Origin of the sequence: Modestobacter altitudinis (assembly GCF_005930475.1) — a bacterium.
GTDB lineage: Bacteria > Actinomycetota > Actinomycetes > Mycobacteriales > Geodermatophilaceae > Modestobacter > Modestobacter altitudinis.
In genome coordinates, this window is sequence record NZ_SJEW01000006.1 from 1 (window position 1) to 56,958 (window position 56,958).

The window sequence follows — 56,958 nt, forward strand, 5'->3', positions numbered from 1 at the left end:
CGCCTACAGCGCCTGGGCGCCGCACGTCCGCCCGGTGGTCGCCGACGTCGTCGCCAGGTTCGGCGTCTCGACCGTCCTGACCCGACCCGGCCACTCCCCGACCCAGCAGCTCGCCGCCGACTTCATGGTCTACAGCGACGGGGCCAAGGGCAACGCCGTCGCCCAGTACGTGATCGACAACGCCGCCCGGATGAAGGTCGACTACGTCATCTGGAAGCAGCGGATCTTCATGATCGGCGGCTCCGGTTGGACGGCCATGGAGGACCGCGGATCACCCACCGCCAACCACATGGACCACGTCCACGTCAGCTTCAACCCCTGATCCACGTCTGACCGGCGCCGGGGCGACCTCGGGATCCCGGGGTCGCCTCCGGCGCCGCGCCAATGGCGTGCGGCAGCGAGGATGGGGGCGTGGCCATCGACTTCTCCGCGTCCTACCCCGCCCCGCCGGACGCCGTGCTCGCCCTGCTCACCGACGAGGCCTTCCTCCGGGACCGCGCCGCGGCCCTCGGCGGGCAGGCCGAGGAGGTGACGGTGGCCGGACCGGTCAGCACCGTCCGGCTCGCCGCCCCGACCGCGGGCATCCCCACGGTCTTCGCCCGGTTCGTCGGCTCGTCGGTCTCCGTCGTCGAGCGCACCACCTGGACGCCGGACGGCGCCGGGCACCGCGGCGCGCTCGACGTGCAGGCCGAGGTGTTCGGCCGGACGGTCCAGGTCACCGGCGAGCGGCTGCTCACCCCGGCCGAGGGCGGCACCCGGTCGACCGTCACCGGGACGGCGAAGGTGGACGCACCGCTGATCGGGCGGCAGGCCGAGGGGGCGGTCAGCGAGCTCGTCGCGGTGGTGCTGCGCCGGGAGGACGAGCTGCTCCGGCGCCGGCTGGGCTGACTGTCGGTACCGGCTGCGACGATCCCGGCATGGTCGCCTTCTTCGTCCCCCGGGCCAGCGACGACGAGCAGGCGGAACGGCTCTACGACGCCCTCGCCGAGTTCGCCGGCTGCGAGCCCGCCGCACCCGCCGACCGGGTGCAGGCCATCGACTTCACCCACGACGGCGCGCAGTGGCGGGCGGAGGTCGGTGAGGAGCTGCGCGGGAGGCGGACGACCCAGCAGCTCCGCCGTGGCGAGCTGCTCGAGCACACGGTGGAGCTGGCCTCCAGCTCCCGCGTGCTGGCCGTCTACCCGGGCAGCCCCTTCACGGTGGTCACCGACGCCCAGCCGATCACCGGCGCCACGTCCGAGTGGGCCAACCCCTTCACCGCCGAGCCGGACCGGGTGACCCGGTTCGACCGGCGATGAGCTCCCGCCCGGCCCGGTCCCACCGGCCCCACCCGTCTCACCCTCCGAACACGTGCGGTGGCGGACCGACCACGGAGGGGCTGGATCGCGGCAGTACCGGATCTACAGCGGGCGCAGTGATTGACGAGCAGAACGACACCGGCGTAACTGTCCGCATGAGCACCACCATCCTCGTGGACGACGTCGTCCCCTTCGAGGACTGGACGTCCGCCGCTCGTGCCTCGCTCGCCTTCCTCCACCGCACCGTCGGGCTCGACGTCTGGCTGGTGACCGAGGTCCTGGAGCCGTTGCAGGTGGTGCTGCACTCCCATCCCGCGGAGATCCTGCCGCCGGGCATCTCGATCTCCTGGGACCGCAGCTTCTGCCACTCCATGGTCAGCGGGCAGGGTCCGCGGGTCGCCACGGTCACCGCCGCGACCCCGGCCTACCGCGACCTGGAGACCGGCCTGCCGCACCGGGTCGCCGCCTACATCGGCGTCCCGCTGGTCACCCGCGAGGGCACCCTCTTCGGCACGCTCTGCGGCCTGTCCGTCCGCGCCCAGCCGCGCACCCTGGTCCGCTTCCTCCCGGTGGTGGAGATGACCGCCCGGATGCTGAGCACCATGCTCCCGGCGGACGCGTCGGCTCACCGGGCCGCGAGCAGCCCCCCGTCGGCGATGCGCGAGCGGGCGACGTAGTACAGCGTCGTCCCCTCCGGGAGCGGGGTGTCCCAGCCGGGGCTCAGCAGGAGGCCCTCGGCCGTGCGGACGGCGAGCACGGTCGCCCCGAACGTGCGCCCCAGGTGCTGCTGGCAGTCCCCGAACGCGCTGAACCCGTGCCCGGCAGGCAGCCGCACCGAGTAGGTGTTGCCGCCGCCGCCACTGCTCATCAGGTCGCTGTAGACCTCGGTGATCCCCGGGTCCAGCGCCTCCTCGGTGATCAGGGAGGGCATGTGCCACTGCACGCAGGCGATCCCCGGGTTGACGTAGCGCAGGTTGTCCCGCCGGCCCAGGTCGCGCAGCGCCGCGACGGTGTGCACCCCCGGGTTGGCGTGCTCCACGGCGACCGCGATCGCCAGGGTCTCGTTGTCGTCGCGGCCGTCGACGATGACCGTCCGGGCCCGGCCGACGCACGCCCGGTCCATGACGTCGGCGTGGGCGAGGTCGCCGCGGACGAAGGAGACGACCGGGTCCTCGGGCACCGGGTTCTCCGGGACGTCGTCCCAGGCGCACAGCGCGATCGGCGTCGCGTTCTCCGCGTGCAGCTCGGTGAGCATCCGCTCGGTCCGCCCCGGCACGTACCCCAGGACGACGACGTGGTCGGTCAACTGCAGTGCACTCACACCCCTCCGGCGCCGCCCTCGAGCCGACTGCAGGTAGTCGGCCAGCCGGGTGAACAGCAGTGTCAGCGTGACGATCCCGCCGACGATGACGTAGGTGCCGACGACGTGACCTGCGGCCGACACCGGGAAGAAGTCGCCGTAGCCGACCGTCGCGGCGGTGACGACGAAGTACCACCAGTAGTTCGCCGGCTCGGCGATCGTGCTGTCGGCCGGCTCCACCAGGGCCATCGCCAGCCAGCTGGTCAGGAAGACGAGCACGATGACCAGCAGCGGCAACCGCCAGCCGTGCAACCGGCTGCCCACCAGCCGGGCGAGCCGGGAGAGGAAGAAGAACACGGGCCTCCTGCCGGGACGGACGCTCGGGGAACCTACCGCCCGGCGCCGCACTCGGGGCATGCTGAGGCTGCCGCAGGCCCTGTGCTTGCGCGTCTCCGGGCCAGGGAAGGACCACTGCCGTGATCGATCCACAGGCAGGCGCACGGGTGGTCGGCGGCCGGTACGAGATCGCCGGCGAGCTCGGCCGCGGCGGCATGGGCGTCGTCTGGCTGGCCAACGACCGCGTGCTGCAGCGCGAGGTCGCGCTGAAGGAGATCAGCTACCCGCTGTACCTCGACGACGCCGAGCGTGCCGTCCTCCGGGAGCGCACGCTCCGCGAGGCGCGCGCCGCGGCCCGGCTGGAGAACCCGCACGTCGTCGCCATCCACGACGTCGTGGAGGAGGACGGCCGCCCGTGGCTGGTGATGGAGCACGTCCGGTCGCGCAGTCTGCAGCGCATCCTGGAGGAGGACGGGCCGCTCTCCCCCGCCGAGGTGGCCCGGATCGGCCTGGACGTGCTGTCGGCCATCGAGGTGGCCCACGCCGCCGGCGTCCTGCACCGCGACGTGAAGCCGGGCAACGTGCTGGTGGACGAGGACGGCCACGCCTGCCTCACCGACTTCGGCATCGCCACCACCACCGAGGACTCCTCCCTCACCACCGACGGCGCGGTGCTCGGCTCCCCCGCCTACATGGCGCCGGAGCGCGCCAACGGCCGGCCACCGACCCCCGCCGTCGACCTGTGGTCGCTGGGCGCGACGCTGTACGCGGCCGTCGAGGGGCACAGCCCCTTCGACCGGGACACCCCGATGGCCACCCTGCTGGCCGTGGTGGGCGAGCAACCCGCACCGATGGTCGCTGCCGGCCCGCTGGAGCCGGTGCTGCGCGGGCTGCTGACCAAGGACCCGGCCGCCCGGACGTCGGCGGCCCGGACCCGCGAGCAGCTCGCCGCGGTGGCCGCCGGTCCCCGGTCCCGGACGTCGGGTCGGGCCCGCCCGCGGCGGGGCATCCGCAGCCCCGCCGGTGGGGACGTCGTGCGCTTCGACCTCGCCGACCTGCTCTCCCTGGCGTCGTCGTCCAAGGCCGCGCTGGGCACCGCCGTCCGGGACGCCCGCGACCAGGTGAAGGAGGCGAACGAGCGCCGGCACGAGCCACCGCTGCCCCGGCGGGAGCGGCGGGCGGCGGCCAAGCAACGCCGGTTCCGGTTCAAGCGCCGCTGGGTGGTCGTCCCGATGGTGCTGCTGGCGCTGGTCGTCGTCCTGCTGGTCGCGGCCACGGCGCTGCTGGTGACCGGCGTGATCACCCTGTCCTGAGCCGGCCGGTGGGGCAGGGTGGGGTCATGACGACACCGCCGGACGGCGAGCCGCAGCCCCGCGACATCGCACTCGAGCAGGCCACCCCCGAGCAGGTCGAGGAGCTCGAGGCGGCCAGCGACGACGAGGGCACCGACTGACCCCACCCGGGCACCCGAGCCGACGGCGCGGGGTTGACGCGGTGCGGCCGACGGGTAGCGGCCCGGCATGGAGATCCGGGACCTGCTGCTGACCGCCTTCGACAACGTCGAGGAGTCCGTCCGCGGAGCCCTCGACGGGATCGACCCCGCGCTGCTCACCGTGCGACTGGACCCCGACGCGAACACCATCGCCTGGCTCGTCTGGCACCTGACCCGGGTGCAGGACGACCACGTCGCCGAGGTCGCCGGGGTCGAGCAGGCCTACACCGAGGCCGGCTGGGCGGACCGGTTCGCGCTGCCCTTCCCGCCCAGCGCGCACGGCTACGGCTTCACCAGCTCCGACGTCGGCCGGACCGAGATCACTGACCCCCAGCTGCTCCTGGACTACCACGCGGACGTGCACCGCCGGACCGCCGAGTTCGTCCGGACGCTGACCGCGGCCGACCTCGACCGCGTCGTCGACCGGCGGTGGGACCCGCCGGTGACCCTCGGCGTCCGGCTGCTCAGCGTCATCGGCGACGACCTGCAGCACGCTGGGCAGGCAGCCCTCCTGAGGGGCTCCCTCGAGCGGCGCTGAGCACACGGCACCGGGGGTGACCCGCAGGTAGCTTCGGATCCGTGAGCAACGCTGCTACCGCGGACTTCTACGCCCTCGAGGACCTGCTGGAGCCCGCGGAGATCGAGGTGCGTGACCGCGTTCGCGACTTCTGCGAGCGCGAGGTCACCCCGATCATCAACGACTTCTGGGAGCGGGCCGAGTTCCCCGCTCAGCTGATCCCGAAGATGGCCGAGCTGGGCATCGCCGGCGGCACCGTGGAGGGCTACGGCTCCCCCGGCATGAGCGCCGTCGCCGCGGGCCTGGTCGCCGCCGAGTGGGCCCGGGCCGACGGCAGCCTGGGCACCTTCTACGGGGTGCACAGCTTCCTGGCCATGCAGTCCATCGCGCTGCTCGGGAACGAGGAGCAGCGCCAGCGGTGGCTGCCGGAGATGGCCCGGATGGAGAAGATCGGCGCCTTCGGCCTGACCGAGCCCGAGCACGGGTCGGACGCCGTGGCGTTGTCCACCTCCGCCCGGCGGGACGGCGACTCCTACGTGCTCAACGGCGCGAAGAAGTGGATCGGCAACGGCACCATCGCCGACCTGGTGCTCATCTGGGCCCGCGGTGAGGACGGCAACGTCGGTGGCTACGTCGTCCCGAAGGGGTCGATCGGCTGGACCGCGACCCGGATGACCGGCAAGACGGCGCTGCGTGCGGTGTGGCAGGCCGAGATCACGCTGACCGACGTCCGGGTGCCGGCGGAGAACAAGCTGGCCAACTGCTCCTCGTTCAAGGACGTCTCGGTGGTGCTGGACCGCACCCGGTACACCGTCGCGTGGCGCGCGCTGGGCATCGCCGAGGCCGCCTACGACCTGGCGCTGCAGCACACCCTGCAGCGGGAGCAGTTCGGCCAGCCGATCGCCGGCTACCAGCTGGTGCAGGAGAAGCTGGCCCGGATGCTCGCCGAGATCACCAGCATGCGGCTGCTGTCCTGGCGGCTGTCCAAGCTGGCCGACGAGGGCCGGATGACCGCGGCCATGGCGTCGATGGCGAAGATGAACAACTGCAAGAAGGCCCGGGCGATCGTGGCCGACGCCCGCGACCTCTTCGGTGGCGACGGCATCCTGCTCGAGCACCACATCGCCCGGCACCACGCCGACATCGAGGCGATCTACACCTTCGAGGGCACCGACCACGTGCAGGCGCTCATCGTCGGCCGTGAGATCACCGGCATCTCGGCGATCACCGGCCGCCGGTCCTCCCGGGCGGAGCAGCGGCCGGCGGAGCCGCAGCAGTCGATCTAGCGCGCAGGTGGGCCGGCGCGTGCGGCAGCGCCATGGCCGCCGCGGACAGGACGCTGTGCACGCCCAGCCGCTCCCGCACGTGCTCCATGTGCTTGCGCACCGTGCCCACGGAGATGAACAACCGGTCGGCGATGACGGCGTAGGGCATCCCGGTGGCGGCCAGGGCCAGGACCTCCCACTCCCGCGTGGTCAGCCGGGGGACGCCGGCTCGGCGCTGCTCGGCGTCCAGCCAGATCTCCTGCAGGTGCGGCCGCAGCAGCATCGCGATCTGACGCTCCCGCTCGGTGAAGTCCGCGTCGTCGTGCCGCATGAAGCAGATGCGCCGGGCCTCACCGGGTGGTGCCGGCAGCGACACGATCAGCGCCGCGCGCACCTCCGGCAAGAGGTCGCCGAGCGGACTGGCCAGCCGGGCCTGCTCGGTCGGGAAGAAGTCCCGGGTCTGGATGACGGTGTGCAGGTCGCCGGTGCGCTGGGGCCAGGAACACAGCCCGTGCCACCAGTACTGCCAGAACGGGTGGTCCGGCCCGCCTCCTTCGTGGGCAGCCGGCCCTTCGTGCAGGCCGCCGTCCCCGACCCTCTGGATGCAGAGGTTGCGCAGGCCCCGGTGGTCGTGGTGCTGGTAGGAGACGTCCAGGTCGCAGGGGACCAGCCGGAGCAGCCCCTCCAGCAGGGCCCAGGGCATCGCCTCCCCGGCGGCGTCCTCGCGCGCATCGTCGAGCACGCGGACCAGCGCCTCGACGTCCGCGGCGTGCAGCTCGCTGGTCGTCATGGCCCCTCCTCCGGCCGGCGGGGACGACGGTAGGCCGGTGCGGCGACCGGCGGAATACGCCCGAGTGCGTATGGCCCGCGGGCAGCCGGGTGCGGAGCCTGGTGCTGCGCCGGTCGTCCCCGACCGGGACACGCACCCCGCTCAGCGAGCCGCACCTGCGGCCGGGAGGGACCCTCGATGTCCGCGATCACCCACGTCCTGGGCGCCGGCTGGGCCGGCACCCACCGCGCGCTGGCCCTGCTCGTGGCGATGGTGCTGGTGGCGGTCGCCGTCACCGTGGCCGTCGTCCTGCTGACCCGGAGCACGACGGCGGCCGTACCGGGACCCGCGCACCTGCCCGCCTACGACGACACCTGCGCGAACGCCACGGTCGGTGCCGCCTGCTGACGCCGGGAGGTCAGCCGGCGTGCCGGAGGGCCGCGGCGGTGCGCTGCCGGCACTCCGCGCAGGCGGAGCGCCCCGTGCCCACCCGGTCCCAGCTCTGGGTGCCCCAGATCTGCACGATCGCGCCGCAGACGGCCAGCTCCACCTCGCCGTCGAGCTCGTCAGCCGGGCGGTGCGCCTCGACCGCGTGCCACGACATGGCCTGGTCGGCCGGCTGGGCCCAGGGTCGACGGTCGGGGCGGGAGAAACCGACGGCGAACTCACTCACGGTGAGTTGTGTGCCCCACAACACACCGGCCCAACCCTCTCCTGGCCGCCACGGACCGGGCCGGTCAGTCCTGCGCGTCGACCAGCTCGCGGAGGGCCGTGACCAGCGAGGTCACCCGGTGCTCGCCCAGCGACCGGGCCAGCGCCGCCTGCTGGGCCGCGACCAGCCCCTCCCACCGCGCCAGCCGGGTGCGCCCGAGCGCCGAGGCGTGAACGACCACCCGGCGCCGGTCGGCGGGGTCGGGCAGCCGGTAGGCGAGGGCGGCGTCCACGAGGCCGTCGACCACCCGGGTGGCGGTGGGTCCCGGCAGGTGCAGCGTGGCGACCAGCTGGCCCATCGTGCGCCCCGGCCCGGCCGCCAGCAGCCGGAGCACGCGGTAACCGTCCAGCGTGCCGCCGTCCTCGGCGAGCGCCTGGCCCACCAGGCGGGAGACCCGCCGGGAGGTGGCGGTGAGCAGCTCGACGAGGTCCGCGCGGGGAGCGACGACGGTGTCGACCTCTCGCCCCGGCATGCGGCTGACGATACTGAACCGCGTGCGCGGCGACCCGGCTCCGCTGCGGGACCCCTGGGACGTCCTCGTCTCCGGTCCCGCACCCGACGCCGTCCGGATCGGCCTGGCCGTGCCGCTGTCCGGGCCGCTCGCGCTGACCGCGCCCTCGGCGCTGGACCTCGCCGCGCTGGCCGCCGAGGAGTGCACCGAGGCCGGTGAGGTGTCCGGACGGCGGGTCGAGCTGGTGCCGGTGGACTCCGGTCGCGCGCCGGACGTCGTCGCCGCCGAGGCGCTCGCGCTGCGCGAGGCCGGGATCTTCGACAGCCTCGTCGGCTTCCACACCAGCGACGTGCACCGCTCGCTCGCCCGGGCCTGGGCCGGCCGGGGCACCTACGTGTTCACCCCGCCGCACGAGGGCGGGCGCAGTCTGCCCGGCGTGCGGCGGACCGGCTTGGGCCCGCACGCCCAGCACGCCGCCGCGCTGGCCTGGCTGGTCACCCGCCGCCGGGCCACCCGCTGGGTGCTGCTGGGCACCGACTACGTCTGGCCGCGCGCGGTGCACCGGGCCGCCCGCACGACGCTGACCGGACTGGGCGCCCAGGTCGTCGGCGAGGCGCTGGTGCCCTTCGGTCCCGGGGACCCCGGCCCGCTGCTGGACCTCGTCGTCCGCAGCCGCGCGGACGCCGTCCTGCTCAGCCTGGTGGGCCGGGACCTCGTGCTGTTCCACCGGGAGTTCGCCCGCGCCGGCCTGGACCGCCGGGTGGTGCGGCTGTCCGGTGCGCTGGAGGAGAACGGGCTCTACGCGCTGGGCGGGGACGCCACCGGGGAGCTGTACGCCACGATGCCGTCCTTCGTCGCCTCCCCGACGTCCGCCGACGAGGGGCAGCTGGCGCTGCAGGAACGGCACGCCCGCCGGGTCGGAGCCGACGCCCCGGTCGTCTGCGCCTACGCCCGAGGGCTCTACGACGGCGTCCGGCTGGCCTGCGCGCTGCTGTCGGCCGGCGGTGCGCCGCCGCCCGCTCCCCCACCGCCGCGGCTCGCGCGCGCGGACGGGCTGTCCTTCACCGAGGTGGCCGCCGGCTGACCGCCGGACGAACGAGTTTCCACCTGGAAACAAATCCGTCCTACTCTCCACCCCGTCCGGCCGAGGGCCGGCAGGAGAGAGGAGTCCTCGTGACCGACCCCCGCACCACCCGGCCACCGGCCGTCAGCCCCGGCGGGGACACCCCGAGCGTCGAGGCGTTCGGGTACCACCAGGAGCTGAAGCGCTCGCTGAGCTTCACCGACCTGCTGGTCTACGGCCTGGTGTTCATGGTCCCGATCGCGCCGTTCGGCATCTTCGGCAGCGTCTTCCAGGCCTCCGGCGGCATGATCGCGCTGGCTTACGCCGTCGGCGGTCTGGCCATGGCGTTCACCGCCGCCTCGTACTCGCAGATGTCCCGGGCCTTTCCGATGGCCGGTTCGGTGTACACCTACGCCGGCCGCGGCATCGCGCAGCCGGTCGGGTTCATCGCCGGCTGGATGATCCTGCTGGACTACGTGCTGGTGCCCGGTCTGCTGTACCTGATCGCCGGCGTCGCCATGAACGCCATCGTCAGCAGCATCCCGGTGTGGGTGTGGCTGGTCGGCTTCGTCGTGCTCAACACCGTCGTCAACTACCTGGGCATCGAGTTCACCGCGCGGATCAACAAGCTGATGCTGATCGGCGAGCTGATCGTGCTGGCGGTGTTCCTCGTCATCGGCGTCGTCGCACTCGCCCGCGGCGAGGGCAACGGCCTGGACGCGCTGACCCCGGTCTACAACAGCGACACGTTCTCCTTCAGCCTGGTCTTCGGCGCCGTCTCCATCGCGGTGCTGAGCTTCCTCGGCTTCGACGGCATCTCGACGCTGGCCGAGGAGAACCGCGACTCCGCCCGGTCGATCGGCAAGTCGATGATCGCCGCGCTGGCGCTGGCCGGGACCTTGTTCATCGTGCAGACCTGGATCGCGGCGCTGCTGGTGCCCGCACCGGACGCCCTGATCGCCGAGGGCGACGCCGGGGGCACCGCGTTCTACGACGCCGCCGAGGCCGCCAGCGGGCACTGGCTGTACGTGGTCACCGCGGTGGCCACCGCGATCGCGTGGGGCTTCGCCAACTCGCTGGTCGCCCAGGCCGCCACCTCCCGGCTGCTGTTCGCCATGGCCCGTGACCGGCAGCTGCCGTCGTTCCTGGCCAAGGTGCACCCCACCCGCCGGGTGCCGATCAACGCCACGCTGCTGGTGGCCGCCGTCAGCCTGGTGCTCGGCCTGTACATGAACAGCCGGGACGACGGCATCTCGCTGCTGTCCACGCTGGTCAACTTCGGCGCCCTGTCGGCGTTCCTGCTGCTGCACGTCGCGGTCGTCGTGCACTACGTGGTCCGGCAGAAGAGCCGGGACTGGTGGCGGCACCTGATCGTGCCCGTCATCGGCTTCGCGATCCTGGCCTACGTCATCTACAACGCGAAGGTCGCCGCCCAGGAGCTCGGGTTCGTGTGGTTCGGCATCGGCGCGGTGCTGCTCGTCTTCCTGCTGGTCACCGGCCGCAAGCCCGTGCTGGCCGAGGAGGCCAAGTGACGGCCCAGCTGGAGGTGGTCTCACTCGACCCGACACCGGACCAGCTCCGCTACGTCTTCGGCGGCGGCGAACCGCTGCTGCGCGTGCAGCCCGGCACGGTCGTCGAGCTGACCACCGAGGACTGCTTCGGCGGCCGGGTGCGCTCGGTCGAGGACCTGCCCAGCCAGGTCTGCGAGTTCCCCTACCTCAACCCGGTGACCGGGCCGGTGCACGTCGAGGGCGCCGAGCCCGGCGACACCCTGGCGGTCCACGTCGTCGACATCGCACCGGCCCGGGACTGGGCGGTGTCCACCACCTTCCCGCACTTCGGTGCGCTGACCGCCACGCACGAGACGGCGATGCTGCACGACCCGCTCGAGGAGGTCGTCTGGGTCTACGAGGTCGACCGGGCGCGGGGCACCTGCCTGTTCCGGCCGCGCCGCGGCGGGCCCGAGGTCGAGCTGCCGCTGGACCCGATGCACGGCACGCTCGGGGTGGCCCCGGCGGCCGGCCAGGTGTTCATGTCGATCACCCCGGCGGCGCACGGCGGCAACATGGACACCCCCGAGCTCCGCGCCGGGACGACGGTCTACCTCGGGGTCAACGTGCCCGGCGCGCAGCTGTCGCTCGGTGACGGGCACTGCCGACAGGGCGAGGGCGAGGTCTGCGGGACGGCGGTCGAGGCCGCCATGCGCACGGTCGTCGTCGTCGACCTGGTCAAGGGCGGCGCCCCGGCGTGGCCCCGGCTGGAGAGCGACGAGTTCCTCATGTCCACCGGCTCGGTGCGCCCGCTGGAGGACGCCTACCGGGTCAGCCAGCGCGACCTGGTCGGCTGGGCCGCGGAGCTGACCGGCTGGGACACCCTGGACGCCTACCAGCTGGTCAGCCAGGCCGGGCTGGCCCCGGCCGGGAACGTCGTGGACACCAACTACACGATGGTGGCCAAGCTGGCGAAGCGGTACCTGCCCGGCGCGGCCGCGTTCGACGGCGTCCACGCCCGGCTCCGCGACACGGCCGCCGCCTACCTCGCCCAGCGCTGACCCGGGTCCCGGGCCCGCCACGGCGGGCCCGGGACCTCGTCGGGACTGTGACCTTCTCCCGCCGCCCTTCACGACGCCGAAACACAATCCCCGCTCAACCGAAATCTGCGTCGGTTGGAGTTCTCCCCGCACCCCGCCGGCGACCTGCGGCGGGTCCTGGTGCCACCCGAGACGACGTCGAGCGAGGACCCCCATGAGCCGCACCTCCCCTGGCCGGAACCACCTGCGGCGCACCGCCGCCGCGGCCACCGCCGCCGGCCTCGCCCTCGCGCTCGCGGCCTGCGGGAGCGACGACGCCGACGCGAGCTCCTCCGGCGGCGGCGGGGACGGCCACGGCGAGCTGAGCGTGCAGCTGTCCTGGATCAAGAACGCGGAGTTCGCCGGCGAGTACATGGCCGACAGCAACGGCTACTACACCGACGCGGGGTTCTCCTCGGTCAACCTGGTCGCCGGCCCCTCCACCGGTGTGGCGGAACTCGTGCAGGGCTCCGCCCAGGTCGCGCTCAGCGACGCGGTCTCGATCGGCACCGCGGTCGCCAACGAGGACGCGCCGGTGAAGATCTTCGGCACGACCTACCAGAAGAACCCGTTCACCATCCTGTCGCTGGCCGACGGGGGCAACATCGCGACGCCGCAGGACATGGTGGGCAAGAAGATCGGCGTCCAGGACTCGAACACCAGCCTGTTCAAGGCGCTGCTGGCCGCCAACGGGATCGACGAGAGCCAGCTGACCATCGTCCCGGTCCAGTACGACCCCTCGGTGCTGGTCAACGGCGAGGTCGACGGCTTCGTCGCCTACCTGACCAACGAGTCGATCACCGTCGCGGCGAAGGGCAAGCCGGTCACCAACCTGCCCTTCGCCGACAACGGCCTCCCGTTCGTGGCCGAGACGTTCACCGCCACCGACCAGACGATCGCTGAGGACCGGGAGATGCTCAAGGACTTCCTGGTCGCCGAGATCAAGGGCTGGACCGACGCGATCAAGGACCCGGCCGCTGCCGTCGACGTCGACCTGGCCGACTACGGCTCGGACCTCGGGTTGGTGCGGGAGAACGAGCTGAAGTCCGCGCAGATCGCCAACGACGAGCTCATCACCTCCAGCGACACCGAGGCGAACGGCCTGTTCACCATCTCCGACGAGCTGCAGAGCGAGACGCTCGAGTCCCTCTCCGGAGCCGGCATCGACGTCTCCGCCGAGGACCTGTTCGACCTCTCCCTGCTCGACGAGGTCTACGAGGAGAACCCCGACCTCCTCGACTACGCCGGCTGAGGTCGCTCTCCTTGACCGAGCTCACCAGCACCGCCGGTGCCCAGGGCAGCGCCCTGGGCACCGGCGTGCAGATCTCCGGACTGACCAAGGTCTTCAGCATGCGCAGCCGGTCGGTGACCGCCCTGCAGGACGCCGACCTGCACACCACCCAGGGGACGTTCCTGTCCCTGCTCGGCCCCTCCGGCTGCGGCAAGTCGACGATCCTGCGCATCCTCGCCGGCCTCGACGAGCCCACCAGCGGCTCGATGAAGGTCGACGGCAAGAGCCCGCAGGAGCTGCGGCGGGGAGGAGAGCTGGGCATCGCGTTCCAGGACTCCGCGTTGCTGCCCTGGCGCAGCGTCCTGTCCAACATCCGGCTGCCCTTCGAGGTGGCCGGGCGACGAGTCGACGAGGGCTACGTGCGCGAGATGATCGCGCTGGTCGGCCTCGAGGGCTTCGAGGACGCCAAGCCCGCCCAGCTGTCCGGCGGCATGCGGCAGCGGGTCTCGATCGCCCGCTCGCTCATCCTCAAGCCCTCGGTGCTGCTGCTCGACGAGCCCTTCGGCGCCCTGGACGACATGACCCGGCAGAAGCTGAACCTCGAGCTGCTGCGGATCTGGACGGAGAAGCCGGCGACCACGCTGATGGTCACCCACGGGATCACCGAGGCGATCTTCCTGTCCGACCAGGTCGCGGTGATGAGCCCGCGGCCCGGCCGGATCAAGGAGGTCATCGACATCGACCTGCCCCGCCCCCGCACCCCGGAGATGCAGCGGACGCCGGAGTTCCACGCCTACGTGGACCAGGCCTCCGAGCTGCTCTTCGGCGCCGACGGCGCCGCAGCAGACGACTGACCGCGATGACCCGTCTGCGACTGCCCTCCTGGGCGATCGGCGTCCTGGGCACCCTGCTGCTCGTCGTCCTGTGGTGGGTCCTGGCCGTCACCGTCTTCTCCGGGGTGGGCGCCGGGAACGCCGATGCGATCCCTGCGCCGCCGGACGTGGTGCGCCAGTGGGCGACCGACGGGTGGTCGTTCTACCGGCGGAACTTCGGCATCACCCTCGACGAGGCGGCCCGCGGCTTCCTGTGGGGCAACGCGCTGGCCCTGCTGCTGGCCGCCGTCGTGCTGCTCGTCCCGCGCAGCGAGGGCCTGGTCATGCAGGTCGCCACCATCAGCTACTGCATCCCGATCGTGGCGATCGGGCCGCTCGTGCTCATCATCGCCGGGGCCCCGGACTCCGGTGACCCGTCCGGGACGGCGGTCTTCCTGGCCGCGCTCAGCTGCTTCTTCACCACCGTCGTCGGTGCACTGCTCGGGCTCAAGGCGGCCGACCAGGCCGCGCTGGACGTCGTGTCGGTCTACGGCGGCAGCAAGCTCACCCAGCTGCGCAAGGTGCGTCTCGTCGCGGCTCTGCCCGGCATCCTCAACGCGCTGCAGATCGCCGTCCCGGCCGCCTTCCTCGGGGCCATCCTCGGCGAGTACTTCGGCAAGGTCGACCTGGGCATCGGCCCGGCGATGACCGCGGCCCAGCAGGGCCTCAACGCCCCGCGGGTGTGGGGCATCGCGCTCGCCTCCGGTGCGGTGGCGATCATCGGCTTCGCGTTCTTCGGACTGATCGCCCGGCTGGTCACGCCGTGGTCGAGGGGAGGTCGGAACTGATGATCGACACCCTGGCGAGCACCCGGACCGCGGCCGATGCAGTCGCCCGCCGCCGGGAGATCAGGCGCGAGTCCAGCCGTCAGATCCTGCGCGCGCTCGGCCGGTCGCTGGTCACCTTCGCGCTGACCCTCGTGGTCGTGCTGGTCCTGTGGGTCGGTGCCATCGAGCTGTTCGGCATCTCCTCGTACGTGGCCAAGGGCCCTGCCGACGTGTGGGCGTACCTGGTCACCGACGACGACGCCGGCGAGCACGTCGCGCTGCTGCGCGACCAGCTCGGCATCAGCCTCGTCGACGCCTTCATCGGGTTCGTCGCGGGGCTGGTGGTCGCCCTGCTCGGCGCCACGGCGTTCCGGCTCTCCAAGGGCGTGGAGCACGCGCTGATGCCGGTGGCCATGCTGCTGCGCTCCGTGCCGCTGATCGCCCTGGCGCCGCTGATCATCCTGGTGTTCGGCCGGGACGTCACGACGGTCGCGGTGGTCGCCGGGATCGTGGTGCTCTTCCCGGCACTGGTGAACATCGTCTTCGGCCTGCACTCGGCGTCCCCGCAGATGCTCGACGTCGTCACCGTCTACGGCGGCAGCTCCTGGACGACGCTGCGCAAGGTCGCCCTGCCGGCCTCGGCGCCGTCGTTCTTCGCCGCCGTGCGGATCTCGGTACCCGGCGCGCTGACCGGTGCGCTGCTCGTCGAGTGGCTGGCCACCGGCGACGGCATCGGCTCGACCATCCAGACCGCCTACTCCCAGGTGCAGTTCTCGCTGGTCTGGTCGGCGGTGGTCGTGGTGACCACGGTGTCGCTGGTGCTCTACAACGTCGTCCAGGTGATCGAGAGCATCGTGCTCAGTCGGATGGGGATGACGCCGCGGCAGGGCAGCTGACCCGCCGGCATCGCTGAAGGCACGCCTCTGGCGACGATGCCGGTCGTCAGTGGTACTGGTGGACGACGGCGTGCCCCCGGCCACGGCTCATCAGCCAGCGGTTGACCGGGAGGGTGAGCACGAAGGCCACCGCCAGCGACCCGGCCAACGCCAGCCAGAACAGCGCGCTGCCGAGCCCGGCGTCCATCGCGCCGGGCACGGAGAGGATCACGGTGTTGTCGACGACCTCCATGACGGTGATGGAGATGGTGTCGGCGGCGAGGGCAACGCCGAGCGCCTGCCGGACCGGCAGCCCCGCGCGCAGCACCCCGCGCATGGTCAGCGCGTAGCCGAAGACGAAGGCCAACGCGATGGCGAGGACCACCGTGCCGGCGTCGGGCAGCCCGAGCGACGTCCCGATGACCATCCCGAGGACCTCACCGATGGCGCAGCCGGTGAGGCAGTGCAGCGTCGCCTGCCGGGCCATGGCCCAGCTGACCGACGTCTGCTGCTCCCTGTGCTCCACGTGCTCCGTGTGCTCCATGTCGGTAGTGATACCCCCCCGGGGTATGTGACGCGAGGGGCTGCTGCGCCGGATCGACACGGTGCAGGGGCGTGCTTGGCGAGATCCGCCAGGCTCCCGGCGATCTTCTGGTGACCTGCTTCACAGTCGACGCACCGATCGGCTGCCGATGCTCTGTCCATGGCATCCCGGCTCGCAACGGTGCGGACCACGACCGAGCACTCCGTCGCGTCGGGGCAGGCCCCGGCCGACTGGTGGCGGACCGCCGTGGTCTACCAGGTCTACCTGCGCTCCTTCGCCGACAGCAACGGCGACGGGATCGGTGACCTCGCCGGTCTCCGCTCCCGGCTGCCCTACCTGTCCTGGCTCGGGGTCGACGCACTGTGGATCAACCCGCACTACCCCTCGGGCGGCGCGGACGGCGGCTACGACATCGTCGACTACCGCGCGGTGGACCCGGACTACGGCGACGTGGCCGACCTCGTGGCCCTCGTCGAGGACGCCCGCCGGCTCGGCCTGCGGGTCATCCTCGACGTCGTCCCCAACCACACCTCCGACCGGCACCCCTGGTTCCAGGCCGCGCTCGCCGACCCGGACTCCGCCGAGGCCGCCCGCTACCACTTCGCGCCGCCCTCGGCGGAGCCGCCGAACAACTGGCAGTCGCTCTTCGGCGGCCCGGCCTGGTCGCGCACGCCGGACGGCCGCTGGTACCTGCACCTGTTCGCCCCCGAGCAGCCCGACCTGAACTGGCGGGACCCGGCCGTGGCCGCCGACTTCGACCGCACCCTGCGGTTCTGGCTGGACCGAGGCGTGAGCGGGTTCCGGGTCGACGTCGCCTACGGGCTGTTCAAGGACGCCGAGCTGCGGGACAACCCCGGCAGCTACTCCCCCACCCTGTTCGGGCACGGGCCGGAGCAGGCGATGACCTGGAACCAGCCCGAGGTGCACGACGTGTGGCGCCGCTGGCGGTCGGTCTGCGACGAGTACCCCGACACGATGCTGGTCGGCGAGGTCTGCCTGGCCGACCTGGAGCAGGTCGCGCTGTACTCGCGGCCCGACGAGATGCACCAGTCCTTCTCCTTCCGGCTGCTCAAGTCGACGTGGGACACCGCCGCCTTCGCCGACGGGGTGCAGTCCGCGCTCGACGCCTTCGCCCGGGTCGGCGCCCCGGTCTCCTGGGTGCTGGGCAACCACGACAAGGACCGGCAGGTGAGCCGGTTCGGCGGCGGGGCGCTCGGCACCTCCCGGGCCCGCGCCGCCGCGCTGATGGTGCTGGCGCTGCCCGGCTCGCCGTACCTGTACGCCGGGGACGAGCTCGGGCTGCCGCAGGCCGTCGTCCCCGACGAGGCGAAGCTCGACCCGATCTTCTGGCGCAGCGGCGGTGCGCGGGCGGGCCGGGACGGCTGCCGGGTGCCGATGCCGTGGAACGAGACGGCCGGCGTCGGCTTCTCCCCCGACGGCGCGGCGGAGCCGTGGCTGCCGATCCCGGCGGAGTGGGAGGGGTTCGCGGTGTCCCGGCAGACCCGCGACGGCGGCTCGATGCTGACCCTCTACCGCCGCGCGCTCGCCCTGCGCGCGGCCCACTCGGCGCTGGGCTCCGGGGACGCGACGGTGGAGACCCAGGGCGACGTGCTGACCGTGCGCAGCGTCGGCGACGACGAGACCGTGCGGTGCGTGGTCAACATGGGCACCGGGACGGCCCTGGTGCCCAACCCGGGCTCGGTGCTGCTGGCCTCCTCCACGCACGTGAAGACCTCGGCGGCCACCGTGGCGCTCCCGCCGGACACCGCCGTCTGGCTTCTCGAGGACTGACCGGGGTCAGCCGGGCGGGTTCCCCGTCCCGGCAGCGGTCGTGGACGGGAGGCCGCCGGGCTCGAGCTCGGCGACCAGCGCCTCGAGCGTGGCCCGGGTGCCGCGGTCGTACAGCGAGCGCAGCGTCGCGGCGTAGGGCACGGTGAACCGCTCGTCGTCGACCAGGTCCCCGAACAGCTCGCGGTCGGCGATGAACGCCAGCGGTTCCTCCCGCTGCCGCTCGGCCAGCGCCTGCAGCGCGTCCCGCCGGCGGTCGACGACCGTGATCGGCTGTCCCTGCTCGTCCACCCCCTCGGAGTAGCGCGCCCAGCCGGCCACGACCGCGGCCGACCGGCGCACCTCGCCGCCGGCGGCCAGGTTGTCCCACACGACCGGCAGCAGCCACTTCGGCAGCCGCTCCGAGCCGTCGAAGGCCAGCCGCGCCAGGGTGTCCCGGACGGCGGGGTTGGAGAAGCGGGCGATCAGGTCCCGCCGGTAGGAGTCGAGGTCGATCCCGGGCAACTCCCGCAGGGTGGGCGTCGCCTCCTCCACCATGTAGCCGAGCAGCAGCCGCTGGAAGAGCGGGTCCTGCGCCGCGTCGTGCACCAGCCGGTACCCGACGAGGTGCCCCAGGTAGGCCAGCGCCTGGTGACCGGAGTTGAGCAGCCGCAGCTTCATCATCTCGTAGGGCTCGACGTCGTCGACGACCTGGACGCCGACGTCCTCCAGCGGCGGGCGGCCGAGCGGGAACCGGTCCTCCAGCACCCACTGCGCGAACGGCTCGCACACCACCGGCCAGCCGTCCTCGATGCCGAAGCGGGAGGCCACCTCGGCCCGGTCGTCGTCCGTGGTCGCCGGGGTGATCCGGTCGACCATGCAGTTCGGGAAGAACACCTCCCGCTCCACCCAGGCCCCGAGCTCGGGATCGCGCAGCGCGGCGAAGGAGGCGAAGCTCCGCCGGGCGACGTCGCCGTTGTGCTGGATGTTGTCGCAGGACACCACGGTGAACGGCGGCAGGCCGCGCGCACGCCGACGGACCAGCGCCTCGGTGACGAACCCGAAGGACGTGGTCGGCGACGCCCCCGGCGCCAGGTCGTGGACGACGCCGGCGTCCCCCGCGTCGAACTCCCCGGTCACCGGGTCGATGGCGTAGCCGCCCTCGGTGACGGTCAGCGTGACGATCCGGGTCGACTCCGCCGCCATCTTCTCCACCACCGCCTCCGGGTCGTCCGGGGCGAACAGGTACTCGACGATCGACCCGATGACCCGGGCGTCCCAGGTCCCGTCGGCGTGCTTCACCACCAGCGTGTACAGGCAGTCCTGGGCGGCCATGACCTCGGCCATCCGGCGGTCGGACGGGAGCACCCCGACGCCGCAGATGCCCCAGTCCCCCGCCGCGCCCTGCTCGAGCAGGCCGTCGAGGTACATCGCCTGGTGCGCCCGGTGGAAGCCGCCCACCCCCAGGTGGACGATCCCGGTCCGGACCTGCGACCGGTCGTACGTCGGCCGGGCCACCTCTGGGGGCAGGGACGACAACGACTGCGCGGTGAGCAGTGCCACGGGGTCCTCCTCAGGACGGCTGCGGGCGGGGTCAGGTCGGCAGGCGCCGACCGGTCGAGGCTGAGAAGAGGTGCTCCTTGCCGGGCTGGATGCGCAGGTGCAGCCGCTCGCCCTTGAGCGGCGGGTGCGCCGGGTCGACCCGGGCGATGACCCGCCGGGCGTCCGCATCGGCCCCCTCGGGGAGCTCCGGCAGCGTCCCGTGCAGGTAGGCGTCGGACCCCAGCTCCTCCACCACGACCACGTCGACCGGGAAGGCGTTCGGGTCGTTCTCGGAGACGACGTCCAGCGCCTCCGGCCGGAAGCCGACCGTGACCCGGTCCGCCCCCTCGGCGGACAGCGCGCTCAACGACTCGGTGCGCAGCGGCAGCCGGGCGCTGCCGAGGACGGCGTGCCCGTCGGCGATGGAGAACTCGGCGAGGTTCATCCCCGGGGAGCCGATGAAGCCGGCGACGAAGACGTTGGCCGGCTGCTGGTAGAGCCGCAGTGGGGTGTCGCACTGCTCCAGCAGACCGCTGCGCAGCACGGCGACCCGGTCGCCCATGGTCATCGCCTCGACCTGGTCGTGGGTGACGTAGACCGTCGTCGTCCCCAGCCGCCGCTGCAGGTCGGCGATCTGGGTGCGGGTCTGCACGCGCAGCTTGGCGTCGAGGTTGGACAGCGGCTCGTCCATCAGGAAGACCTGCGGCGAGCGGACGATGGCGCGGCCCATCGCCACGCGTTGCCGCTGGCCACCGGAGAGCGCCTTCGGCTTGCGGTCGAGGAACTCCTCGAGGTCGAGGATCTTGGCCGCCTCGGCCACCCGGGTGGCGATCTCGTCCTTGCCCTTGCCGGCGATCTTCAGCGCGAAGCCCATGTTCTCCCCCACGGTCATGTGCGGGTAGAGGGCGTAGCTCTGGAACACCATGGCGATGTCCCGGTCCTTGGACTTGAGGTGGGTGACCTTGCGGTCGCCGATGAGGATGTCGCCCCGGTCGACGTCCTCCAGGCCGGCGAGCATCCGCAGGCTGGTGGACTTGCCGCAGCCGGACGGGCCGACCAGGACGAGGAACTCGCCATCGGCGATCTGGAGGTCGAGCGAGTCGACCGCGGGCTTCTCCGACCCGGGGTAGATGCGGCTCGCCCGGTCGTAGGTGACAGAGGCCATCAGGTTCTCTCCTCGCTTCGTGCGTGGGTGGGGCGGGACGTCTCAGGTCTGCGGGTGGACGACGACCTTCACCGACTGCGGGTCCCGCCGGCCCGCGGTCAGCGCGTCCTCCGCCTCGGCCAGCGCGTAGCTGCCGGTGACGAGGCGGTCCAGGTCGATCCGCCCCGCGGCGACCAGCGCGATCGCGGTCGGCCAGGTGCCGGCGTAGCGGAAGACGCCGGTGACCTCCAGCTCGCGGTCCTGCAGGACCGACAGCGGCAGCGGCAGCTCGTCGCCGCCCATCCCGACCAGGACGGCGCGGCCGGCCGGGGCGAGCGCCCGGAGGCCGGCCACGGTGGCCCCCGGGTGGCCCGAGCACTCCAGCAGCACCCCGGGCGCCCACGGCAGGTCCTCGAGACCCGTCGTCCGGGCGTCGACGACCTCGGTGGCGCCCAGCTCCCGGGCGAGCTCCAGCCGGGCCGGGTTGACGTCGGACACCACGATGTCGGTGGCACCGAAGGCCCGTGCCGCCTGGACGCTGACCAGCCCGATCGGTCCGGCCCCGGTGACCAGCACCCGCGAGCCGGCGGTCACCCGGCCCTTCCGGCAGGCCCAGATGCCCACCGACAGCGGTTCGAGCAGCGCGGCGGCGTCGTCGCTGATGGTGTCGGGCACCGGGTGGGCGAAGGCGGCGTGCACCACGACGTACTCGGCGAAGGCACCGTCGATCGGCGGGGTCGCGTAGAAGCGCATCGCCGGGCAGAGGTTGTACCGGCCGGCCAGGCACTGCTCGCAGGTCAGGTCCGGCACGCCGGGCTCGATCGACACCCGCTGGCCGAGCGCCGGCGACGTCACCCCGGCGCCCAGTGCCGTCACCTCACCGGCCGCCTCGTGCCCGAGCACCAGCGGGGAGTCCACGACGTACTGCCCGATCCGGCCGTGCTCGTAGTAGTGCACGTCGGACCCGCACACCCCGACCGAGGCCACCCGGACGACGACCTCCCCGGGGCCCGGTTCGGGCTCCGGGCGCTCGACGAGGGCGACGTCCCCGACGCCCTGCAGGACCGACACCCTCACGCGGCGGCCCTCACTTGACCGCGCCGAGGGAGAGGCCCTGCACCAGCTTGTCCTGGGCGGCGAAGCCGGCGATCAGCACCGGCAGCGACACCGCGAACGCCGCGGCGCAGACCTGGGCCAGGAACAGGCCCTGGCTGGTGACGAAGCCGGTGAGGTACACCGGGGCGGTCCCGGCCCGGGTCCCGGTCAGGGTCCGGGCGAGCAGGAGCTCGTTCCAGCTGAAGATGAAGCAGATCAGCGAGGTCGCGGCCATGCCCGGCAGCACGATGGGGGCCACCACCTGACGGAGGGTCCGGATGAGCCCGGCGCCGTCCATCGATGCGGCCTCGAGGATCTCCACCGGGACCTCGGCCAGGAACGAGCGCATCATCCAGACCGCGATCGGCAGGTTCATCGCCGTGTACAGCACGATCAGCAGCCAGATGTTGTCCAGCAACCCGCTCCACTGGGCGAACAGGTAGATGGGCAGCAGCCCGGCCACGATCGGCAGCATCCGGGTGGACAGGAAGAAGAACATGACGTCGGTCCACTTGCGCACCGGCTTGATCGACAGCGCGTAGGCCGCCGGGATCGCCAGCAGCAGCACGATGACCGTGGAGACGACGCTGGCCGTCAGCGAGTTGGCCAGCGAGGGCCACGGGTTGGCCCCGGTGCCCACGCCGAAGAACTCCTTGTAGCCGCTCAGGGTCAGCGGCGCGGCGAGCGAGGGCGGGTTGGTGGCGGCGTCCTCCTCGCTGTGGAAGGACGTGAGGATCATCCACAGCACCGGCACCACGAAGAGGAAGCCGATCAGCCAGGCGGCCACCCCGAGCAGCGCACCGCTGCGCGGCTTGCGGGGGGCGCGCTCCTCGCCGGAGTCGGTGCGGGTCGCGGCCACCGGGCCCACGTCGGTGAGAGAGCTCATCGCGCGTTCTCCTCCTGGAACAGCGTGGACACCGTGCGCAGCGCCAGGGTGGCGATGGCGATGGTGGCGATGACGACGACGACGCCCGCCGCGGACGCCCGGCCGTAGTCGTGCGCCTGGTAGAAGGTCTGGTAGATCACGTAGGGCAGGTTCGCGGTGCCCAGCCCGCCCGAGGTGATCGTGAAGACGGCGTCGAAGTTCTGCACGATGTAGATCGACCCGAGCAGGCCGCCGAGCTCCAGGTAGCGGCGCAGGTGCGGGAAGGTCATGTACCGGAAGATCTGCCAGCTGCTGGCGCCGTCGATGCGCGCGGCCTCGATGACGTCCAGCGGCCGGCTCTGCAGTCCGGCCAGCAGGATCAGCATCATGAACGGCGTCCACTGCCAGATGAGCGCGATCTCCACCGAGATCAGCGGCGCCTGGGAGATCCAGTCCGGCTGCGGTGGGTTGTCCGAGCCGAACAGGCTCCACACCCACGTGAGGGTGCCGTTGAGCAGGCCGTACTCGGGGTTGAACAGGGCGTGCTTCCACAGCAGCGCCGCGGCCACCGGGACGATGAGGAACGGCGTGATCATCATGGTGCGCACCACGCCGCGGCCGGCGAACTTGCGGTCCAGCAGCAGCGCGATGCCCATCCCCAGCAGCAGGCTGACGAGGACGACGACCACGGTGAGGACGACCGTCACCCAGATCGCGCGCCGCATGTTGACGTCGGTCAGCACGCTGGCGTAGTTGCTCAGCCCGGCGAACCCGCGCTCGTCGGGGTAGTAGGCGTTCCAGTCCATGAACGAGACGATCAGCGTCACCACGAACGGCAGCTGGGTCACGATGATCGTGAAGACCAACGCGGGGAGCAGCGGCGCCCGGCGGGCCCAGTCGGCGGACCGGCGGAGTGCTCCGCTCGGCGGTTGCGAGGGCGGCGGGGGCGGCGGTGGTGCCGGCGGCTCACCGCGTCCGCGGCCGGTCTCCAGGATGGTGCTCATCGCGCCGCCTCCCCCTGCTGTCGTCCTGCCGGCTCGCTCACTTCGCCTCCCGGTCCTGGTAGCGCTCGGCCACGTCGTTGGCGAGGTCCTGACCGCGTTCCAGCGCCTCGTCGACGGTCAGCTGCCCGGCGATCGCCGAGCTGACGTCCTGGGACACCTGGGTCGCCAGGTCCGGGAACTCCGGGATGTCGATGAACTGGATGCCGGGCGCCGGCCGGGGCTGGACGCCGGCGTTGTTCGGGTCCGCGGCCTGGATCGCGGCCAGGGTGGGCTCCGCGAAGGCCGAGGCCTCGGCCAGGTAGTCGGGGTTCTCGTAGGTCGACGCCCGCTTCCCCGCCGGCACCCGGGACCAGCCGAGCTCGGCGCCGACCAGCTCCTCGTACTCGCGGCTGGAGGCCCAGGAGATGAACTCCCACGCGGCGTCCTTCTTGCTGCTGGCCTGCTGGATGCTCCACGACCAGGCGTACAGCCAGCCCGCGGTGTCGGTCTCGACCACCGGTGCGGCGACGTAGCCCATCTTCCCCTTGACCGGTGAGTCCTCGGACTCGAGCGAGCCGGCCGCCGAGGTGGCGTCGTACCACATGGCGGCGTTGCCCTGGACCAGGTTGTTCAGGCACTCGGTGAACCCGGCCTGCGGCGCACCGACCTCACCGTGCTCGCGGACCAGGTCCACGTAGAACTGCACGGCCGCGCGGAACTCGGGGCTGTCGACCCCGGCCTGCCAGTCCTCGGTGAACCAGGTGCCGCCGAAGGTGTTGACGACCGTGGTCAGCGGCGCGAAGACCTGCCCCCAGCCGGGCTGGCCGCGCAGGCAGATCCCGGCCATCCCCGGCTGGATCCCGTCGACCTGCGCCGCGATGTCGGCGACCTCCTGCCAGGTCGGCTGGGCCGGCATCTCGATCCCGGCGCCGTCGAGCACGTCCTTGCGGTACATGAGGAAGGAGGACTCGCCGTAGAACGGCTCGCCGTAGAGCTTGCCGTCGTCCCCGGACAGCGACGCCGTCATCGGGGCGAGGATGTCGTCCTGGTCGAAGTCGGGATCGGCCGCGACGTAGTCGTCCAGCGGGGCGATCCACTCGCTGCGGGCGTAGATCGGGATCTCGAAGTTGCTCAGCGTGGCGACGTCGTACTGGCCGGCCTGGCTGGAGAACTCCTGGCTGATCTTGTCCCGGACGTCGTTCTCCGGCAGCACGGTGAAGTTCACGTTGATGCCGGTCTCGGCGGTGAAGTTGGCGGCGGTCAACTGCTGCAGGTCCGCCATCTGCGGGTTGTTGACCATGAGCACGTTGATCGTGTTCGGCCCTCCGCCACTGGGGCCTCCGCCCCAGCCGGCGCACCCGCTCATCGTCAGCGTCGCGATGACGGCGAGGGCCGGGACGTTCCTCCTCCCCCCGGTGCGCGGGCGGGTGCGACGGAGTTCGGCTGCAGGCATGGACCTCTCCCCGGACAGGCCAGCGGAGCGTCGCTCAAACGAGCGGCGTCTCCCTCATCTGTGTGACGTGAGTCTCAGGGCTCACACCGCGGGCGTCAAGGGACCTGCCAGGATGAGGGCCGGGTTGCTCGGATGAGCGGAGTGTGGACGTGATGGCCGACCAGGACAGAGGTCCGGCCCAGGTCGTCCTGACGGCCTCGGTGGCGCGCCGCTACTACCTCGACGGCCGGTCGAAGGTCGAGATCGCCGAGGAGTTCGGCATGAGCCGGTTCAAGGTGGCCCGCCTCCTCGACGACGCCCGGGAGACCGGCCTGGTGCGCATCGAGATCCGGCACCAGGGCGAGATCGACGTCGACCTGTCCGCCCGGCTGCGCGACCGGTGCGGGCTGCAGCACGCGGTCGTCGTCGACGTGCCGGACGACGACGCCGCGTCGCTGCGCGGGCACGTCGGCCGGGCCGCGGCGCGGCTGCTCGCCGAGATCGTCACGCCCCAGGACGTGCTGGGGCTGGCCTGGGCGCGGGCGGTGAGCGCGATGGCCCGGGCCCTCCCCGCGCTGCCGGGGACACCGGTCGTCCAGCTCTCCGGCGCCCTGTCGATGCCCGAGGGCCCCGACACCTCGGTCGACGTCGTCCGGGAGGTCGCCCGGCGGTCCGGCGGGGCCGCCCACCTGTTCTACGCACCGCTCACCCTGCCCGACGCCGGCACCGCGCGGGCGCTGCGGCAGCAGCCGGAGGTCGCGCGGGCCTTCGACCAGCTGCCGTCGGTCACCAAGGCCGTCGCCGGGGTCGGGCTCTGGGAGGCCGGCCAGTCGACGCTGTACGACACCGCCTCCGACGACGACCGCCGCGAGCTGCGGGAGCTCGGGGTGTGCGCCGACATCTCCGGGGTCTTCGTCGCCTCCGACGGCACCCCGGTGCCGACCGAGCTGGCCGAGCGGATGATCGCGCTCAGCGCCGACCAGATGCGGGCTGTCCCGGAGCTCGTCGTCGTCCCCTACGGGACCCGGAAGGCGCCTGCCGTGCGCGCCGCCCTCCGCAGCGGCCTGGTGTCGGGCATCGTGACGCACAGCACCCTGGCGAGGGCCGTCCTCGACGAGCTGTGACGGTCCTGGCGGGGAGGCGGCCGGACCACAGCCAGGAGGCGACGGTGCTCGAGCGGAGCGAACCCGAGGTCCTGCTCGTCGGCGGCACGGCGAACCGGGGGCGGGTCGTCCGGATCGGCGACACCGTCCGCCGGCCGCTCCGGCCCACCAGCCCGGCCACCCACGCCCTGCTCGACCACCTGGCGGCGGTGGGCTTCTCCGGTGCGCCGCGGTACCTCGGGGTGGACGACGAGGGCCGCGAGGTCCTCTCCTACGTGCGGGGCGCCGCGATCACGCCGCCGTACCCGGCCTGGGCGCTGACCGACGACGCGCTGACCAGCGTGGCCCACCTGCTCCGCGACTACCACCGGGCGGTCAGCAGCTTCGACCCGACGCCGCACGACTGGCCGCCCTCGCCGCCGTCCCCGTTCGGAGGCGGGCTGGTCAGCCACAACGACGTCAACCTGGACAACGTCGTCTTCCGCCACCGGCGAGCGGTCGCGCTCATCGACTTCGACCTGGCCAGCCCCGGCAGCCGGGTGTGGGACGTCGCGTGCGCGGTCCGGCTGTGGACCCCGCTGCGGCCCGACCGGCACATCCACGACCGGCGGCGGGGCCAGGTGCTGGCGCGGCTGCGGCTGTTCGTCGACAGCTACGGGCTCGGGGACGCCGACCGGGCCCGGCTGGTGGCGGCCGTCCGGGAGAACCACGAGTGGTGCTACGACGTCATCGGGACGGCGGCCGCCGACGGTCACGCCGGGTTCTCCGAGTACCTCGCCGCCGGCGCCGGGGCGCGGGCCGAGCAGGTCCGCGCCTGGTACGACGAGGCCGCCGACGTCCTGGCGGCCGCGCTGCGCTGACCGCCCGGCGCGCCTCAGCGCACGACGGGGAACAGCAGGTGGGTGACGCGGTCGCCCTGGACGCAGACCGTCGGGTCGCCGAGCGGGACGTCGTCCCCGCCCAGCTCACCGAAGAACGGCCGCCCGGTGCCCATGACGACCGGCACGAGGTCGACGGCCACCTCGTCGAGCAGCCCCAGCTCCAGGCACTGCCGGGCGATGGTGCCCGCCGTGATCGCGACGATGCGCTCGCCGGCGATCATCTGCGCCCGGGCGACGGCGTCCTCCACGCCGGAGGTGACGAAGGAGAACGGCGCGTCCGGATGGGCGTCGACCCACTCGGTCGGGACGTCGTGGGTCACCACCACGACCGGCACGTCGATGGTGTGCCGCCCACCCCAGCCGTCGGTGACGTCGAACAGCGTCCGGCCGCAGACGAGCGCGCCGATCCCGGTGGTCCACCGGCGCCAGTACTCGGCGCTCGGCGGGCTCAGGTGGAGGGTGATCCCGGGCGATGCGGTCGGGATCTCCACCTCCCCGTTCTGCAGCCAGTCGAACAACCGCCCGATCGTGTTGTCGTGCTTGGCGATGTAGCCGTCCAGCGACATCGACGCCGACGCGATGACCGTGCCCATCGGATCCTCCCTCGGTCGCACCTCTTCTTTGGGACCGGTCCGGTTCCCGGAAGTCGTCGGTGAATCGATCGCCCCGACGGGCCGGTGCCCGTCGGGACAGGGCATGGCCGACGTCCGGGGCTCCTCCCACGGGCTGCCGGGTCTCCGGGCCTGACCGTCCGCCTTCAGTCGTGCGGTCGTGGTGCCGATGTGGCCCATGACCGTCGGCGCCGCGGCGGTCTTGGTCCACCCAGGACGAGGATGAGGTCATGGACTACTTGCGTCGGTTGCAGTACGAGCGGCCGTGGCTCTTCTGGGCCGTGGTCGCGGTGGCCCTCTGGCTGGGCTTCCGGCTCGTGCTGTTCGTCGCGGCACTCCTGCTCGGACCGTTCGGGCTGCCGTCGTGGGTGCCCCTGGTCGTCGTCGTGGGCGTTCTCGTCGTGATCGCCCGCAATCAGCAGCGAACGCGGTAGACCGGCCACCAGGGCGGGCGCGACGAAGCGGTACGCCTCGCAACTGCCACCCATGCCGTGAGCGAGCACGACGAGCGGCCCGGTTCTCCCGGTCACCTCGAGGCGAGAGTGCCGCCGTCGACGGTCCAGCTGTCCAGGACCGCGGTGGCCCCCGTACGCCGGACGCCATGCCGGGACCCAGCGAGCAGCCAGCTCTGTACAAGTTGACGCTTTATCAAGCGAATGCTTGAGTAACAACGTGGCGATGACCGTCGATGACAAACGGCTGGACGCGGTGTTCGCCGCGCTCGCCGATCGCACCCGGCGCGACATCGTGGCCCGGCTGAGCGAGGGCGAGGCGACGGTCAAGGAGCTCGCGGCCCCGCATGCCATGAGCCTGCAGGCTGTGTCGCAGCACATCAGCGTCCTGGAGCGGTGCGGCCTGGTGAGCCGGAGCCGGCACCGGCAGACCCGCCCGTGCCGGCTGGAGCCGCAGGCGCTGGAGACTGCGGTGTCGTGGATCGACGAGAGCCGTCGGGCCTGGTCTGAGCGGATGGACCGGCTGGAGACACACCTGGCCCGCATGCAGGACGGCGAGCAGGCATGAGCGTCGACGAGCTGGTCCACCGGCGGGTCTTCCGTGCGCCGCGCGAGCTGGTGTGGCGGTGCCTGACCGAGCCCGCTGAGCTCGCGCAGTTCTGGGGTCCGCGCGGCATGACCACCCCGCTGGACGGCATCGTGGTCGAACTGCACGCCGGGGGCCGGTTCGAGACGCTGATAGTCGGCGACTCCGGCAGTCACCGGATGGTCGCCGCGTTCACCGAGGTCGTCCCGCCCGAACGGCTCGCCTGGGTCGAGTCGGCCAGCGGGCTGCACACGACCAGCACGCTCATCGACCTCGGCGACGGCCGCACCGAGGTCGTCGTCCACCAGCGACACGTGCCCGAGCCGATGCGCTCGCCACAGGCTCGCGCCGGCTTCCTCACCTCCCTCGACAAGCTCGAGGAGCACCTCGCCCACCTGATCCGAGAGGAGCAACCGTGACCGACCTGCAGTCCTGGGTGGCACCGACGTTCGACGGACTCGCCGACCTGCTCGCCACCGCGCCCGCCGAGACCTGGGACGCCCCGTCGCTGTGCGCGGGGTGGCAGGTCCGGCACGTGGTCGCGCACGTGACGATGCCGGCGCGGATGACGCCCGAGCAGTTCGGCGCGGAGATGGCGGCGGCCGGCGGGGACTTCGGCGTCGTCTCCGACACCGTGGCCGCGCGCGATGCCTCCCTGCCGCTCGCCGATCACCTGGACGCGCTGCGCTCCCCCGCGCTGCACGCGTGGCAGCCGCCGGGCGGCGGCGCGGCCGGCGCCCTCAGCCACGCCGTCATCCACTCCCTCGACGTCACCGTCGCGCTCGACCGGCCGGCCGTCGCACCCGGGGAGGCCGTGATCGCCGTCCTCGACCAGCTCACCGCCGCCAACGGCGCGTGGTTCGGCCTCGACCTGACCGGCGTCCGTCTGGAGGCGACCGACTCCGGGTGGAGCTGGGGCGAGGGTGACGTCGTCCGCGCCGACAGCGGTCGCCTCCTGGCGCTGGCGAGCGGCCGCACCCTGCCCGAGGGCCCGGCCCTGCCCCCCGGCTGAGCCACTCGGCGGCTCAGCGTCGCCTCGAACGGAGGGAGCTCGAGGACGGACCGGGCCGGGGAAGGACCCCGACGACGCCTGAGCGCCCCTCGATCGGATCGAGAGGGCGCTCAGCACGTGGCGGTCCCGGCGGCTACTGCACCGCGCGGCGGCGGGTCATCGCAGCGCCGGCGACCAGGGCGACCGCCACCCAGACGGTCAGGACCGTGATCGACTGCGCCTGCTCGGAACCCTGCGCCAGGCTGAGCACCGCGTTGCCCGGGTCGATGGCGTCGGCCAGCGCCGGCGTGAACAACTGCAGCAGCGGCAGCACACCGAGGTTGAGCAGGTAGACGCCGGTCAGCGCGCCGGGGGTGTTGCCGAGCGCAGCGCCGATCCCGGCGCCGACGAGCGCGAACGCCGCACCCGCGATGCCCACCACGAGCACCGCACGCCCGACGCCGTCGAAGGGCACGGACGGCCCGAACAGCGCCAGCACCCCGGTCGCGAGCCCGGCGGCGACCGCCGCCACGCCCGCCCCGACGGCTGCCACGGCCACGGCCTTGGCGGCCAGGACGCGGGTGCGGCGCGGCTCCAGCAGGTAGGTGGTCTGCACGCTGCCGTGGGTCCACTCACCGGCGGTGGACAGCACACCGAGCGCGAGCAGCACCAGGACCGACAGCATGCCGGTCACGACGACCGGGCCGGTCGGCGAGCTGAGGGGCTCGGCGGAGGAGGCCACCGCCACGGACATGGCGGCGGGGGCGAGGAGCGCCGCGGCGCCGACCAGGGCGACCCCTGACCGGGTGGACAGGGACTTGCGGACCTCGAGGCCGACCTGGGCGGACAGCGAGGCACCCGACCGGCGGGGAACGACGGGACGGGAGGAGGGGATAACAGCAGCGGTCATGGGGATCGGACCTCCGAAGGCAGAAGGGGTGAGCGGGTGGAGCGGCTCAGGCCGCGGTGAGGGTGAAGAAGACGTCCTCCAGGCCGCGCTGCAGCGGCCGGAGGTCGGTGAGCGCGTGACCGCCGGCGGCCGCGACGGCCCCGACGTCGGCCGGTGAGGCGCCGGAGACGACCAGCTCCCCGTCGGTGCCCGGCGCGACGGCGAAACCGGCCCCGGTCAGCGCTCGGGCGAGGGCGGCGGGGTCCGCGGCGCGGACCGAGACGCCGTCCGTGCCCAGCAGCGACGCCACCGGCCCGTCGGCCACGATCCGGCCGCCGCCGATCACCAGCAGCCGGTCGACCGTGTGCTCGACCTCGCCGAGCAGGTGGCTGGACAGCAGCACCGTGCCGCCCCGGCCGGCGTGGTCGCGCAGCAGGGACCGCATCCAGCGGATGCCCTCCGGGTCCAGTCCGTTGGCCGGTTCGTCGAACATCAGCACCGGCGGGTCGGCCAGCAGCGCGGCGGCGATGCCCAGCCGCTGCCGCATGCCGAGGGAGTAGCCGCCGATCCGGCGCCGCGCGGCCGACGTCAGGTCGACCAGCTCGAGCACCGCGTCGACCCGGGCGGCGGGGACACCGAGGGCGTCCGCGATCAGCCGCAGGTGGGTCCGCCCGGTCCGGCCGGGGTGCACCGCACCGGCGTCCAGCAGCGTGCCCATCACGGCGCCCGGGTTGGGCAGGGCCGCGTAGGGCCGCCCGTCCACCAGCGCCGAGCCCGAGGTGGCCGGGACCAGGCCGGCGACCATGCGCATCGTCGTGGTCTTCCCGGCGCCGTTGGGCCCGAGGAACCCGGTGACGGTACCCGGCTCGAGGGTGAAGGAGACGTCGTCGACGACGGTCCGCCCGCCGTACTGCTTGGTCAATCCGGTGACCGTGATCATGTGGACCTCCGCGGTTCGACCGGCCTGTCCGGTCGCTGGGAAGACCTTGTCGCGGCGGGGCCGGGGGCCGCGTCGCCCGGAGGACCAGACATCCGGTCGCACATCGGTGTCGCGCTGTCATCCGAAAGTCGACGGCGGGCCGCGACCGACGGGCGACCCGGCACTGGCGGTCCGGGAAATACGCTCGCGGCCATGGGGATCCGGGCGCGCATCTGGCCGGGCCTCAGCACGCGCGGAGTCGTCCTCGAGGTCGCCATCGCGCTGCTGAGCACGGTGGCGGTCAGCGCGGGCGGGGCCACGGGCGACCGGGGGCCGGTGTCGGTCGCCGTGTTCGCGGTGCTGACCGCCGTCGCCTTCGTCCTGCTGCTCACCGTGCGCCGGCGGGCTCCGTTCGTGCCCTTCCTGCTCGTTGCGGTGCTGTCGGTGCTCTCCCCGGCCATCAACGGCGCGCTGACGCCGCTGTCCTACGCGATGGGCCGCTACGTGGGTCGCTGGCCGGCGCGGTACGTCGCGGCGGCGGCCGGGACGGTCGTCGTCGCCCAGCCCTGGGCCGGCGGCGCCGCCGGCGAGCAGGTCAGCCGATGGCTCGGCGGCGCAGTGCTGGTGCTGCTGCCCGGCGCGGTCGGGGTCTACGTGCGCACCCGCGCGATGCTGCTGGCCGCGCTGCGCGACCGTGCCGAGAAGGCAGAGGCCGAGCGTGAGCTGCTCGCCCGGGACGCCGTCCTCACCGAGCGGACCCGGATCGCCCGCGAGATGCACGACGCCGTCGGCCACCGGGTGAGCCTGATGGTGCTGCAGGCCGGCGCCATCGAGATGGCTGCAGCCGACCAGCAGCGCGTGCAGCAGCTGGCCGGGCAGGTGCAGACGGCGGGCCGCCAGGCCCTGGACGAGCTGCGCCAGATGGTCGGCGTGCTGCGCGCAGAGGACGTCGACGAGGCGGCGCCGCTGGGTCCGCAGCCGGGGCTGGCCGACCTGCCGACGCTGGTCGCCCAGTCCCGGGAGGCCGGGATGGCGGTGGAGCTGACCGGCCCGCCGAAGGCCGCCGTGCCGGTCGATCCGGTCGCCGGCCGGGCCGCCTACCGGATCGTCCAGGAGGCGCTGACCAACGCCGGCAAGCACGCGCCGGGCACGGGGGTGCGGGTGTGCGTCGAGCGGCGGCAGGGCGAGCTCGTCGTCCGCGTCACGAACGGCCCCTCGCCCGCCCCGGCGGACGGCGCGCCGAGCGGCGGCTACGGCCTGGTGGGGTTGGGTGAGCGGGTGCGCACCCTGGGCGGCCGGCTGACCACCGGACCACGGCTGGACGGTGGGTTCGAGGTCGAGGCGGTGCTGCCGACGTGAGCGCGATCCGGGTGCTGCTGGTCGACGACGAGGAGCTGGTGCGGTTCGGCCTGCGGACGGTGCTCGAGGCCGCCGGCGGGTTCGAGGTCGTCGGCGAGGCGGGCGACGGCGCGGCGGGGGTCCGGGCCGCCCGCGAGCTGCGCCCCGACGTCGTCCTCATCGACATCCGGATGCCGGTGATGGACGGGCTGACCGCGACCCGGGCGATCCTCGCGCTGCCCGAACCCCCGCAGGTCGCCGTCCTGACGACCTTCCACGTGGACGAGTACGTCTACGCGGCCCTGGCCGCGGGCGCCGCGGGGTTCCTGCTCAAGGACACCCCGCCGCGGGAGATCGCCGCCGCCGTGCGTGCGGTCGCCGACGGCACGGCCACGCTCTCCCCCGCCGTCACCGCCACGCTCATCGACTCCTACGTGGAACGGAAGGCCGCCCCCCGGCGGGCCGCGGCCCTGGAGCGGGTGGTGACCCTCTCCGATCGCGAGCGGGAGGTGCTGACACTGCTCGGCAGCGGCGAGTCCAACGCCGAGCTCGCCCGGCGGCTGTTCGTCAGCGAGGCGACGGTGAAGACCTACGTCTCCCGGCTGCTCACCAAGCTCGACCTGACCAACCGCACCCAGGCGGCGATCCTCGCCCATGAGGCCGGCCTGCTGGAGGGCTGAGCCCCATCCGTCCGCCCTCAGGACGGTGGGAGCCGGGCCACCAGGAAGCGGGCCGTCTGGCTCCCGGCCACCGTCGCCACCTGCTCGGGGATGCCCGCGGCCACGATCCGGCCACCCTGGTCGCCCGCTCCCGGACCCAGGTCGATGACCCAGTCGGCGTCCGCGACGACGTCCATGTCGTGCTCGACCACCACGACCGTGTTGCCGGCGTCGACGAGCTGGTGGAGCTGCCGCATCAGCAGCTCCACGTCCGCGGGGTGCAGCCCGGTCGTCGGCTCGTCGAGCACGTACAGGGTGTGTCCACGCCGCGCCCGCTGAAGCTCGCTGGCGAGCTTCACCCGCTGCGCCTCACCGCCGGACAACTCGGTGGCCGGTTGCCCGAGCCGCAGGTAGCCCAGGCCCACCTCCTGGAGCACCCGCAGGCTGGTGGCCACCGACGGCAGGTCGGCGAGGAACCCCGCAGCCTCCTCGACGGTCAGGTCGAGCACCTCGGCGACGTTCCGGCCGCGGTACGTGATCTCCAGGGTCTCGGGGTCGTAGCGGGCGCCGTGGCAGGTCGGGCAGGGCGAGTACGTGCCGGGCAGGAAGAGCAGCTCCACGGTGACGAAGCCCTCGCCCTGGCAGGTGGGGCAGCGGCCCTCGGCCACGTTGAAGGAGAACCGGCCGGCGGTGTAGCCGCGCGCCCGGGCCTCCTCGGTCTCCGCGAAGACCTTGCGGACGGCGTCGAACAGGCCGGTGTAGGTGGCCAGGTTCGACCGCGGGGTGCGGCCGATCGCCTTCTGGTCGACGCGGACCAGCCGGTCGACGGCCTCCAGCCCCTCGGCGCGCACGTCGGTGGCCGCGAGGTCCGGCACGTCGTCGTCTGCGTCGTCGTCCGCCTCGGCCTTCGGTGCGCCCAGCCGCTGGGTGACGACGTCGGTGAGCACCTGGCTGACCAGCGTGGACTTCCCCGACCCGGAGACCCCGGTGACGGCGGTGAAGACGCCGAGCGGCACCCGGACGTCGACGTCCCGCAGGTTGTGCCGGTCGATGCCGTGCAGGTGCAGCTGCCCGGTGGGTTGCCGGCGGGGGCGGGCGGCCGGACGCTCCCGGGTGAAGAGGAAGCGCCGGGTCACCGACTCCTCGACCTCGGCCAGGCCGGCGACCGGACCGCTGTAGAGCACCTGGCCGCCGCGTTCACCGGCCTGCGGGCCGACGTCGACGATCCAGTCCGCCCGGCCGGCCAGGGCCATGTCGTGCTCGATCACGAAGAGCGAGTTGCCGGCGGCGCGGAGCTGGTCGAGGACCACCAGCAGCGGTTCGGCGTCCGCCGGGTGCAGCCCTGCCGACGGCTCGTCCAGGACGTAGACGACCCCGAAGAGCCCGGACCGCAGCTGGGTCGCGATCCGCAGCCGCTGGAGCTCGCCCGGGGACAGGGTCGGGGTCGTCCGGTCCAGGCTGAGGTAGCCCAGGCCCAGCGTGGTGAGCACCTCGATCCGGGCGACCAGGTCGGCGCTGATCCGCACCGCCACGTCGGTCGTCGGTGCGGCGTCCCGCAATGTGTCGACCAGCGTCGTCAGCGGCAGCCCGGCCAGGTCGGCGATGTTCTTGCCCGCGAAGGTGACGGCCAGCGACTCGGGCCGCAGCCGGCTGCCCCCGCAGACCGGGCAGGTCGAGGTGCGGACGAAGCGCAGCGCCCGCTGGCGCATGGTCGGGCTCTTGGTGGTGGCGAGGGTGTGCAGCACGTAGGCCCGGGCACCGGTGTACCGGCCCTGGTAGTCGCGCTGCACCTGGTCCACCCCGCGGACGGGGTGCACGGTGACCTCGGGCTGCTCGTCGGTGAACAGGATCCAGTCGCGCTCGGCCTGCGGGATGTCGCGCCAGGGCCGGTCGACGTCGTGACCGAGCTCGACCAGGACGTCGCGCAGGCTCTTGCCGTACCAGGCACCGGGCCAGGCGGCGATCGCGCCGTCCCGGATGGTCAGCGACGGGTCGGGCACGAGGGTGTCCTCGGTGACCAGGTGGACCCGGCCGAGGCCCGAGCACTCCGGGCAGGCCCCCGCCGCGGTGTTGGGCGAGAAGGCGTCGGAGTCGAGCCTCGCGGCACCGTCCGGGTAGCTGCCGGCACGGGAGAACAGCATCCGCAGCGAGTTGGACAGCGTCGTCACGGTGCCGACGGTGGACCGGCTGCTGGGCGCGCCCCGGCTCTGCTGGAGCGCCACCGCGGGCGGCAGCCCGGTGATCTCGTCGACGACCGGGGCGCCGACCTGCTGGATCAGCCGCCGGGCGTAGGGGGCCACCGACTCGAGGTAGCGGCGCTGCGCCTCCGCGTAGATGGTGCCGAAGGCCAGCGAGGACTTCCCGGAACCGGAGACGCCGGTGAAGACCACCAGGGCGTCCCGCGGCACGTCCACGTCGACGTTGCGCAGGTTGTGCTCGCGGGCGCCGCGGACTCGGACGTAGGGGTCCGCCTCGTCGATCATGCCCTCAGCCTGACCGGCGCTCCGCACACCGGCGTCGGCGGGTCAGCCCTGCGCCGGGTCGGCACCGATCAGTTCCGCCGGCCGGGCTGGTCCATGCCGGCGTACCCACTCACACCACCGACGGGAGACCGACCGTGACCACCCCCGCACACCCCGGCCGCGCGTTCTTCGTGACCATGCCCGTGGCCGACGTCCAGCGCAGCCGGGCGTTCTTCACCGCGCTCGGGTTCGAATTCGACGAGAGCTTCTCCGGCGAGGGAGCCGCCTGCATGCTGGTCGGCGAGCAGGTCAGCGTCATGCTGGGCAGCCGCGAGCAGTTCGCCGAGCTCTCGAAGCTGCCGACGGGTGACCCCCGGACGCACGCGCTGGCGCTCTACTGCTTCAGCGTGCCCACCCGGGAGGACGTCGACCGGGTCGCCGACGCCGCACTGGCCGCAGGCGCCGTCGAGGCCGACGGCCTGGAGGACCTAGGCTTCATGGTCACGCGCAGCTTCTTCGACCTCGACGGCCACGGCTGGCAGGTCATGTGGATGGACCCGGCGATGACGAGCCCGGCGTCCGAGGAGTCCGCGGCCGCGCCGGTCTGAGCACGCTACTCACCCAGCGCGTGAGCGGCTTCGGCGATGTCGCTCGCGGCGAGCGTCGTGACCTCGGCACGGTCGAGCGCATCAACGCTCCGGCCCTTGTCGCGGGTCAGCCGCAACGCCTGGCGGTTGAGCGCCTGCTCGAACAGCGTGCGCACGAAGCGCGCGTTGCCGGACTCCTGATCCGAGGTCAAGCCGCCGAGGGTGCGGCGGAGCGTCACCTGGGCGCCGGGCGCCAGCACGTACTCGTGCTGGGCCACGATGCCGGCGAAGATCGCTTCGAGTTCATCCGTCGAGTAGTCGGGGAACTCGATCTCGCGGGCGAAGCGCGAGCGGAGGCCGGGGTTGGAGAGCAGGAACTGCTCCATCAGCCGGGGATAGCCGGCCACGATCACCACAAGGCGGTGGCGGTGGTCCTCCATGCGCTTGAGCAGGACCTCGACCGCCTCGGGCCCGAAGTCCGGCCGGCCGTCGCCCTCCGGGGACAGCGAGTACGCCTCGTCGATGAACAAGACGCCGTCGAGTGCCCGGCGGATCACGCGGTCGGTCTTGATCGCGGTCGCACCGACGTACTGCCCAACCAGAGCGGCGCGGTCGACCTCCACCAGGTGACCCTTCGACAGCAGGCCGACCGCCCGGTACATCTCGGCCAGGAGCCGCGCCACCGTGGTCTTGCCCGTGCCTGGGTTGCCGAGGAACACGAGATGCTGGGACGTCGCCGCCTCAGGCAGACCGTGCGCCTTGCGTCGCGCCTGCACCTGGAGGAAGGCGACGAGCGCCTGCACCTGCTCCTTGACCGCCTCCAGCCCGATGAGCCCGTCGAGTTCGGCCTGGATCACCGCGAGCGGCCGGGCCGGGCCGGGGCGGCCGCCGAAGAGGTCGCTCACCAGGTCGTCCACGCCACGGAGACCGGACCGCGGGAGTTGATCGCTCAAGCGGCCGACGGTCTCACGGAGGTCGTCCAGTGGCTTGCGGTTGGACGCCATGCCGGGAGCGTAGGCGCCCGCGGGACGGCGAGCCCGTCGTGAGCTGCTGCCCAGCGGCAGCGGTGGACGACCCTCAGAGCACCTCCGACCACCGGTGCCGAGCAGCTCGGACTGCCTGTGCGGAAGGCAAGAGAAAGCCCTGCCAGCGACATGTTGGTCTGGCTGACTTGCTCCCTCGATGGAACCTGAACCTAGAACCCTGCGATTTGATCTTGGTTTAGTTGATCAACGCTGGCGTTTGATGAAACGACGCCCTGAACAGCACGCATGTCGTTGATCGACGTTGACTGCATGAGGTCGTCTCAGTACGTTTTCGATGAGTAAGCGATGCCTGTGCGACAGATTTAATTCCATCTTCCGGCGTCGCTCCACCCCCGGCCCGGCCCCCCTGCCCACTCGAATGCCAGGCAGACGGCCATCGCAATCCGTACCAAGTCCGTTCAGCGTCCGCGACGGCTTCACGGCCACCAAGCCCGTCGAGGGGCGGGCACACGGCGCTCCTCCTCGGGAGCGCGACCACGTCGCTTGTCGTCGGTTCAGCGGACTCCACGGGCAAAGCAGCCCCGCGTGGAAGGCGACCAGTCGCGTGGTGACCACGTCCAGCTGCGCGGCAGTCAGCAGCGCGGCGACCCGGTCGGCGCGCGCGGCGTGCCGGCCGCTTCCAGGTGGTGGCGGCCGTACTGGGCAGCAGTTCAGCACGCTGTTACGTCCCAGGGCAGCCATCGCCGGACCTGGAGCGACAGCGGCACGCAGGTCAGCCTCTCCTCGATGCCATCCGCTGCGAGCCCGCCCGACGTACCAGGCTGCCCGGCGCGACCAGATCTGCTGCGCAGCCCAAGCCGCCCCCTCCGCCTCCAGGGTCAAGATCGGCTAAGCAAGCTCGCACTCTCCAACCTCTATGAGGTCATCAGGCGCGTGCAGTTCGGCCGTGAGGGCGGCGCGGTCATGAGGCTGCAGGTCCAGCCCATGAACAAGAAGGGGAAGTGGGAAGGAGTCTCTCGGACACGAGCCTGGGCGGGCCGGGCAAGTCCGACCTCTACATCACCCACCGCGGCGACGGCTGGATGGATTTCCCCGCTCAGACCCGCCACGACGTGACCGGACACCCCAACGCGATACCCAACCGGCAGGGCAGGATCCTTGGGGGCGACCAGTTCCCGCTGCTGGGTTGCCACGACACCGTCCGGGAGACGCTCGACACCTGGGCCTACGGCTGATGGACCAGAGACGCGTAGACGACCCCGACGCTGCAGAACCACCGGACCGACCTCGACCAGCACCGGTCGGTCCCGAGTCCGCCAGACGTCTGGAAGTCGTTCAGGCACAAAGTCCTCCGCGGACGCTGCAGGTCAGGGGCAGCTGAAGTTAGCCCGAGGCACTGACAGGGTCGCGGAGGACCTCGTGGTGCGGCTAGAAGGGGATGGGCGTCACCCCCGGGTGAGCAACGCGGAAGTGCTCGTCCACGTCCTCATCGACGTGCTGCATGAAGCGGTCGGAACAGCCGGGCGTCTCGCACCGCGGCCAATCCGTGTCGTCGGCCTGGTAGCTGCGGATCATCAGGTAGTTCGAGGGCGTCGTCATGCGACACACGACAACAGTCGAGCTCGCTCAACGTCCACTCCTCAGCGTCCCGCTCTGAGCCAGCTCCCTCGATCGGGCGTAAGGGCGCAGGCGGGACCGCCCGGCGCCGTGGGTCGGAGCACTTCGTTTACGGGGCGGGAGGTCGTCGCCGTAGCGAGGCCGTGGCTGCCTGACTTGATCGCCATGGCTTGTCGGCACTGCAGGGCAAGCTCGTGGCGTCGACGCGGGGGGTGGACGCGGTCCTTGGTGCGCCCCACCCCGCATCGATCTACTGGCGCGCCCCCTCTGCCGGTCGAGCCCTGTCAATCTTCCCAGACTCGGAGACCGCTACGACTGTGGCGAGGACTACCGCACCGTGGACGTCGCGGTGCACTCGATCTGGTACCCCTCGCTCAGTCGGTAGTTGCCGGAGGTGGCTCGCCAGGGGCAGGTTGCGTGTTGCGCCACTCCTCCAGGAGAGTCACGGGATGGCACGCACCCGCAATCAGGAGATGCGCGCGAAGACCCCTTGCGCCCTGTGTGGCGAGCGGCTGTCTAGCCCCGACGGGGAGCATGTACTACCGCAAGGGTTGTTGCGCGCCCTGTTCCCGCAAGAATCTGGCCCATTTACCACCACTTGGGGGCCTAAAGAGGCGCCTCACCGGACGCTAATCGCCAGTACCTTTCAACGCGTGAAGCTGCCCTGTTGCGAACCGTGCAATAAGGAACTCAATCGCCGGTTCGAAAATCCTGGCAGTGGAACTGGCCGGCGCTTGCTCAGTGAGCTCGAGCCTTGCTTGTCAGGGGACGAATTGAAGACGGCCGCGATCTGGTTGCTCAAGACGTGGCTGCTCCTCGTACATCCAAAGACTAGCGCAAACGATGGACTACCTCAGCCCAAAGCGTGGGACAGTGCCCCACCCAGTGTGTGGACCTGGCTGGTCGACGGGTCTGACCCGCCGGAGGGTCTAACCCTCTGGGTTCAGGACGGCGCGCATCCAGTGGTCGCTCCAGGGCAGGAGCACCACCTTTTCTTGCCGTTAATCCGGGCGGATGGCCGCGAATGGCAGTTCCTAGGTTTTGCTCTAGGGTTTGCGCGGCGGTACGTGAGCCTCGTCTACCACCCTGGTTGGGCTATTGAGCATCCTGGCGTGGCGGCCGGCACAGTCAAGCAGCTCTGGCCTCTAACAGGGGCTTCGTCGCTAATCGCCTTCCCAGATACACCTGCTCCAGTCGTCCGGTTTGTTGGCGGCTCGGTCGTCGAGTTTCAAGATGGGATACTGGGACGCCGGGAGCTTCCGCCTATGGTGCCGGACGAGTTACCGGACCATCGGGTTAGGCAATGGGTTCGATACATGAGCATTTGATGGGTCCAGGCTCTAGGGCCGACGTCTGCGCCGCGCTTGAACGACGACGAGAATCGATGCGCCGAGATCGCTACCCTGCGAGTTGATCTTGATCCGTTTGCTCGCGTTTGCTGTAGCGTATAAACGCAGCTCAAGGGCTACGTTATTAATGAGCCAAGCGAACCATTAATTGCGATTAACGACCATATTGAGTGCCTAAAAGAGTGCCTTGCGGTCAGGCTTGTCGATGCCGCGGGGAACGCTCGCCATCGATCGTTGTGCCTCAGTGCCGGCTCACGACCCAGGAGCTCCCACCGATCGACGTCGGCCAGCCACTGTCGGCGGTAGAAGCTCCGTGTCGATTTGGCCGGACATGGGCGCCTACGCGCCTTCCCACCGAGGATGAGCCTCACCCCTCGGCTGGGCCGATTGCCTAGCCGACGCCCGTGCCCGGGACCCGGTTGGCAGGGGCACGGGCGGCGCTCGCGACGCCGAGCGCAGGGGCCGCCACTCCTCCGCCGAAGGGCGGAAGAGCTCCTCCGGAGGCGCGGGCGGACCCGACCCTTCGGTCTGCTTCCCGCGTGCCGGTGGCGAAGTGTCGGCCCCGACGGCGAGCATCGCCCACGTGAGAGCTGTCGTGGACGGATCGAAAGTGACCTTCTCAAGCGGAGCGGGAGCAACCTCGTTGGCTGCGGACCATGTGGATACATCTCCCCCTGCAAGGCTGCTCCGCGGGGTCGGACAGTCTGGTGAAGTCCAAATGACACACCTCGCCACTGTCGTCTTGAGGTCACCACCATTCGCTACTCCCCCGGAAAGCGCTCCCCGTCTGCGACGGCTGGCCCCTACGTGCGGGCCACCCGTCTCCGGACGGGCGGGGTCAGGTCTGCGCGCTGTTGTCGACGTGCGTCAGCTCCCGACGTGCCGTGTCCAAGTCCCTCGCCAACCGCTCGGAATCGATGCTGTGCGTTGTACTGAGATTCATCAGCCGGGTGCTGCCTCCGTGCTGGCGATCCGGGTAGTACAGCTCCGCATGCTGACATGAAGGACAGTGCAGTATTGCGACGAAGGGATCCAGGAGTAAGAGACGGCCCGAGGAGAGCCGCCCGTAGAGGAGACCGGGTTCGAGCGGCTCGGTCGATCCAAACTCGGCGCGTTCGAAGTCCGGATGGTCGCCCATCAGTGACAGCGCCTTGACGATGTGCCAGCGCTGTCGGCGCTCCCAGTCCGCGCGCTCGACTAAGAACCACTGCATCTGGCTAAGCAAGGCGCTGCCGGCCAACGCCGAATTGAGCAGGTCCTCCAACTCGGGCAGCTGCTCAGCGGCCGCCGCCGCCGTTCGAGGGCCGCGCCGATGAGCGACCCCATTGCGAATCTCCACCAACGCATCCAAGTCCCGCAGGAGGCCCTTGTTCCGCCTGGACCGCGTCGCCTCACCGACGCCGAACGGGTCCAGGTCAGCACGACGACTAGCCTCCCCGACATCGCGCAGCAGCTTCAGCCAGTGACCTGGACTGAGGCCTCGTGAGTCGAGCGCCGAGAACCAGTCCGCGGCGCCCGTAACCTGCAGCTGGCTGGACACGGCACTGGCGGCCGCAACCGCCCCGAGTGTGGCGAGCAGAGCCTCAGCGGCACGTACGGACGCGTCGTATCGCTGCAGCGGGTCCTCGACAAGCTTCATCTGCCGAAGCGAACGGGCGATCGGGTGCGGGTAGACGTCTTGGTAGGACTGCGTAGGCTCCTCCTGGCGGAGCAGTGCCTGCTCCGTCACCGTGGCACGCTCAGCCACCTGGGCTACCCGGGCGGCTACCTCTGCACCGTCCGAGGTAGTGAAGGCGTCGTCCAAAGCCGAGTTCAGGTCCTCGACGATGTTGAGCACTTGCTCGCGGACCTTCAGCACACGGCTCGCGTGTGCGGCGGCCTTCGTCGCCATCTCGATGTCGGTGTAGGGCACCGGGAGTGCCTCCAGGTCCGCGCGGCGCAGCCGCGGCATCACGGTCCCCATTGGCGGCAGTAGCCGCGACGCGACCGAGCTCCGAAGAAAGGCGACGAGGTAGTCGCCCATTGCTGGGTCCTCAGGGCGAACGACCAAGGTTCCGTTCCCCGCCACGACGCCATCGAGTTCGGCGGGAACGACCGCCCAGACGTAAGGCCGCATGTCACGTCCGACGATGTCGCCGCCCTGAAGCCGAGTCGCTCGACCGGCGACTGGCTCGATCGGTAACGATGCAAGGTCGGGTAGGGCCGGCGCCACGGCCTTGGCGGCAAGCATGGGCTCCATCGCCTCGGCACGACCTGCCGGACGGCCGGACCGGACCGTGGCCAGTTCGCTCAATGGCACGTTGCGGGCGGAGCGGTGGGCGGCTTCGATGAGGCTCAGCCGCTCGGGGTGCAACGCCTCCTCTACCCACGGGGCGCCGGCGGGCAACCGGGCGCTGAAGCCCTCCGAGAACTGCGTGGCCGGCGCGGCTCCCCCCCTCGCTGTGCGCAGCACGTCGGCTAGTCGAGTGCCCTGTCGATTGTCACGTGTCAGGCTCGCGAAGCGGGTTGGCTCTGCATCGGACGGCATCCGTGGCTCCAGCCGGAGGAGAACCTGCTGCTGGCCGAGCAGACCAGAGGGCCAAGGAACCCGGATCACGTCGCTCACGTGCACCAGGTCCAGCAACCGCGTACGTAGCTGTTCCATCCGGGCGGACGAGATCACGTGATATGGAACGGCGACTACCGCCCGCTGCAGTGGTCGGTCCGCGACAGCCACCGCCTCGGCCAGCACGAGCAGCGCGTCATCAGAGGGCGGAGGCCCCGACGCGAGCGGCATCGGCAGCACTCCGACGAATGCAGTGGCATCCGAGTGCAAGGTCAGCTGACGGCGAAGCCGCAATGGACTAGCCGACACGAACGCTGTAACGGGGTTGTCCGCATCCTCCGGCTCAAAGCCGCGGTCTAGCTCGCCGTCCGCCGGCTCCGGCAAATCGACGCCGAAGGCGACGATGATGCGGTCCTCGCGTTCAGGCTGCAGGAGCGCCTCAAGGACCGGGGCCGCCTGGGAACCGCCGAGCCCCTCTAAAACCTTGCGCCACCCAGAAACCATCGTGGACTCCTGCCCCCTCCCGTGTTCCGGCAGCATGGCAGCCGCCTGAGGCGGCACTCCGCCGGGGGACAAGAGGGGGACTTCCCTTGGTCCACCAACGTACGTAGGACGCCGTCGACAGGGGAGCTCCGTCGCCGGCGCGGCGTCAAGCTTCCTCAGCGGGACGGCCGCCCGGCCGACCCAGCCGCGCCTCAGGAGCTTGTCGCGCCGGGCAACCCGCCACCCACTCGTCTCGTCCTTCTCGTCCGCCCTTGACTGCGTGTATGCGGCCGCTGGTACGCGCCGGCCTCGCCGTCACTCTGTATCTCTAGGCACCGCCAAGCCGCCAGTTGAATCGCCTCCGCGCCCCGTTAGGTGTCCCGAGTCGCGGCCTACCCCAGCAACGTCCCCAGGGCCCAACAGTCATGATCGTGATGTCCGCCCGGCATCAAAGTCCTGCGGCGACGAGATGCTGGAGGAAGTTGGCAGCTACCTGGACACGGTCTACCGAGTCGACGAACTCACCGCCTGGAAAAGCTTGTGGAATGGGCAGAAGCCATCCTCCATCGGAGGACATAGCTCCAGCAGCGGAGCAGACCTCGTTCAGTGACTCAGCGGATCCGGGCTTTGCCCCGGTACGGACCGCGATGCCCCTCGAGATGCTGCGTAGGGCCGTCCCCGACCCGCTCAGGGTCATCCAGCGCGGGGTGGTTGAGTAGCCGTCGAACCACGGATCGACCACTTCGCTCGGACGTCCTGCTTCGCACCACACGGCGTACAAATAGGCGTCGCGGTACCGGCTCCGCTGCACGGTCTTGCGCAGCATGGTCAACTCGTAGCCCAGTCGTCCGTCGGCGCCGTAGTACATGCCGGAATTACCCTCCCGCATCGTCGAGTAGCGGACCAGGTAATAGCGCCAATCGTAATGTGAGCTGGCGATACGCGAGGCGACGAACTCATCAGCAATGGCGACGAGGGCGACCGGCGTGTCCGCTTCGGACGCCGCCACACGATCCAGAAGGGTCGCGAGCACTTGACGGACACGAGCGAGTGCGACGCGGTCACCACGATCGACTAGGAGCAGCCGCCACACGCTTTCGGTGGTGGGAGACCCGAACCGGTGGAGGTCAGAGTCGGCGTAGTCGCGCTGGTACTCGCCAGTCGCAAGGAGAGCACCAGTTAGCGCGGGCCAGTGCTGGGGCTCGAAAACCGCCTCGAACGCTTCGGCGCGGGTTTCGATCGAGGCGTCGAGGTCGAAGGCCGCCAGAGTGCCGCGCAGGATCGCGTGGTCCTCGAGGCGCGCCAGGGCCGAGGCGAGCTCGGGGTGGCGACCGCGGAACGCACGCTTCGCGACCTCGTCTGCCACCTGGTTCTGGTTGAAGGTGGCGAGGCTGGTGATATCCCCGCTCCGCATGAAGGCGTCCACTTCGCGGATGAACTTGGGCATGTTCTGCACGCGCATCTCGAACTGGGACGCTTCGTTGACGTTTCGCAGGCTCCGCAAGCGGGCCGCTGCGTCTTCGGTCTCGTGAATCCGGTGTACGAGGACGGCGAACAGGAGAAGCGTGTCGGTCAAGGAGAACAGGCGCGTCGCACCACGAGTCGCCCCGTATCTGTCACAGCAGGCGTGGAAGAGGTCAGAGGAAGGCGCGCCAAAGAGACGCGCACCGTCGCCGTGAACGGAAGTCTTGAAGACGTCGGCGAAGACCTCAGCGACTGGCGGACCTTCAACCCAGACGTCGAACGCTGCACAGATGAATTCGAGGTGCTCCCGTCGACGGGGGTTGGTGCTGGCGAGGAGAGTGCTGATCCGCTGCTCGGGCGTGAGGACCTCCGCGCCGCGGGCACGGTCTTCGCGCCACTCGCAGACCTCGATGAGAAAGTCAAAATAACGCATGAATTCGTCATCGACAACGTTGTTGTCGCCGCGATAGGGCCAGACGAGGTCTGTCCAGGCGCCATCGATGCGGTGCCCGAAGTCGTCGACGGCTCCCGCCTCCGCGACGAGTTGGCCTAGGTGGGACTTGAATGCCTCGAAGCCTGTGAGCGGCTTCCCGCGCGAGTTCATCTTGATGTAAAGGTCCTCGGCTGCGCCCATCTCGTCGATGGGCAGCAGCTGAAACCAAATGGCTGGCTTGACCCCATCCGTGAGTCGCCCCCACAGTTCCCCGGCGTCCTCGCCCGAGAAGCGCTCGGCGATGGCATCCAGGGTCACGAGCATCGCGCGGATCGTGGGATCAAAGCGCCAGAGGTGGAGGTACCAGCTTTGGTCGGTGATCCATCCGGATGGCGGCCCCGCGACGTCGCTCGGGGGCGGGTACTTCACGATGCGCTCGCAGAACAGACGAGCGCTGGGACGCGTGGTGTACGAGAAACGGTGCCACGGCTGCGCGTCATCGAGCGCACCGCATCGGGAAGCGATATACCAGTGCAGGAGGAAAAGCGTCGTTAGGCGCTGTTGGCCGTCGAGCGGTTCGAACGTGCCGTCGCGAACCTCGCCGTAGATGAAGTCCAGCCCGACCGGCGCGTCTTCAGTAAGTGCGGCGTGAAGGGCGTCGAGGAACCTGCCGCGGATCGCACTGGTCCTCGCGTCCTCACGCCCCTGGGCGTAGTCCCGCTGGATCAAGGGGATCTCGACCTGGTCGACGCGCGGAGCGCCGGCGTCCCGTGCGCCGAACATCGCGTGAAAGGTCGTGCGATAGCCGGCGAGGCTGTTGGTACTCATGCTGCGCCCTCCTCGGAATCTTCGAGCTGGTCGTTCTCCGGGATGTCTTCAAGGAGGTAGTGGTCAAGAGTCGCGCGCATGGCATCTAGGTAGGCCTCGCGGTCGCGTGGTCCCCAGAAGTGGATTTGCTGGGCTCCCGCGCTCTTGTTGTAGTACTTCAGGAAGACGTTGCGGGTGCACACAGGGATGTACGAGCCGTTCTGGTCGAGGCTGATCATATGGCGTCGCTTGACCTCGAAGACGGAGTTGCTGAGGACGCTGTTGTCGTTGCGGGACAGCAGTGCCAGGTTCGCGATCGAGTCCACCTCGTCGCGGTCGGCCGCCTCGGGGCCGTTGCTCGCGTCGGGATCGGCGCTAACCGTGAAGAGCTCGACGATCTCCCGGTGGAGCGACTCGAAGGTGTCGCTGGTGATCGTGGGCAGGGCAGCGTCGATTCGTCCCTGCAGGGCGGCGTGCTGGTCGGATGAGATGTCCAGGGCGTCCAGGGCCTTTCGGTGTTCCTTTAGCCAGGACGTCCACTGCTCGACCGTGTTGAGACCCTGCGAGTTCTGGGCGTGGATGTGTTCCAGGGACCAAAGCCGGCGCGCATGCGCGCTGAAGGAATAGCGCTCGGACGAGTGCTCGTTGCGGCGCACGGTCTCGACGTTCATAAGCAGGAGCACCCGTCCTGCCTTGCTGCCGCCGCCATACGTCAGCGCGGCGACCCCGTGCCAGGGGAGGTTGAGACTCTTCGTGATGAGCACATTGAGGGCAGCCTCGAATTCAGATTTGGCGATGCCCCGGGCCAGCGTCACGATGTCGAAAAAGGATGCGCGCCTCGCCGCGACCAGGTACCCGATCTTGTGGAAGAGGTTGCGGTCGTCGTACCAGCCGAGGACAAGTGAGTGCAGGTCTACTACCTGGTCCCACAACTCCTGGGGGGCAGCCGCGATGAGTGGCCGGAGCGTCTCAAACGTCTGGAAGAGGGCGCGGTGCTCCGGCCGCCCTCCTGACATGAAGTCCGCGACTGTGTCGAGCAGCAGCTCAATCCGCGTAGCCCCGCCAGTAGAAGAGCCGGTGGCAAAGGCCCACACCTCCGGTGACTGCAGATCGCGCTCGATGCTGTCCCACTGGGCCGCGGTCTCGTGCTCACGTTTGATACGGGAGAGCAGCGATGCCTTGACGAGCTCAGCGTCCGTGAGGGGGATCCTCCCAACGTTGAGCCGCGTGAATAGGGCCCGCGAGTCGAACTCCGGCTGTTGCGGCGCCTCATACCAGATGACGTAGACGGTGCTCGTCAGCGCCTTGTAGAGGTCGATGGCAGCGGCCGTCGCGTCCTCCTGCTCCTCGAACCAAGCCTGCACGATGGTGAAAGCGCCGTACATGTGGAAGTAGTCGATGTTCCCCAGGCTCGCCGCCGCCTGCGGCTCGTCGAGGTACGCCGCACTCCCGGGCCGGGTCTCGTACGTGAGCGTGTAGCGGAGCTCCGTGCGCGGCAGGAACTCTTTGATCGTCCGCAGGACGAGGTAGAGCGTCGTGAGGCGCTGCTGTCCGTCCACGAGCTCCCAGCGGCCGTCTTCCATTGGCTTCACGACGACCGGCTGGAGGTAATACTCGGCGGTCCCGGCCTCCTTGATGTCGTCGAGGAGGCGACGGACCTCGTCCGCCCCCCACCGGTAGCCACGTTGATAGTCCGGAACGAAGAACGTCCCTTCGAGATCACCAACCTTGCGGGGCCTGAGGATCGCCGGGGTGCCGAGGTGCATGCTGGCCATCCTGACGGCAAGAACCGACAGCCGTCGGACGCCACGGCGGCGAGCTTGTCAGTCGGGGCCCGTGTTCCTCCTGGGGCTGGCACCGGCCCGTCTAGCTTGATGACCCGGTCCGGCGGCGGCGACAGAAACTTCCTTCATGCCACACCGACGCTGACGACTCGAGCACTCCTCCTCAATCCTCGTCATGCGCGCGCCATAAGAAGGCCGAGTGCAGACCGGGCAGTGTCCGCCAGCCGATGCATCCCCCGATGTCCGTGAAGGCATCGTCCATGCGGCTGATAACTGCCTCCGCCGTGTCCGCCGTGAGCAGGTCGACCTCAGTGCCCTGGGAAACGAAGGTCTCCATTCGCTGCCGCGCCATCGCATCGTTGTGGACCAAGTAGTTCCGCCACGCGTTCAACCACCGCAGCGTTTCGATTGTCTTCTCGTCGAGTTCACGGCTTGCGGATCCGGCGATGGCTCGTGGCGCCTCCTGCCAACGAGGGATCCAGCCGCGGCGACTTGGTTCGACTTCAGCGAGGTGGTAGGCCCAGTGGATCCAGCCCTCGGCGGCAGCCTGGGCCAGCACGATGGTCTCGACGGTGGCGTCAATCTCGCGCAGGCGGCGTTCCCGGCCGCCCGTCCCGACCGACTGGATAGCCCGGCGACGAGCCTGGTGCGCTGTGGCGCAGCTGCGCCGGTACAGCATCACGGCCGGCACGAACTCTGCGGACACCGGCCCAAGACCAAACTCTCCGGCCATCCGGGGCCTCCCGAATCAAGGGACTTGTACCGCTGACTGGTCAGATCAGAGCGAATCTTTGAGGCACCGGAAACGTCACGTCACGTTTCCCATCCAAAGGCGCGACCCCTTACGGGCGAGCTGGCTCTTTAGCTCCTCGTACTCCGGCATGGCCCGAGCGAGCAGCTGCCAGAACGCCGGCCCGTGGTGCGATTCCCGGAGATGGGCCAGCTCGTGGACGAGCACGTAGTCCACCAGCGCCGGCGGCAGTTGGAAGGTGGCCCAGTGCAGCCGCACACGCCCGTGCGCAGAGGCGCTCCCCCACTTGTGTCCGAGATTGGCCACCGAGATGGCCTGCGGCTCGACGCGGAGCCGTTCGGCCCACGACCGGGTGCGCGGCCTGAGCCAGGCCTCCCCTCGCCGGCGGTACCACTCGATGATCGCCTCGGGGCCCGCGTCGGCTTTCACGCGCGGAAGCAGGAGGCGCCCGCGCTCGAGCCGCACGTCGGTCGCGTCGTCAGAGAGCTGCAGGCGATAGCTGCGGCCGAGGTAGGAAAAGCCCTCGCCGTCCACCATCTCCTTGGTGACCGGCTGGTGCTGGAGGGCCTCCTTCTCGGAGAGCTTGCGGTAGACCCATGCCCGCTTGGAGATCAGGAACTGTTCGAGCTCGTCCGCGGCCACGTCGCTGTCAGCCCGCAGACGGAGCGAGCCGTCTGCCTCGATCGTGAGCCGGGCCTTGCGGCCGCTCCCGGCCCTCTCGACAGAGACCCGGATGCCATCGAGGTGGAGGACCAGCGCGTTCACGAGGCCCTCCCGCCACCGAGCCGCTCGGCGATCAGCGGCTGATTGGCCTTGGCCAGCTCCATGAGGCGGTCCGCGATGGCGGCCTGCTCCTCGAATGGGAACAGGTCGCGGTCATCGAGGGTGTGGACGAGCTCCTTACGCAGGTCGTCCTGCGCATGGGGGTTGTGCCAGAAGCGCACGATGCCGGCGTGGTCCACGACCTCCATCACGATCCGCTCGGACAGGTACACGAGGTCGATGCGGACTTTACCGGGGAGGTCGGCGCCGGTCGCGAACTCGGCCTCCAGCAGGCCGTAGAAGCGAGCCACCAGCGGGTCGTGGTGTACGGCGTCCTTGTCGACCTCGTCGGTGGCGCCTTTGAGTAGCTCTTCTAGCGCGAGCGTGAGCTCATCCCACTTGCCCGTGAGCCCCTTGAGGATCTCGTCCAGCCGCTCGGAGAGCTTCGTGTAGCGAGCCGGATCCTCGTCGAAGTTCTTCCTGATGTGGAACCGCAGGGCGTGTTCCATCTCCGACGCCTTGGCCTTGGCCGACGGGAGGCCTTTGACCTTGGCGAGGAAGTCCGGATCGGTCACCGACACCGGAGGGATCTTGGTGGCGATGTCCAGCGCGGTGACGTGCTCATCGATGAGCGCGCGCACCTTCTCGCCGTAGAGGGACGGGTCAAAGTCGCCGAGCCCGTCGTCGCGGTAGCGGCGGCTAGCCACCTTCTGAATGACCCCGAACCGCTTGGCGTCGGGCACGAAGGGCAGCGCCTCCGGCCGCGGCAGGACGGTGTCGAGGGTGCTGAGGAACTGCTTGAGCAGCACGCCAAAGCGGGCGCGCAGCGCCTCATCGGCGAGCACCTCGACGCACGCTTCGATGTCCTCGTCCTCATCGAAAGTCTCGATGCCGGCCTGGGCGAAGACGGCGACGACTCGGTGGTGCCGGTCCCGCAGCTTCGGCACTTCGTCCTTGATGGACGCCAGCGCGCCGACCGCGTCCTCGGCATCCTCCGGCGCGTACGCCTGCAGGGCCCGCTGCAGGTGGGCACCAACTCCGAAGTAGTCGACGAGCAACCCGGCCTGCTTACCGGGGGCGGTCCGGTTGACACGGGCGATGGCCTGCAGCAGTTCGGCGTCCTGGATGAAGCGGTCGAGATAGAGCGCCTGCTCGACCGGAGCGTCGAACCCGGTCAGCAGCATGGTGCGAACGATTAGGAAGGCGATCGGGCTGGTCTGGTCCCCCGCCGGCCCCAGCGGCTTCTTGAAGTCGGCGATGACGGCGTCCTGGCGTGCCTTGTCCGTCCACTGGGCCCACGTCGGGTCGTCGTTGTGGCTGCCGGAGATCACCGGGATGAAGTCGAGGTCGCGGATGAGCGGGAGATGCGGCAGCGCCCGCACCAGCACCCGCGTGCGGCGGTCGAGCGCGTCGATATCCAGGCTGCCGTCGGACACGCCGGTCACGAGATGGTCGGATAGCGCGCTGATCTGACCGACGAGGTCGTCACGGGCCGCGAGTAGCGCGGTGCGGTACCGGACTGTCGCCCGGCGGCTGGTCGCGGCGAGCTGGGCCTTGAATCCGCCGGGCATGACGGTGGAGACGTAGTGCCACAGCATGGACTTCGCCTTGGCCGCGATCAGCTTCGGCGCTTCCAGGACCGCGCCCGTCGTGGCATACCGCGCCTTGAGCTTCTCCAGCTCGTCAGCCGGGTGCTCAACGAACATGTCCTCGAACAGCTCATCGAGGTCGCTGCCGCCGGCCACGGCTCCCTTCGCCGTGCGGCCTTCGTAGAAGATTGGCACGACGGCGCCGTCGCTCTCGGCCTGACGGATCGTGTACTTGTCGATGAAGTCGCCAAAGATCGCCGTGGTGCGCTTCTTGCCCTCGCGCATGATCGGTGTGCCGGTGAAGCCGATCTTGGCGGCGTTGGGCAGCGCGGCCATCAGGTTGGCGTGCAGGGTCGAGGTCTGGGAGCGGTGCGCTTCGTCGACCAGGATCACGACGGTCTCGTCGGTATTCAGGACGCCCAGCGACTCCTGCGACTCATCGTCGGCGAGCTGGATGTCCTTGCCTTCGGCCTGCTGCGCGTCGGTGTCGCGGTACTTCTGGATCATGGCGAACACCAGGGCCGGCCCCTTCTCGGCCAGCACCTTGCGGAGCTTGCTCGCCTTCCGGGCGCGCTCCACCCCCTCGCCCGAGAGCTTGGCGGTCTCGGCGAGCTGCTTTTCCAGGTCGGTGCGGTCGGTGACAACCACGACCTTGAAGGCCCGCAGCACCGAATCCGAGCGCATCGCCCGCACGAGAAAGACCATGGTGAGCGACTTCCCGGAGCCCTGCGTGTGCCAGATAAGGCCACCGCGGCGGTCACTCTCGCCGTCCTGCTGCCGCGTCTTGCCCGTGCGCAGTCGCCGCAGCGCCCGGCCGACCGCGCGGTACTGCTGATACCGCGCCACGATCTTGACGCGCTTGCCACCAGCCTCCGTGAACAGCGTGAAGTGCCGAACGATGTCCAGGAGGTTCGCGGGGCTGAGCATGCCGGCGACGAGCAGCTCCTGACCCGACAGCTGCGATACGGGCTTGCCGAGCGACTGGGCGAGATCGTCACGCGACATGGGGGCGCTGTCTCGCCACTCCAGGTAGTGCTCGGCCCCTGCCGTGAAAGTGCCGACGCGCGCCCTTTCCCCGTACGTGGAGACGACGAACTGGTTGGTCCAGAAGAGCTGCTCGTTGCCCTCAGGTGCTCCCAGATCGCGCTGGTTGGCGTAGCGGCGGAGCTGGTTGATTCCCTCGGCCATCGGGTCGGTGACGTAGGGGCTCTTGCACTCGATCACGACCAGCGGGATGCCATTGACGAAGAGCACGACGTCGGGGACGACGAACTTCTTCGCCTGGCCACCAGGCTCGTCCACCCGGAACTGGTTGATGGCCAGGAAGTCGTTGTTGGACGGCTTGTCGAAGTCGATGAACCTGATCCGCTGCGTTCGCCCCTGATCCCAGTCCGGAAGCCCCGCGACAGACACGCCCTCAAGAAGGCGCTCAGTCATCCGCTCGTTGAGCTCGATGAGCTTGCCTACTTCAGACCGGGTCAGTGATGAGACCGCCTCGGAGAGCCGGGATTCGTCGAGCCATGGCGAGCCGTCAGGGCCCGGGTTGATCTTGAAGAGAGCTGCGCGGAGCCGCCCCTCCAAGAGCGAGCCACGGAAGGAGTCCCGCCCGGTCACCGACGGATCCGACTTTGAACCCTCGATGAGCTCCCAGCCAAGCCCCTCCAGCTGATCCAGCAGTGGCTTTTCGGCTTCTGTGTACTCGGGGCCCGAGGTCATGACTGGCCCCCAGTCCCCACCCGAACGCGTCCGGATAGGAGGTCTGCAGCCAAGCCCTGCTTAAGCGATTTGAGCGCGGCCAGCTCATCACGCGTGCGATCTAGATCGACATCGACGAGGCGCAGGCGATGCGCGATCTCCTCCTGCTCCCCAAGGGGCGGGACGGTGACGCGAAGCTTGCGGAAATAGGGTAGGCCGATTGTCTGGATAGTACTTCCGAGAGCGATTCCTTCGAATGACCGCTTCATAGACTGCAGCCAGTAGTACAGATAGACGTTGTTCAGTTCGCGCCCCACCTGCCAAGCCATGAAGTGCTGACTAACGGCCATGTCTTCGGCGAGAATCGCACTCTTCCCCACCCCGGCGTCTCGGCTCAAGATAACGGTTCCGGCAGGGTGTAGGACCGCCGATGAGTTTGCGATACCCGCTTGGCTTATCTGCTTATCTGTGTCTTCTATAGAGAACCGGTCCAGCTTGGAAGAGTCGGCGAGCGAGACCCACTTTATGCCACCGTTCCAATACGACGGAACATTTCTGTTGGGCGTGTGACCGCTACCCCTCCTGGCAAAGGTATCAAGCAAGCCAACACGCCACGCCTTGGGCCGCAATCCGTAGACGCCGTCGGCATAAAGCGCCACGCTTTGCTTCGGTGACGGGCGCAGCCGTCCTGAAGGCGCAATTCCACGCGTCATCAGGTCGGACAGGAGGCCCGACCTGATGACAGACAGTTTCTCGGCGATGCTCTGCGTTACAGAGATCTGAGCGTCGACTGTGTCTAGAACGGCCGCGATTCGGCACTGTTCGCCGAGCGGCGGTACGGGCACTTCGATCTGCCCGAATTGATTGCCGGAAATCTCGAGGAAGGTTGTACCCGATGCGCGACGCACGATCTCACGATTCAGTGTCGCAAGAAGGTGGTAGTAGAAGTCGGGCTGGGCGCGACCAGAGAAGACAATGGCTTTGAAGCCTTGGTTTGTAGTCACCGGGCCCTTGGTGAGAGCGACCAGACCAAGGGTTGCACGGGTAGTCACAAGAAGGGAGTTCGAAGGAATTAGTCGAGCGCCTGAACTTGCGAGCCCTGCATTGGTAATCGTGTCTGCGGTCTCACTTAGGTACTTGTCCTGAAGTCCGGTCAGTTCGCCCGGCGTGACCCAAGGAATGCCTCCTCCCCAATACTGGGGAGCTTCCCGAGAGGGGGTGCCGCCTCCAACAATCATTTCTGCGATTCCGTTGATGGTTGTGCGGTCCCACTCCTTCGCCACGTCACTCATATCCGAGCTCCCTCAGGAAGCCGGCAAGCGCCGTGGCGGCAGCGTCACGCTCGGCTTCAAGCGCTGAGAGCGGCGTCTGGTACTTGCCCCACCAGGTTTCAAAGGCCGAGATCACCGCCCGACGGTGCCGGGTGATGCGTTCCTGGGCCTCGGCCAGCAAGTCATTTTCCATGCCGTCAAGCACAATCTGACGCGCAGTCGTGTCATCGACGGCCACACTGGCTACTGCGAGGCGATCAGCGAAGGCCGCCTTCCCCGTCCTGAGCTGCTTCTTGGTAGCTGTTAGTGTGCTCTTCAGCTTCTTAAGTCCCGCGGGCGACAGAGCGTCTTCGGCTGACTCTCCGACGCCATCATCCTCATCATCGAGGGCAGAGGCCGCCTTGATCGTGCTGTCCAGTTCGGCCACCTCCGCCTCCAGAGCGGCCAATCGGTCGAGGTACTCAGGAAGGAGTGCCTTAGCCACCTTGTGGTCAAGTGGGTCGACCTTGGCCTTTTCCTCTTCCAGAGCATCGAGCACCGTCGCGACCCATGCCTCGACGAGGCCCTTGTAGCCGAGGGTCGCGAGCGCCTTGAGGTCCGGCAGGCTCTTCCCCCACCAGGAGGCGAGAACGCCACTCACGGCAAAGCGATCGAGCAGGGGTGTCGCTTGCAGGGCCGACCGGAACGTTCCGATCAGGTCCTTACGGAGCTCAACAAGATCCGCAACGGTCTCCAGCTTGTCGAAGCGGGGCTCCTCGTCCTTCCACCACCGCTCGATGGCCGCCTGCACCGACGCCTCAGCGGCGACGACGCCGGGGTCGCCTTCGACGAGGCGACGCAAGTCTCTCCGCTCGGCCACCGAGTCGGCGTACTTCAGGTATCCCTCTGTCTTGGGGACGAACAGGTGCTGCGGCTTCATGCCGTGCGCGGCGAACAGTTCGGCCTTGGCCTCGACCTCCCCGATCGGGATGCCGCCGTGCAAGTGGGCCCGGACGTCCTGCGGCTCAGGCTCGGGCGTGGTGTCGACGTAGCGGCGGATGTTGAGGTTGTCGTCGTTCTCAGCCAGCTCCTGGCGACTGACCACGCGAGCGAACCCGGAAACGTCCTCGAAGGCGCGGAAGGCGGAGAGGATCTTCTCGACGTGCTCCGGCTCCAGATAGTTCTGCGCTCTGCCTTCGCGGAAGTCGCGGTCGGCGTTAATGAAGAGCACCTTGTCCTTGCGCTCCGCCTGCTTGGACCCGAGGGGCCGCAGCACCAGGATGCAGGCCGGGATGCCCGTGCCGTAGAAGAGCTGCGGGCCAAGGCCGATCACCGCCTCGACCATGTCATCGTTGAGGAAGCCGGTGCGGATCCTGCCCTCGTCGCCGCCGCGAAAGAGCACCCCGTGCGGCATGATGGTCGTGACCATGCCGCCCGGCCGCGTGACCGCCAGCATGTGCTGGACGAACATCAGGTCGGCCTTCTTGCCCTTCTCGGGCGTGTAGCCGTAGCGGAACCGCTCCGGGAACGGGATCCCGTCGGCGGCGTAGTTCATGGAGAACGGCGGGTTGGTGATCACCCGGTCGAACCGCTGGAGCTCTCCCCCGCTGATGTGCGCCGGGTCCTCCAGGGTGCCGTCGTCGTTGTTGCGGAGGTCGGCGTCCGGGATGCCGTGCAGGAGCATGTTCATCTTGGAGATGGCCCACACGCTGCCGTCGCGCTCCTGGCCGGCGAGGGCCAGATTGCGCCCGTCACCGCCGCTCTCCTCGACGTACTCCTTGGAAAGGATCAGCATGCCGCCCGAGCCCGTGCACGGGTCGTAGACGCTCATGCCCTCATGGGGATCGGCGATCTGAACCATGAGCCGGACGACGTCGCGGGGCGTGTAGAACTCACCCCCCTTCTTGCCGGCCGAGTCAGCGAAGTCGCGGATCAGGTACTCGTAGGCGGCGCCGAGCAGGTCAGGAAACTCGAAGTCATTCTGGCGCAGCGGAACCTTGTTGAAGTGCATGATCAGTTCACGCAGCTTCTTGTCCGACATCGACGACTGCCCGACCTTGCGAGTGAAGTCGATGTGCTGCAGGACGCCGTCCAGCGACCGGTTCTCGTGCTCCAGCGCTTGCAGCGCCTTGTTGAGCTCGCTGCCGACCCCGTGGTGTGCGTGATCGCGGATCTGCGCCCACCGCGCGCGTGTAGGGACGTAGAAGGTCTTGTAGAAGGATGGCGATTCGGCGCGCTGCTCAGCCTCGGCCTGTGAGCGCCCGCGGGCCAGCTGCACGGCGACTACTTGCTGCCGCTCGTCCTCGAACTGATCCGAGGCGTACTTCAGGAACAGCATGCCGAAGATGTATTCCTTGTACGCGGAGGCCTCCATCGAGCCCCGCAGTACGTCGGCCGCGGCGAAGAGGTGCCGCTCCAGCTGGGGCAGCGTCAGCCGCGCCATCAGCGATCGCTCCCGTCAGTGAGTTGCTCAGCCTCGATCGCCCAGCACCAGGCGTCTACGCCCCTCGTCATCAGAACGGACCGCACCGACATCAGACTGCTCGCCCTCCCAGGTAGCCGACGGAGGCGCGGCGGGATCCACGGACGGTCCCGGCGGGGCTACACGCAGCGACCCTAGGCGCCCAGACCGACAGATGCGGAACGCCACACGCCTGCATCCCGCCACTCGCGGTGGCCATCGCTCACTCTTGCCGCTTCCAGACTGCCAGCCGGCTCCACTGACTGGCGCGTAGGTGCCCGGGTTGCGGCACCGCCTATGGGCGTGGCTGAAGGGCAGTTGGAACAGCACCTCCGTGACGTTGGAAACCGCGGTGCATCGTCCTTCGGCGCACCGGACCTGTCCTCGGCGCAGCAGCCAGGGATGCCAGCAACGACTCCGCCACCTCCACCAGGCCGCCTAGGCTCGCGAACCGCACGATCCAGGAACAGGCCAAGATCGAACCATCCGACACACCTCCTGCACCCAGGCCTGTCGTTGCGTCGTGACGGTTCGGGGTGACGTTGGCTAGGACGTTCGTCCGGACCGTCGACGACGTGAGCAGACGCCGGAATGCATCCATGCGAATCGAGGCGC

General features: G+C 70.3%; 51 protein-coding genes. 26 read left to right on the forward strand and 25 right to left on the reverse strand.

All coding sequences use genetic code 11. The features are described from left to right. From FHL79_RS24945 to FHL79_RS03870, 4 genes are all read left to right on the forward strand, one after another. On the forward strand, positions 1 to 322 hold a 322-nt coding region (locus FHL79_RS24945; RefSeq protein ID WP_500684519.1), incomplete at its 5' end, for a VldE C-terminal domain-containing protein. Between the two features lie 89 nt (positions 323 to 411). Continuing rightward, the gene (locus FHL79_RS03860; RefSeq protein ID WP_171057998.1) at positions 412 to 888 is read left to right on the forward strand and encodes a DUF2505 domain-containing protein; all 477 of its coding nucleotides are present in this window, start codon (positions 412 to 414) and stop codon (positions 886 to 888) included. 29 nt (positions 889 to 917) lie between these two features. Next, entirely contained in the window at positions 918 to 1,298 is a 381-nt protein-coding gene (locus FHL79_RS03865) for a hypothetical protein (RefSeq protein WP_138757310.1), read from the forward strand. A gap of 155 nt (positions 1,299 to 1,453) precedes the next feature. Next, positions 1,454 to 1,975: a GAF domain-containing protein gene (locus FHL79_RS03870; RefSeq protein WP_138757311.1), complete on the forward strand. Its 522-nt coding sequence runs from the start codon at positions 1,454 to 1,456 to the stop codon at positions 1,973 to 1,975. Here FHL79_RS03870 and FHL79_RS03875 read toward each other — a convergent pair. Beyond that, entirely contained in the window at positions 1,924 to 2,955 is a 1,032-nt protein-coding gene (locus tag FHL79_RS03875) for an ion channel (protein WP_138757312.1), read from the reverse strand. The genes FHL79_RS03870 and FHL79_RS03875 overlap by 52 nt on opposite strands. Positions 2,956 to 3,074: 119 nt before the next feature. Here FHL79_RS03875 and FHL79_RS03880 point away from each other — a divergent pair, with 119 nt between their 5' ends. The 3 genes from FHL79_RS03880 to FHL79_RS03890 all read left to right on the forward strand — a co-directional run bounded on the left by FHL79_RS03880 (position 3,075) and on the right by FHL79_RS03890 (position 6,229). After that, complete coding sequence (locus FHL79_RS03880) at positions 3,075 to 4,247, forward strand: serine/threonine-protein kinase (protein ID WP_246080332.1); 1,173 nt, start codon at positions 3,075 to 3,077, stop codon at positions 4,245 to 4,247. 207 nt (positions 4,248 to 4,454) lie between these two features. Beyond that, on the forward strand, positions 4,455 to 4,964 hold the full coding sequence (locus FHL79_RS03885) for a mycothiol transferase (protein WP_138757313.1): 510 nt from the start codon (positions 4,455 to 4,457) through the stop codon (positions 4,962 to 4,964). A gap of 41 nt (positions 4,965 to 5,005) precedes the next feature. Beyond that, complete coding sequence (locus FHL79_RS03890) at positions 5,006 to 6,229, forward strand: acyl-CoA dehydrogenase family protein (protein ID WP_138757314.1); 1,224 nt, start codon at positions 5,006 to 5,008, stop codon at positions 6,227 to 6,229. On the opposite strand, the gene FHL79_RS03895 is transcribed toward FHL79_RS03890, so the two are convergent. Continuing rightward, on the reverse strand, positions 6,168 to 6,998 hold the full coding sequence (locus FHL79_RS03895; protein ID WP_138757315.1) for a helix-turn-helix transcriptional regulator: 831 nt from the start codon (positions 6,996 to 6,998) through the stop codon (positions 6,168 to 6,170). The genes FHL79_RS03890 and FHL79_RS03895 overlap by 62 nt on opposite strands. Positions 6,999 to 7,175: 177 nt before the next feature. Between FHL79_RS03895 and FHL79_RS03900 the strand changes: the two genes are divergently transcribed. Further along, positions 7,176 to 7,385 carry a hypothetical protein gene (locus FHL79_RS03900; protein ID WP_138757316.1) on the forward strand — a complete coding sequence of 70 codons (210 nt, stop codon included), beginning with the start codon at positions 7,176 to 7,178 and terminating at the stop codon, positions 7,383 to 7,385. Positions 7,386 to 7,395: 10 nt separating this feature from the next. Here the strand turns inward: FHL79_RS03900 and FHL79_RS03905 are convergent, their stop codons facing one another. Further along, the gene (locus FHL79_RS03905) at positions 7,396 to 7,650 is read right to left on the reverse strand and encodes a hypothetical protein (RefSeq protein WP_138757317.1); all 255 of its coding nucleotides are present in this window, start codon (positions 7,648 to 7,650) and stop codon (positions 7,396 to 7,398) included. Positions 7,651 to 7,714: 64 nt separating this feature from the next. Beyond that, the gene (locus FHL79_RS03910; RefSeq protein WP_138757318.1) at positions 7,715 to 8,161 is read right to left on the reverse strand and encodes a MarR family winged helix-turn-helix transcriptional regulator; all 447 of its coding nucleotides are present in this window, start codon (positions 8,159 to 8,161) and stop codon (positions 7,715 to 7,717) included. 22 nt (positions 8,162 to 8,183) lie between these two features. Between FHL79_RS03910 and FHL79_RS03915 the strand changes: the two genes are divergently transcribed. The 7 genes from FHL79_RS03915 to FHL79_RS03945 all read left to right on the forward strand — a co-directional run bounded on the left by FHL79_RS03915 (position 8,184) and on the right by FHL79_RS03945 (position 15,538). After that, entirely contained in the window at positions 8,184 to 9,224 is a 1,041-nt protein-coding gene (locus FHL79_RS03915) for an ABC transporter substrate-binding protein (protein WP_171057999.1), read from the forward strand. A gap of 89 nt (positions 9,225 to 9,313) precedes the next feature. After that, positions 9,314 to 10,735 (forward strand): APC family permease, encoded by a 1,422-nt coding sequence (locus FHL79_RS03920; RefSeq protein WP_218938313.1) that lies wholly within the window; start codon positions 9,314 to 9,316, stop codon positions 10,733 to 10,735. Then, a complete protein-coding gene (locus FHL79_RS03925; RefSeq protein WP_138757320.1) occupies positions 10,732 to 11,754 on the forward strand; it encodes an acetamidase/formamidase family protein in 1,023 nt (340 codons plus the stop codon). Before FHL79_RS03920 ends, FHL79_RS03925 begins: the two co-directional genes overlap by 4 nt. 193 nt (positions 11,755 to 11,947) lie before the next feature. Further along, on the forward strand, positions 11,948 to 13,024 hold the full coding sequence (locus FHL79_RS03930) for an ABC transporter substrate-binding protein (RefSeq protein ID WP_138757321.1): 1,077 nt from the start codon (positions 11,948 to 11,950) through the stop codon (positions 13,022 to 13,024). A gap of 11 nt (positions 13,025 to 13,035) precedes the next feature. After that, on the forward strand, positions 13,036 to 13,857 hold the full coding sequence (locus FHL79_RS03935) for an ABC transporter ATP-binding protein (RefSeq protein ID WP_218938314.1): 822 nt from the start codon (positions 13,036 to 13,038) through the stop codon (positions 13,855 to 13,857). Positions 13,858 to 13,862: 5 nt separating this feature from the next. Next, the gene (locus FHL79_RS03940) at positions 13,863 to 14,663 is read left to right on the forward strand and encodes an ABC transporter permease (RefSeq protein WP_138757322.1); all 801 of its coding nucleotides are present in this window, start codon (positions 13,863 to 13,865) and stop codon (positions 14,661 to 14,663) included. Further along, on the forward strand, positions 14,663 to 15,538 hold the full coding sequence (locus FHL79_RS03945; protein ID WP_138757323.1) for an ABC transporter permease: 876 nt from the start codon (positions 14,663 to 14,665) through the stop codon (positions 15,536 to 15,538). The genes FHL79_RS03940 and FHL79_RS03945 overlap by 1 nt, the downstream gene beginning before the upstream one ends. A gap of 46 nt (positions 15,539 to 15,584) precedes the next feature. Here the strand turns inward: FHL79_RS03945 and FHL79_RS03950 are convergent, their stop codons facing one another. Further along, positions 15,585 to 16,061, reverse strand: coding sequence for a DUF4396 domain-containing protein (locus FHL79_RS03950; RefSeq protein ID WP_138757324.1), 477 nt, complete (start codon positions 16,059 to 16,061; stop codon positions 15,585 to 15,587). Between the two features lie 159 nt (positions 16,062 to 16,220). Between FHL79_RS03950 and FHL79_RS03955 the strand changes: the two genes are divergently transcribed. After that, positions 16,221 to 17,852, forward strand: coding sequence for a glycoside hydrolase family 13 protein (locus FHL79_RS03955; RefSeq protein ID WP_138757325.1), 1,632 nt, complete (start codon positions 16,221 to 16,223; stop codon positions 17,850 to 17,852). Positions 17,853 to 17,858: 6 nt separating this feature from the next. On the opposite strand, the gene FHL79_RS03960 is transcribed toward FHL79_RS03955, so the two are convergent. Genes FHL79_RS03960 through FHL79_RS03985 form a run of 6 tightly spaced genes read right to left on the reverse strand, consistent with a single transcriptional unit; the run spans position 17,859 to position 24,910 of the window. Continuing rightward, positions 17,859 to 19,391, reverse strand: a complete 1,533-nt coding sequence (locus FHL79_RS03960) for a mannitol dehydrogenase family protein (protein ID WP_138757326.1) — start codon at positions 19,389 to 19,391, stop codon at positions 17,859 to 17,861. 31 nt (positions 19,392 to 19,422) lie between these two features. Further along, a complete protein-coding gene (locus tag FHL79_RS03965; RefSeq protein ID WP_138757327.1) occupies positions 19,423 to 20,535 on the reverse strand; it encodes an ABC transporter ATP-binding protein in 1,113 nt (370 codons plus the stop codon). A 42-nt stretch (positions 20,536 to 20,577) separates the two neighbouring features. Further along, complete coding sequence (locus tag FHL79_RS03970; protein ID WP_138757328.1) at positions 20,578 to 21,591, reverse strand: NAD(P)-dependent alcohol dehydrogenase; 1,014 nt, start codon at positions 21,589 to 21,591, stop codon at positions 20,578 to 20,580. 10 nt (positions 21,592 to 21,601) lie between these two features. Further along, on the reverse strand, positions 21,602 to 22,495 hold the full coding sequence (locus FHL79_RS03975; protein WP_218938315.1) for a carbohydrate ABC transporter permease: 894 nt from the start codon (positions 22,493 to 22,495) through the stop codon (positions 21,602 to 21,604). Continuing rightward, positions 22,492 to 23,478 (reverse strand): carbohydrate ABC transporter permease, encoded by a 987-nt coding sequence (locus FHL79_RS03980; RefSeq protein WP_138757329.1) that lies wholly within the window; start codon positions 23,476 to 23,478, stop codon positions 22,492 to 22,494. Before FHL79_RS03980 ends, FHL79_RS03975 begins: the two co-directional genes overlap by 4 nt. 37 nt (positions 23,479 to 23,515) lie before the next feature. After that, positions 23,516 to 24,910 carry an ABC transporter substrate-binding protein gene (locus tag FHL79_RS03985; protein ID WP_171058000.1) on the reverse strand — a complete coding sequence of 465 codons (1,395 nt, stop codon included), beginning with the start codon at positions 24,908 to 24,910 and terminating at the stop codon, positions 23,516 to 23,518. A gap of 152 nt (positions 24,911 to 25,062) precedes the next feature. On the opposite strand from FHL79_RS03985, the gene FHL79_RS03990 reads away from it, so the two are divergent. Further along, on the forward strand, positions 25,063 to 26,013 hold the full coding sequence (locus FHL79_RS03990; protein ID WP_138757330.1) for a sugar-binding transcriptional regulator: 951 nt from the start codon (positions 25,063 to 25,065) through the stop codon (positions 26,011 to 26,013). A 44-nt stretch (positions 26,014 to 26,057) separates the two neighbouring features. Continuing rightward, on the forward strand, positions 26,058 to 26,852 hold the full coding sequence (locus FHL79_RS03995; protein WP_138757331.1) for a phosphotransferase: 795 nt from the start codon (positions 26,058 to 26,060) through the stop codon (positions 26,850 to 26,852). Positions 26,853 to 26,866: 14 nt separating this feature from the next. Here FHL79_RS03995 and FHL79_RS04000 read toward each other — a convergent pair whose 3' ends face one another. After that, positions 26,867 to 27,466 (reverse strand): dihydrofolate reductase family protein, encoded by a 600-nt coding sequence (locus FHL79_RS04000; protein WP_138757332.1) that lies wholly within the window; start codon positions 27,464 to 27,466, stop codon positions 26,867 to 26,869. Between the two features lie 248 nt (positions 27,467 to 27,714). Here FHL79_RS04000 and FHL79_RS04005 point away from each other — a divergent pair, with 248 nt between their 5' ends. From FHL79_RS04005 to FHL79_RS04025, 4 genes are all read left to right on the forward strand, one after another. Continuing rightward, on the forward strand, positions 27,715 to 27,918 hold the full coding sequence (locus FHL79_RS04005) for a hypothetical protein (RefSeq protein ID WP_138757333.1): 204 nt from the start codon (positions 27,715 to 27,717) through the stop codon (positions 27,916 to 27,918). 244 nt (positions 27,919 to 28,162) lie between these two features. Next, positions 28,163 to 28,504 carry an ArsR/SmtB family transcription factor gene (locus FHL79_RS04015; RefSeq protein WP_138757334.1) on the forward strand — a complete coding sequence of 114 codons (342 nt, stop codon included), beginning with the start codon at positions 28,163 to 28,165 and terminating at the stop codon, positions 28,502 to 28,504. Continuing rightward, positions 28,501 to 28,941 carry an SRPBCC family protein gene (locus tag FHL79_RS04020; RefSeq protein ID WP_138757335.1) on the forward strand — a complete coding sequence of 147 codons (441 nt, stop codon included), beginning with the start codon at positions 28,501 to 28,503 and terminating at the stop codon, positions 28,939 to 28,941. The genes FHL79_RS04015 and FHL79_RS04020 overlap by 4 nt, the downstream gene beginning before the upstream one ends. Next, positions 28,938 to 29,534 carry a maleylpyruvate isomerase family mycothiol-dependent enzyme gene (locus FHL79_RS04025; protein WP_138757336.1) on the forward strand — a complete coding sequence of 199 codons (597 nt, stop codon included), beginning with the start codon at positions 28,938 to 28,940 and terminating at the stop codon, positions 29,532 to 29,534. The genes FHL79_RS04020 and FHL79_RS04025 overlap by 4 nt, the downstream gene beginning before the upstream one ends. Positions 29,535 to 29,667: 133 nt before the next feature. Here FHL79_RS04025 and FHL79_RS04030 read toward each other — a convergent pair whose 3' ends face one another. Beyond that, a complete protein-coding gene (locus FHL79_RS04030; RefSeq protein WP_138757337.1) occupies positions 29,668 to 30,423 on the reverse strand; it encodes a hypothetical protein in 756 nt (251 codons plus the stop codon). A gap of 46 nt (positions 30,424 to 30,469) precedes the next feature. After that, positions 30,470 to 31,342 carry an ABC transporter ATP-binding protein gene (locus FHL79_RS04035; protein WP_138757338.1) on the reverse strand — a complete coding sequence of 291 codons (873 nt, stop codon included), beginning with the start codon at positions 31,340 to 31,342 and terminating at the stop codon, positions 30,470 to 30,472. Positions 31,343 to 31,534: 192 nt separating this feature from the next. Between FHL79_RS04035 and FHL79_RS04040 the strand changes: the two genes are divergently transcribed. Both FHL79_RS04040 and FHL79_RS04045 read left to right on the forward strand, forming a co-directional pair. Beyond that, positions 31,535 to 32,680 carry a sensor histidine kinase gene (locus FHL79_RS04040; protein WP_138757339.1) on the forward strand — a complete coding sequence of 382 codons (1,146 nt, stop codon included), beginning with the start codon at positions 31,535 to 31,537 and terminating at the stop codon, positions 32,678 to 32,680. Further along, positions 32,677 to 33,339, forward strand: a complete 663-nt coding sequence (locus FHL79_RS04045) for a response regulator transcription factor (RefSeq protein ID WP_138757340.1) — start codon at positions 32,677 to 32,679, stop codon at positions 33,337 to 33,339. The genes FHL79_RS04040 and FHL79_RS04045 overlap by 4 nt, the downstream gene beginning before the upstream one ends. A gap of 17 nt (positions 33,340 to 33,356) precedes the next feature. On the opposite strand, the gene uvrA is transcribed toward FHL79_RS04045, so the two are convergent. Continuing rightward, positions 33,357 to 35,801 (reverse strand): excinuclease ABC subunit UvrA, encoded by a 2,445-nt coding sequence (gene uvrA, locus FHL79_RS04050; protein ID WP_138757341.1) that lies wholly within the window; start codon positions 35,799 to 35,801, stop codon positions 33,357 to 33,359. Positions 35,802 to 35,935: 134 nt separating this feature from the next. Here uvrA and FHL79_RS04055 point away from each other — a divergent pair, with 134 nt between their 5' ends. Beyond that, the gene (locus FHL79_RS04055) at positions 35,936 to 36,388 is read left to right on the forward strand and encodes a VOC family protein (protein WP_171058001.1); all 453 of its coding nucleotides are present in this window, start codon (positions 35,936 to 35,938) and stop codon (positions 36,386 to 36,388) included. Between the two features lie 5 nt (positions 36,389 to 36,393). Here FHL79_RS04055 and FHL79_RS04060 read toward each other — a convergent pair whose 3' ends face one another. Further along, positions 36,394 to 37,371 carry an AAA family ATPase gene (locus FHL79_RS04060; RefSeq protein ID WP_138757342.1) on the reverse strand — a complete coding sequence of 326 codons (978 nt, stop codon included), beginning with the start codon at positions 37,369 to 37,371 and terminating at the stop codon, positions 36,394 to 36,396. A gap of 983 nt (positions 37,372 to 38,354) precedes the next feature. On the opposite strand from FHL79_RS04060, the gene FHL79_RS04065 reads away from it, so the two are divergent. After that, positions 38,355 to 38,588 carry a hypothetical protein gene (locus tag FHL79_RS04065; protein ID WP_138757343.1) on the forward strand — a complete coding sequence of 78 codons (234 nt, stop codon included), beginning with the start codon at positions 38,355 to 38,357 and terminating at the stop codon, positions 38,586 to 38,588. Positions 38,589 to 38,781: 193 nt separating this feature from the next. On the opposite strand, the gene FHL79_RS24950 is transcribed toward FHL79_RS04065, so the two are convergent. From FHL79_RS24950 to FHL79_RS04105, 9 genes are all read right to left on the reverse strand, one after another. Further along, a complete protein-coding gene (locus FHL79_RS24950) occupies positions 38,782 to 38,952 on the reverse strand; it encodes a hypothetical protein (protein WP_171058002.1) in 171 nt (56 codons plus the stop codon). A 2,205-nt stretch (positions 38,953 to 41,157) separates the two neighbouring features. Beyond that, the gene (locus FHL79_RS04070; RefSeq protein WP_138757344.1) at positions 41,158 to 43,368 is read right to left on the reverse strand and encodes a restriction endonuclease subunit S domain-containing protein; all 2,211 of its coding nucleotides are present in this window, start codon (positions 43,366 to 43,368) and stop codon (positions 41,158 to 41,160) included. 427 nt (positions 43,369 to 43,795) lie between these two features. Further along, positions 43,796 to 46,072 carry a DUF262 domain-containing protein gene (locus FHL79_RS04075; RefSeq protein WP_138757345.1) on the reverse strand — a complete coding sequence of 759 codons (2,277 nt, stop codon included), beginning with the start codon at positions 46,070 to 46,072 and terminating at the stop codon, positions 43,796 to 43,798. Beyond that, positions 46,069 to 47,817, reverse strand: coding sequence for a DUF262 domain-containing protein (locus tag FHL79_RS04080; protein ID WP_138757346.1), 1,749 nt, complete (start codon positions 47,815 to 47,817; stop codon positions 46,069 to 46,071). Before FHL79_RS04080 ends, FHL79_RS04075 begins: the two co-directional genes overlap by 4 nt. 181 nt (positions 47,818 to 47,998) lie before the next feature. Next, positions 47,999 to 48,541: a hypothetical protein gene (locus FHL79_RS04085; protein WP_138757347.1), complete on the reverse strand. Its 543-nt coding sequence runs from the start codon at positions 48,539 to 48,541 to the stop codon at positions 47,999 to 48,001. Positions 48,542 to 48,643: 102 nt separating this feature from the next. Further along, positions 48,644 to 49,351 carry a M48 family metallopeptidase gene (locus tag FHL79_RS04090; RefSeq protein WP_171058003.1) on the reverse strand — a complete coding sequence of 236 codons (708 nt, stop codon included), beginning with the start codon at positions 49,349 to 49,351 and terminating at the stop codon, positions 48,644 to 48,646. After that, entirely contained in the window at positions 49,348 to 52,653 is a 3,306-nt protein-coding gene (locus tag FHL79_RS04095; protein WP_138757348.1) for a type I restriction endonuclease subunit R, read from the reverse strand. The genes FHL79_RS04090 and FHL79_RS04095 overlap by 4 nt, the downstream gene beginning before the upstream one ends. Beyond that, the gene (locus FHL79_RS04100; protein WP_138757349.1) at positions 52,650 to 53,924 is read right to left on the reverse strand and encodes a restriction endonuclease subunit S; all 1,275 of its coding nucleotides are present in this window, start codon (positions 53,922 to 53,924) and stop codon (positions 52,650 to 52,652) included. Before FHL79_RS04100 ends, FHL79_RS04095 begins: the two co-directional genes overlap by 4 nt. Then, positions 53,917 to 56,325, reverse strand: coding sequence for a type I restriction-modification system subunit M (locus FHL79_RS04105; protein ID WP_138757350.1), 2,409 nt, complete (start codon positions 56,323 to 56,325; stop codon positions 53,917 to 53,919). Before FHL79_RS04105 ends, FHL79_RS04100 begins: the two co-directional genes overlap by 8 nt. Between the last annotated feature and the right edge of the window lie 633 nt (positions 56,326 to 56,958).

Bases quoted from the DNA above. Each gene is read 5' to 3' on its own strand.
- FHL79_RS03865 (WP_138757310.1), top strand. From the start codon at position 918: ATGGTCGCCTTCTTCGTCCCCCGGGCCAGCGACGACGAGCAGGCGGAA.
- FHL79_RS03870 (WP_138757311.1), top strand. From the start codon at position 1,454: ATGAGCACCACCATCCTCGTGGACGACGTCGTCCCCTTCGAGGACTGG.
- FHL79_RS03885 (WP_138757313.1), top strand. From the start codon at position 4,455: ATGGAGATCCGGGACCTGCTGCTGACCGCCTTCGACAACGTCGAGGAG.
- FHL79_RS03895 (WP_138757315.1), bottom strand. From the start codon at position 6,998: ATGACGACCAGCGAGCTGCACGCCGCGGACGTCGAGGCGCTGGTCCGC.
- FHL79_RS03900 (WP_138757316.1), top strand. From the start codon at position 7,176: ATGTCCGCGATCACCCACGTCCTGGGCGCCGGCTGGGCCGGCACCCAC.
- FHL79_RS03910 (WP_138757318.1), bottom strand. From the start codon at position 8,161: ATGCCGGGGCGAGAGGTCGACACCGTCGTCGCTCCCCGCGCGGACCTC.
- FHL79_RS03930 (WP_138757321.1), top strand. From the start codon at position 11,948: ATGAGCCGCACCTCCCCTGGCCGGAACCACCTGCGGCGCACCGCCGCC.
- FHL79_RS03940 (WP_138757322.1), top strand. From the start codon at position 13,863: ATGACCCGTCTGCGACTGCCCTCCTGGGCGATCGGCGTCCTGGGCACC.
- FHL79_RS03945 (WP_138757323.1), top strand. From the start codon at position 14,663: ATGATCGACACCCTGGCGAGCACCCGGACCGCGGCCGATGCAGTCGCC.
- FHL79_RS03950 (WP_138757324.1), bottom strand. From the start codon at position 16,061: ATGGAGCACACGGAGCACGTGGAGCACAGGGAGCAGCAGACGTCGGTC.
- FHL79_RS03955 (WP_138757325.1), top strand. From the start codon at position 16,221: ATGGCATCCCGGCTCGCAACGGTGCGGACCACGACCGAGCACTCCGTC.
- FHL79_RS03965 (WP_138757327.1), bottom strand. From the start codon at position 20,535: ATGGCCTCTGTCACCTACGACCGGGCGAGCCGCATCTACCCCGGGTCG.
- FHL79_RS03975 (WP_218938315.1), bottom strand. From the start codon at position 22,495: ATGAGCTCTCTCACCGACGTGGGCCCGGTGGCCGCGACCCGCACCGAC.
- FHL79_RS03980 (WP_138757329.1), bottom strand. From the start codon at position 23,478: ATGAGCACCATCCTGGAGACCGGCCGCGGACGCGGTGAGCCGCCGGCA.
- FHL79_RS03985 (WP_171058000.1), bottom strand. From the start codon at position 24,910: ATGCCTGCAGCCGAACTCCGTCGCACCCGCCCGCGCACCGGGGGGAGG.
- FHL79_RS03990 (WP_138757330.1), top strand. From the start codon at position 25,063: ATGGCCGACCAGGACAGAGGTCCGGCCCAGGTCGTCCTGACGGCCTCG.
- FHL79_RS04000 (WP_138757332.1), bottom strand. From the start codon at position 27,466: ATGGGCACGGTCATCGCGTCGGCGTCGATGTCGCTGGACGGCTACATC.
- FHL79_RS04005 (WP_138757333.1), top strand. From the start codon at position 27,715: ATGGACTACTTGCGTCGGTTGCAGTACGAGCGGCCGTGGCTCTTCTGG.
- FHL79_RS04015 (WP_138757334.1), top strand. From the start codon at position 28,163: ATGACCGTCGATGACAAACGGCTGGACGCGGTGTTCGCCGCGCTCGCC.
- FHL79_RS04020 (WP_138757335.1), top strand. From the start codon at position 28,501: ATGAGCGTCGACGAGCTGGTCCACCGGCGGGTCTTCCGTGCGCCGCGC.
- FHL79_RS04030 (WP_138757337.1), bottom strand. From the start codon at position 30,423: ATGACCGCTGCTGTTATCCCCTCCTCCCGTCCCGTCGTTCCCCGCCGG.
- FHL79_RS04035 (WP_138757338.1), bottom strand. From the start codon at position 31,342: ATGATCACGGTCACCGGATTGACCAAGCAGTACGGCGGGCGGACCGTC.
- FHL79_RS04040 (WP_138757339.1), top strand. From the start codon at position 31,535: ATGGGGATCCGGGCGCGCATCTGGCCGGGCCTCAGCACGCGCGGAGTC.
- uvrA (WP_138757341.1), bottom strand. From the start codon at position 35,801: ATGATCGACGAGGCGGACCCCTACGTCCGAGTCCGCGGCGCCCGCGAG.
- FHL79_RS04060 (WP_138757342.1), bottom strand. From the start codon at position 37,371: ATGGCGTCCAACCGCAAGCCACTGGACGACCTCCGTGAGACCGTCGGC.
- FHL79_RS24950 (WP_171058002.1), bottom strand. From the start codon at position 38,952: ATGACGACGCCCTCGAACTACCTGATGATCCGCAGCTACCAGGCCGAC.
- FHL79_RS04070 (WP_138757344.1), bottom strand. From the start codon at position 43,368: ATGGTTTCTGGGTGGCGCAAGGTTTTAGAGGGGCTCGGCGGTTCCCAG.
- FHL79_RS04075 (WP_138757345.1), bottom strand. From the start codon at position 46,072: ATGAGTACCAACAGCCTCGCCGGCTATCGCACGACCTTTCACGCGATG.
- FHL79_RS04080 (WP_138757346.1), bottom strand. From the start codon at position 47,817: ATGCACCTCGGCACCCCGGCGATCCTCAGGCCCCGCAAGGTTGGTGAT.
- FHL79_RS04095 (WP_138757348.1), bottom strand. From the start codon at position 52,653: ATGACCTCGGGCCCCGAGTACACAGAAGCCGAAAAGCCACTGCTGGAT.
- FHL79_RS04100 (WP_138757349.1), bottom strand. From the start codon at position 53,924: ATGAGTGACGTGGCGAAGGAGTGGGACCGCACAACCATCAACGGAATC.
- FHL79_RS04105 (WP_138757350.1), bottom strand. From the start codon at position 56,325: ATGGCGCGGCTGACGCTGCCCCAGCTGGAGCGGCACCTCTTCGCCGCG.